This is a genomic window from Microbacterium sp. Beta (assembly GCF_005502545.1).
GTDB classification, from domain to species: Bacteria; Actinomycetota; Actinomycetes; order Actinomycetales; family Microbacteriaceae; genus Microbacterium; species Microbacterium oxydans.
Window position 1 is genome coordinate 1 of sequence record NZ_SCOG01000014.1, and the last position, 57,671, is coordinate 57,671.

Annotated in this window: 49 protein-coding genes (1 of these 49 running past the window's edge); 18 read left to right on the top strand and 31 right to left on the bottom strand. The window is 69.2% G+C overall.

Features of this window, described 5'->3' with window-relative positions; all coding sequences use genetic code 11:
- Positions 1–335: 335 nt before the first annotated feature.
- The 4 genes from FFS56_RS20940 to FFS56_RS13530 are packed head-to-tail and all read left to right on the top strand — an operon-like array spanning position 336 to position 4,573.
- Positions 336–2,417: a sigma-70 family RNA polymerase sigma factor gene (locus FFS56_RS20940; protein ID WP_171010997.1), complete on the top strand. Its 2,082-nt coding sequence runs from the start codon at positions 336–338 to the stop codon at positions 2,415–2,417.
- 9 nt (positions 2,418–2,426) lie between these two features.
- Positions 2,427–2,798 carry a YrdB family protein gene (locus FFS56_RS13520; protein ID WP_046748837.1) on the top strand — a complete coding sequence of 124 codons (372 nt, stop codon included), beginning with the start codon at positions 2,427–2,429 and terminating at the stop codon, positions 2,796–2,798.
- Positions 2,799–2,808: 10 nt separating this feature from the next.
- Positions 2,809–4,173, top strand: coding sequence for an FAD-linked oxidase C-terminal domain-containing protein (locus FFS56_RS13525; RefSeq protein WP_046748836.1), 1,365 nt, complete (start codon positions 2,809–2,811; stop codon positions 4,171–4,173).
- On the top strand, positions 4,166–4,573 hold the full coding sequence (locus tag FFS56_RS13530) for an NUDIX domain-containing protein (protein WP_046748835.1): 408 nt from the start codon (positions 4,166–4,168) through the stop codon (positions 4,571–4,573). Before FFS56_RS13525 ends, FFS56_RS13530 begins: the two co-directional genes overlap by 8 nt.
- Before the next feature lie 28 nt (positions 4,574–4,601).
- Here the strand turns inward: FFS56_RS13530 and nagB are convergent, their stop codons facing one another.
- From nagB to FFS56_RS13555, 5 genes are all read right to left on the bottom strand, one after another.
- Entirely contained in the window at positions 4,602–5,381 is a 780-nt protein-coding gene (nagB, locus tag FFS56_RS13535) for a glucosamine-6-phosphate deaminase (RefSeq protein ID WP_046748834.1), read from the bottom strand.
- The gene (locus FFS56_RS13540) at positions 5,374–6,339 is read right to left on the bottom strand and encodes an ROK family protein (protein WP_171010998.1); all 966 of its coding nucleotides are present in this window, start codon (positions 6,337–6,339) and stop codon (positions 5,374–5,376) included. The genes nagB and FFS56_RS13540 overlap by 8 nt, the downstream gene beginning before the upstream one ends.
- Before the next feature lie 43 nt (positions 6,340–6,382).
- Positions 6,383–7,570: an ROK family transcriptional regulator gene (locus FFS56_RS13545; RefSeq protein WP_046748833.1), complete on the bottom strand. Its 1,188-nt coding sequence runs from the start codon at positions 7,568–7,570 to the stop codon at positions 6,383–6,385.
- Between the two features lie 79 nt (positions 7,571–7,649).
- A complete protein-coding gene (locus FFS56_RS13550; RefSeq protein ID WP_127011903.1) occupies positions 7,650–10,937 on the bottom strand; it encodes a family 20 glycosylhydrolase in 3,288 nt (1,095 codons plus the stop codon).
- Positions 10,928–12,145 carry an alanine racemase gene (locus FFS56_RS13555; protein ID WP_231589723.1) on the bottom strand — a complete coding sequence of 406 codons (1,218 nt, stop codon included), beginning with the start codon at positions 12,143–12,145 and terminating at the stop codon, positions 10,928–10,930. Before FFS56_RS13555 ends, FFS56_RS13550 begins: the two co-directional genes overlap by 10 nt.
- Positions 12,146–12,170: 25 nt before the next feature.
- On the opposite strand from FFS56_RS13555, the gene FFS56_RS13560 reads away from it, so the two are divergent.
- Positions 12,171–12,575, top strand: coding sequence for a RidA family protein (locus FFS56_RS13560; protein WP_046748830.1), 405 nt, complete (start codon positions 12,171–12,173; stop codon positions 12,573–12,575).
- 108 nt (positions 12,576–12,683) lie between these two features.
- Positions 12,684–14,174: a L,D-transpeptidase family protein gene (locus tag FFS56_RS13565; protein ID WP_231589722.1), complete on the top strand. Its 1,491-nt coding sequence runs from the start codon at positions 12,684–12,686 to the stop codon at positions 14,172–14,174.
- 84 nt (positions 14,175–14,258) lie between these two features.
- On the opposite strand, the gene FFS56_RS13570 is transcribed toward FFS56_RS13565, so the two are convergent.
- Positions 14,259–16,478 carry an NADP-dependent isocitrate dehydrogenase gene (locus FFS56_RS13570; protein WP_046748829.1) on the bottom strand — a complete coding sequence of 740 codons (2,220 nt, stop codon included), beginning with the start codon at positions 16,476–16,478 and terminating at the stop codon, positions 14,259–14,261.
- Between the two features lie 175 nt (positions 16,479–16,653).
- Here FFS56_RS13570 and FFS56_RS13575 point away from each other — a divergent pair, with 175 nt between their 5' ends.
- Complete coding sequence (locus tag FFS56_RS13575; protein WP_046748828.1) at positions 16,654–17,112, top strand: GNAT family N-acetyltransferase; 459 nt, start codon at positions 16,654–16,656, stop codon at positions 17,110–17,112.
- A 93-nt stretch (positions 17,113–17,205) separates the two neighbouring features.
- On the opposite strand, the gene FFS56_RS13580 is transcribed toward FFS56_RS13575, so the two are convergent.
- The 9 genes from FFS56_RS13580 to FFS56_RS13620 all read right to left on the bottom strand — a co-directional run bounded on the left by FFS56_RS13580 (position 17,206) and on the right by FFS56_RS13620 (position 29,153).
- Positions 17,206–18,024 carry a hypothetical protein gene (locus FFS56_RS13580; RefSeq protein WP_046748827.1) on the bottom strand — a complete coding sequence of 273 codons (819 nt, stop codon included), beginning with the start codon at positions 18,022–18,024 and terminating at the stop codon, positions 17,206–17,208.
- A 94-nt stretch (positions 18,025–18,118) separates the two neighbouring features.
- On the bottom strand, positions 18,119–19,933 hold the full coding sequence (locus FFS56_RS13585) for an ABC transporter ATP-binding protein (RefSeq protein WP_046748826.1): 1,815 nt from the start codon (positions 19,931–19,933) through the stop codon (positions 18,119–18,121).
- Positions 19,930–21,861: an ABC transporter ATP-binding protein gene (locus FFS56_RS13590; protein ID WP_127011902.1), complete on the bottom strand. Its 1,932-nt coding sequence runs from the start codon at positions 21,859–21,861 to the stop codon at positions 19,930–19,932. The genes FFS56_RS13585 and FFS56_RS13590 overlap by 4 nt, the downstream gene beginning before the upstream one ends.
- 326 nt (positions 21,862–22,187) lie before the next feature.
- Positions 22,188–23,231 (bottom strand): membrane dipeptidase, encoded by a 1,044-nt coding sequence (locus tag FFS56_RS13595; protein WP_127011901.1) that lies wholly within the window; start codon positions 23,229–23,231, stop codon positions 22,188–22,190.
- 79 nt (positions 23,232–23,310) lie between these two features.
- Complete coding sequence (locus FFS56_RS13600) at positions 23,311–23,808, bottom strand: methylated-DNA--[protein]-cysteine S-methyltransferase (RefSeq protein ID WP_046748824.1); 498 nt, start codon at positions 23,806–23,808, stop codon at positions 23,311–23,313.
- Entirely contained in the window at positions 23,805–25,316 is a 1,512-nt protein-coding gene (locus tag FFS56_RS13605) for an AlkA N-terminal domain-containing protein (RefSeq protein WP_137772065.1), read from the bottom strand. Before FFS56_RS13605 ends, FFS56_RS13600 begins: the two co-directional genes overlap by 4 nt.
- Positions 25,317–25,484: 168 nt before the next feature.
- On the bottom strand, positions 25,485–27,092 hold the full coding sequence (gene purH, locus FFS56_RS13610) for a bifunctional phosphoribosylaminoimidazolecarboxamide formyltransferase/IMP cyclohydrolase (protein ID WP_046748822.1): 1,608 nt from the start codon (positions 27,090–27,092) through the stop codon (positions 25,485–25,487).
- 34 nt (positions 27,093–27,126) lie between these two features.
- Positions 27,127–27,714: a phosphoribosylglycinamide formyltransferase gene (gene purN, locus FFS56_RS13615; RefSeq protein ID WP_046748821.1), complete on the bottom strand. Its 588-nt coding sequence runs from the start codon at positions 27,712–27,714 to the stop codon at positions 27,127–27,129.
- 62 nt (positions 27,715–27,776) lie between these two features.
- Positions 27,777–29,153, bottom strand: coding sequence for a DUF6350 family protein (locus FFS56_RS13620; RefSeq protein WP_127011900.1), 1,377 nt, complete (start codon positions 29,151–29,153; stop codon positions 27,777–27,779).
- A 90-nt stretch (positions 29,154–29,243) separates the two neighbouring features.
- Here FFS56_RS13620 and FFS56_RS13625 point away from each other — a divergent pair, with 90 nt between their 5' ends.
- On the top strand, positions 29,244–30,719 hold the full coding sequence (locus FFS56_RS13625) for an NCS2 family permease (protein ID WP_046748819.1): 1,476 nt from the start codon (positions 29,244–29,246) through the stop codon (positions 30,717–30,719).
- A 147-nt stretch (positions 30,720–30,866) separates the two neighbouring features.
- Here FFS56_RS13625 and FFS56_RS13630 read toward each other — a convergent pair whose 3' ends face one another.
- The gene (locus FFS56_RS13630; protein ID WP_058632668.1) at positions 30,867–31,268 is read right to left on the bottom strand and encodes a VOC family protein; all 402 of its coding nucleotides are present in this window, start codon (positions 31,266–31,268) and stop codon (positions 30,867–30,869) included.
- Between the two features lie 76 nt (positions 31,269–31,344).
- On the opposite strand from FFS56_RS13630, the gene FFS56_RS13635 reads away from it, so the two are divergent.
- Positions 31,345–31,923, top strand: a complete 579-nt coding sequence (locus tag FFS56_RS13635) for a TetR/AcrR family transcriptional regulator (protein ID WP_046748817.1) — start codon at positions 31,345–31,347, stop codon at positions 31,921–31,923.
- A gap of 313 nt (positions 31,924–32,236) precedes the next feature.
- Here FFS56_RS13635 and sucD read toward each other — a convergent pair whose 3' ends face one another.
- From sucD to FFS56_RS13650, 3 genes are all read right to left on the bottom strand, one after another.
- Positions 32,237–33,139, bottom strand: a complete 903-nt coding sequence (gene sucD, locus FFS56_RS13640) for a succinate--CoA ligase subunit alpha (protein ID WP_046748816.1) — start codon at positions 33,137–33,139, stop codon at positions 32,237–32,239.
- Positions 33,140–33,166: 27 nt separating this feature from the next.
- Complete coding sequence (sucC, locus tag FFS56_RS13645; RefSeq protein WP_045263776.1) at positions 33,167–34,333, bottom strand: ADP-forming succinate--CoA ligase subunit beta; 1,167 nt, start codon at positions 34,331–34,333, stop codon at positions 33,167–33,169.
- 115 nt (positions 34,334–34,448) lie between these two features.
- Positions 34,449–34,802, bottom strand: coding sequence for a DUF2510 domain-containing protein (locus FFS56_RS13650; protein WP_046748815.1), 354 nt, complete (start codon positions 34,800–34,802; stop codon positions 34,449–34,451).
- A 60-nt stretch (positions 34,803–34,862) separates the two neighbouring features.
- Here FFS56_RS13650 and FFS56_RS13655 point away from each other — a divergent pair, with 60 nt between their 5' ends.
- Entirely contained in the window at positions 34,863–35,525 is a 663-nt protein-coding gene (locus tag FFS56_RS13655; RefSeq protein WP_046748814.1) for a TetR family transcriptional regulator, read from the top strand.
- A gap of 62 nt (positions 35,526–35,587) precedes the next feature.
- Complete coding sequence (locus tag FFS56_RS13660) at positions 35,588–36,823, top strand: acyl-CoA dehydrogenase family protein (protein WP_046748813.1); 1,236 nt, start codon at positions 35,588–35,590, stop codon at positions 36,821–36,823.
- A gap of 22 nt (positions 36,824–36,845) precedes the next feature.
- Here the strand turns inward: FFS56_RS13660 and FFS56_RS13665 are convergent, their stop codons facing one another.
- A complete protein-coding gene (locus FFS56_RS13665) occupies positions 36,846–38,135 on the bottom strand; it encodes an MFS transporter (protein WP_046748812.1) in 1,290 nt (429 codons plus the stop codon).
- Positions 38,136–38,189: 54 nt separating this feature from the next.
- Here FFS56_RS13665 and FFS56_RS13670 point away from each other — a divergent pair, with 54 nt between their 5' ends.
- Entirely contained in the window at positions 38,190–38,987 is a 798-nt protein-coding gene (locus FFS56_RS13670) for a helix-turn-helix transcriptional regulator (protein WP_127011899.1), read from the top strand.
- Here the strand turns inward: FFS56_RS13670 and FFS56_RS13675 are convergent.
- On the bottom strand, positions 38,972–39,553 hold the full coding sequence (locus FFS56_RS13675; RefSeq protein ID WP_212742671.1) for a GNAT family N-acetyltransferase: 582 nt from the start codon (positions 39,551–39,553) through the stop codon (positions 38,972–38,974). The genes FFS56_RS13670 and FFS56_RS13675 overlap by 16 nt on opposite strands.
- Positions 39,540–39,998: a hypothetical protein gene (locus FFS56_RS13680; RefSeq protein ID WP_137772186.1), complete on the bottom strand. Its 459-nt coding sequence runs from the start codon at positions 39,996–39,998 to the stop codon at positions 39,540–39,542. The genes FFS56_RS13675 and FFS56_RS13680 overlap by 14 nt, the downstream gene beginning before the upstream one ends.
- A gap of 72 nt (positions 39,999–40,070) precedes the next feature.
- Here FFS56_RS13680 and FFS56_RS13685 point away from each other — a divergent pair, with 72 nt between their 5' ends.
- Both FFS56_RS13685 and FFS56_RS13690 read left to right on the top strand, forming a co-directional pair.
- A complete protein-coding gene (locus FFS56_RS13685) occupies positions 40,071–41,522 on the top strand; it encodes an NAD(P)/FAD-dependent oxidoreductase (protein ID WP_046748810.1) in 1,452 nt (483 codons plus the stop codon).
- A 44-nt stretch (positions 41,523–41,566) separates the two neighbouring features.
- Positions 41,567–42,610, top strand: coding sequence for an ATP-dependent DNA ligase (locus FFS56_RS13690; RefSeq protein ID WP_127011897.1), 1,044 nt, complete (start codon positions 41,567–41,569; stop codon positions 42,608–42,610).
- Positions 42,611–42,662: 52 nt separating this feature from the next.
- Here FFS56_RS13690 and ligD read toward each other — a convergent pair whose 3' ends face one another.
- The 7 genes from ligD to FFS56_RS13725 form a co-directional block, all read right to left on the bottom strand.
- Positions 42,663–43,736, bottom strand: a complete 1,074-nt coding sequence (gene ligD, locus FFS56_RS13695) for a non-homologous end-joining DNA ligase (protein ID WP_127011896.1) — start codon at positions 43,734–43,736, stop codon at positions 42,663–42,665.
- An 86-nt stretch (positions 43,737–43,822) separates the two neighbouring features.
- The gene (locus FFS56_RS13700) at positions 43,823–45,046 is read right to left on the bottom strand and encodes an SseB family protein (protein ID WP_052748786.1); all 1,224 of its coding nucleotides are present in this window, start codon (positions 45,044–45,046) and stop codon (positions 43,823–43,825) included.
- A 75-nt stretch (positions 45,047–45,121) separates the two neighbouring features.
- Positions 45,122–47,593 carry a UvrD-helicase domain-containing protein gene (locus tag FFS56_RS13705; RefSeq protein ID WP_137772185.1) on the bottom strand — a complete coding sequence of 824 codons (2,472 nt, stop codon included), beginning with the start codon at positions 47,591–47,593 and terminating at the stop codon, positions 45,122–45,124.
- A gap of 89 nt (positions 47,594–47,682) precedes the next feature.
- Positions 47,683–48,294 (bottom strand): LysE family translocator, encoded by a 612-nt coding sequence (locus FFS56_RS13710; RefSeq protein ID WP_046748806.1) that lies wholly within the window; start codon positions 48,292–48,294, stop codon positions 47,683–47,685.
- A gap of 144 nt (positions 48,295–48,438) precedes the next feature.
- Positions 48,439–51,555, bottom strand: coding sequence for a lamin tail domain-containing protein (locus tag FFS56_RS13715; RefSeq protein ID WP_127011894.1), 3,117 nt, complete (start codon positions 51,553–51,555; stop codon positions 48,439–48,441).
- 154 nt (positions 51,556–51,709) lie between these two features.
- Positions 51,710–52,729 carry an ABC transporter gene (locus tag FFS56_RS13720; protein WP_046748804.1) on the bottom strand — a complete coding sequence of 340 codons (1,020 nt, stop codon included), beginning with the start codon at positions 52,727–52,729 and terminating at the stop codon, positions 51,710–51,712.
- Entirely contained in the window at positions 52,726–53,685 is a 960-nt protein-coding gene (locus FFS56_RS13725) for an ABC transporter ATP-binding protein (RefSeq protein WP_046748803.1), read from the bottom strand. Before FFS56_RS13725 ends, FFS56_RS13720 begins: the two co-directional genes overlap by 4 nt.
- Before the next feature lie 89 nt (positions 53,686–53,774).
- Here FFS56_RS13725 and FFS56_RS13730 point away from each other — a divergent pair, with 89 nt between their 5' ends.
- Positions 53,775–54,173, top strand: a complete 399-nt coding sequence (locus tag FFS56_RS13730) for a YccF domain-containing protein (protein WP_046748802.1) — start codon at positions 53,775–53,777, stop codon at positions 54,171–54,173.
- Between the two features lie 40 nt (positions 54,174–54,213).
- Entirely contained in the window at positions 54,214–54,675 is a 462-nt protein-coding gene (locus FFS56_RS13735) for a hemerythrin domain-containing protein (protein WP_046748801.1), read from the top strand.
- 16 nt (positions 54,676–54,691) lie between these two features.
- Here FFS56_RS13735 and FFS56_RS13740 read toward each other — a convergent pair whose 3' ends face one another.
- Positions 54,692–55,678 (bottom strand): glycerophosphodiester phosphodiesterase family protein, encoded by a 987-nt coding sequence (locus tag FFS56_RS13740; protein WP_127011893.1) that lies wholly within the window; start codon positions 55,676–55,678, stop codon positions 54,692–54,694.
- A 90-nt stretch (positions 55,679–55,768) separates the two neighbouring features.
- Between FFS56_RS13740 and FFS56_RS13745 the strand changes: the two genes are divergently transcribed.
- Both FFS56_RS13745 and FFS56_RS13750 read left to right on the top strand, forming a co-directional pair.
- Positions 55,769–56,689, top strand: a complete 921-nt coding sequence (locus tag FFS56_RS13745; RefSeq protein WP_046748800.1) for a Bax inhibitor-1/YccA family protein — start codon at positions 55,769–55,771, stop codon at positions 56,687–56,689.
- Positions 56,690–56,857: 168 nt separating this feature from the next.
- On the top strand, positions 56,858–57,130 hold the full coding sequence (locus tag FFS56_RS13750) for a GlsB/YeaQ/YmgE family stress response membrane protein (protein ID WP_045263759.1): 273 nt from the start codon (positions 56,858–56,860) through the stop codon (positions 57,128–57,130).
- Positions 57,131–57,191: 61 nt separating this feature from the next.
- On the opposite strand, the gene FFS56_RS13755 is transcribed toward FFS56_RS13750, so the two are convergent.
- Positions 57,192–57,671, bottom strand: the 3' portion of a protein-coding gene (locus tag FFS56_RS13755; RefSeq protein ID WP_127011892.1) for an RNA polymerase sigma factor. The gene runs 816 nt beyond the window's last position; only the last 480 of its 1,296 coding nucleotides appear in the window; its start codon lies beyond the right edge, outside the window — the gene reads right to left on this strand; its stop codon occupies positions 57,192–57,194.

The following is a 57,671-nucleotide window of genomic DNA, read 5'->3' on the forward strand; positions in this document are numbered from 1 at the left end:
GCGCGAATACCCCCCGCACCAGTGCCTGGATCCCGCCCCCCGGTGGGATCGCTACGGCTGTCTACATGGGATGAGACGTGGAACATCCCGATTCATTACGCGACTTCCCGAAAAAACTTCGACAGCCCGAAAAGACGTCGTCGATCTCCGGCCCCGCACATCGCACGCCCGCTGGGCGGTGACAGTGCCCGAAGCCGGGCATCCGCTTGGAGTTCCGACGGAGGGTGGCTTACCTGGGAGATTCGCGAGAGAATGATGAAGTCGCGTGATGAGAGGCGCTCTCCTGCGTCTCTTCCGGTGGAGGCGCAGCTGCGCCCCGCGACAGATGGATGATTGTGCACGAAGAGAACACGACTCACGACGAAACGATCGGCGACGCCGACCTGATCCTCCGCACCCGCTCGGGAGACACGGGGGCGTTCGGTGAACTCTGGCGCCGACACTATCCGTCCGGACTCTCCGTCGCGCGCTCCGTGACCTCGTCGATCGACCCGGACGATCTGGTTCAGGAGTCGTACACGCGCATCTATCAGGCGATCCTCAAAGGCGGCGGCCCCAACGGCTCGTTCCGCGCCTACCTCTTCACGAGCATCCGCAACACGGCCGCAGGGTGGGGGCGCGCGCGCCGCGAGACGGCGATCGACGAACTCGACACCGTCGCCGACCCCGACAGCACCGACCAGGCTGCGAGCGAGGCACTCGACCGCAGCCTCACCGCTCAGGCGTTCCGCAGCCTCCCCTCCCGTTGGCAGGAGGTGCTCTGGTACACCGAGATCGAGCAGATGAAGCCGCAGGAAGTCGGGCCCCTGCTCGGCATGAAGGCCGGCGCCGTGTCGCAGTTGGCCTTCCGCGCCCGCGAAGGCCTGCGTGAAGCGTGGATCCAGGCCCATCTGCGCAGCGCCGAAGACGGCTCAGAGTGCCAGTGGACCATCGAGCACCTGGGCGCGTACTCGCGCGGCAACCTCAGCACTCGCGATCACAAGCGCCTCGAACTGCACCTGGACGAGTGCGCGCGGTGCATGATCGTCTCGGCCGAGGCGAAGGACGTCTCCAAGCGTCTGGCCCTCGTGCTGCTGCCACTCGTCCTCGGCGTCACGGGCGCCGCGGGGTACCTCGCCACGCTCCAGGGCGCCGGCACGCCGATCGTCGCCCTGGCGGCGATGCCGTCCAGCATTCCCGGCGCCGTCTTCGCCGGCGACCCCGGCGCCACGCATGCCGCAACCGGTCTCGCCGCGGCCGGCGGTTCCGGTTCTGGTTCCGGTGCCGGCGGCTCAGCGGGTGGAACGGCCGGCGCTTCGTCAGGAGCCGGATCCGCAGGTGGCATGTTCACCGGTATCGGTGCACTGGTGGGAGTGGGATCCGCCGCTCTGGTCGTGGCCGGTGTCGTCGCCGCCGCCGCGATCGTCCCCGGGCTCGCCGGTGCCGATCCCGCGACGTCGCTTCCGAACGCCGGCGACGAGGACCCGTCCTCGATCTCTGCAGATGTCGGACCCGACGAGACGATGAACCTCGACGAGCCCGTCGTCATCGAACCCCCGGTCACCGTCCCCGACGAGACCCCAGCGCCGCCGGCCGCAGAACCTCAGCCCGGCGCAGATCAGGCGGGCGCACCCGTTCCTGTACCGCCCGCCACCGTCCCGCCCGTCACGGCCCCGCCGGTCATCGTTCCGCCGGTCGTCGTCCCGCCTGTCGATCCCGTGGACCCGGTCGACCCTGTGGACCCCGTAGATCCCGTCGACCCGGTGGACCCGGTGGACCCCGTCGATCCGGTGGACCCCGTCGACCCCGTGGGTCCGGTCGCCCCCACGGAGGCACCTACGTGGCAGACCGCCACCATCTGGTTCAACGGACTCCAGGTCCACTACAGCATTCCGGTCTCGGGTGTGGCCGGCCAGAGGGTCGAGGCGCTCCTGGACGACAGCACCGGCGGAGGCGACAGCATCCTGCTCGACGAGTCCGGCTTCGGCGTCATCGATCTCCGTCCCACCTTCTGGCAGTTCATCGACGCCGACCTCACGACCGTCACGTTCCGCTACGTCCTCGCGTCCGGCACGGGCCCTTCCGCGGTCACCACCCTCCTCGATCTCGAGCCCAACCGCCCCGAGACTCCGGGTGAGGTGGTTCCGGTCGAATCGGCCACAGCGGAGCCCTCCACGACGAGCGACGTTTCCGCGTCGTCTGTGCCGTCCGAGTCTGCTCCGGTCGCTGCCGAGCCGGAGGCACCCGCGTCAGACCCGACACCCACACCGGTCGAAGCAGCACCGGCACCGGTCGAAGCAGCACCGGCACCGGTCGAAGCAGCACCCGCTCCGGTCGAGACGGCCCCCGTCCAGACTCCGCCGGCCGAGACCACGCCCGCAGCAGCGCCCACGGAGGCGCCCGTTGCACCGGCTGAGGAAGCCCCCACCGGCGAATAGACTGGATCCATGTCCTCGGATCCCGCTCCCGTTCCCGGCGTCGACCGTCCGGTGGTCACCGCACTCGACATCGTGCGCGCTGTCGTCCTCATCGTCGCCGTCGCCTCTCTGGCCTTGTGGGGCTTCGCGAGCTGGGATCTTCCGTGGAACATCGTCATCGGTATCGGCGCGCCGGTACTGGTGATCCTGGTGTGGGCTCTCTTCCTCTCGCCGCGACCTGTGCTGCGCGTGCACCCGTTCCTCCGCGCCGCGGTCGAGCTGCTGATCTACGTCGGCGTGACGATCGCCTGGTGGTCGATGGGGCAGGCACTCATCGGCACCGCCTTCGCCCTCGTCGCCGTGGTCGCCGGTGTGCTCAGCGGCCGGCGCGCATTGTCGTGAGATCTCCCTCATGAGTGTGCTCGCGCTCCTTGAGGAGTCCCTCGGAGCGCTCGTCGACACCGATGAGGCGACGCTCGAGGAAGCCAGAGCCGACCGCTCAGGGCACGCTGCCGCCGGCAGACCGCTCGCTGTGATCCATGCGGAGCGGGTCGAGCACGTGCAGCAGACCATGCGCATCGCGACCGCCACCCGCACACCGGTCGTGGTGCGTGGTGCCGGCACGGGTCTCGCCGGTGCCGCGAACGCCGGTACGGGCGAGATCGTCCTCTCCCTGCGCAGGATGACCGCGATCAACGAGATCCGTGCCGACGATCTGCTCGCGGTCGTCGAACCCGGCATCCTCAACGCCGACCTCAACGCCGTGCTCGCGGCTCACGGGCTGTGGTGGCCACCTGACCCCGCCAGCCGCGACATCTCCACGGTGGGTGGGAACATCGCGACAGGCGCCGGAGGGCTGCTCTGCGCCAAGTACGGGGTGGTTCGCGACGCCGTGCTGGGGGTGGACCTGGTGCTCGCCGACGGGCGCCTGCTGCACCTCGGACACCGCAGCGTCAAGGGAGTGACCGGGCTCGATCTCACCGCGTTGGTGGTCGGCTCGGAAGGCACGTTGGGCGTCGTCGTGGGCGCGACCCTCAAGCTCCGCAGGCTCGTCCCCGGGGAGACCTGCACGATCGCCGCGACCTTCTCGGGGGTGCGTCACGCTGCCGCCGCCTCGGCCGCTGTGACAGCCGCCGGCGTGCAGCCAGCCATCATGGAGCTGATGGACGCCGCGAGCCTCACCGCCGTGCACGCGCTCCTCGCTCTTCCCATCCCGCATCAGGGAACAGCTCAGCTGACCATCCAGACCGATGGTCCGGCCGCCGCGGCCGAAGCGGATGCGATCGCCGCGATCCTGCGCGCCCATGACGGCCTCACTGTCGTCTCGCACGACCGCGACGAGGGCGAGCGCCTCCTGGCGGTGCGCCGTTCGATGCATGCAGCGATGGCCTCGCTGGGGACGACGCTGATCGAAGACGTCTCGGTACCACGGAGCGCCATGCCGGCGATGTTCGACGAGATCGCCCGCATCGAACGCGAGTACGACATCGTCATCCCGACGGTGGCACACGCAGGCGACGGCAACCTGCACCCGAACTTCATCTTCGAAGGGACGCAGACGCCTCCGCATGTGTGGGCGGCCGCCGACGAACTGTTCCGCGCCGCCATCCGCCTCGGAGGAACCCTCACCGGGGAGCACGGCATCGGGGTGCTCAAGCGCCGCTGGCTCGCCGACGAACTGGGCGACGACCAGTGGCGACTCCAGCGCCAGATCGCCGCGGTCTTCGATCCTCTCGGCATCCTCAACCCAGGGAAGGTCTTCAGCCCCGATGCCTGACATCCACGTGAGCGCGGCCGTGATCGTCGATGAAGCGGGGAGGGTGCTCGTCGTCCGCAAGCAGGGAACGACCATGTTCATGCAGCCCGGCGGCAAGCCGGAATCCGGCGAGTCCCCGGCGCAGACGTTGATCCGCGAGATCGAGGAGGAGCTCGGGGTGGTGCTCGATGAAGCGGCGCTCCGCCCTCTCGGCACGTTCGTCTCCGCCGCAGCGAACGAACCGGGTCACCGTGTCGTCGCCGAGGCCTTCGCGACCTCAATCGATCCCGCGACCGTCGCCGTCCAGGCCGAGCTCGCCGAGCTGCGCTGGATCACGCCCGCAGACGTCGGAACGCTGCCGCTGGCGCCGCTGAGCCTGGAGCACCTGCTCCCGATCGCCTGGCCCGCCCCGGCGAACTGAGTTCACCAGGGCAGGCATCAGGCACGTCTCAGATGCCCTGCCAGGCCGGCTTGTTGGCGAACGTGTACCGGTAGTAGTCGGCGAGCGCGAGACGCGACGCAGCCGCTTCGTCGACGACGATCGTCGCGTGCGGGTGCAGTTGGATCGCCGATCCGGGCAGGATCGCCGACAGCGGGCCCTCGACCGCACCGGCCACAGCCTCTGCCTTGCCCTCGCCGAAGGCGAGCAGCACGAGGTGGCGCGCCTCCAGGATGGTGCCGAGCCCCTGCGTGATGCAGTGCATCGGGACGTCGTCGATCGACTCGAAGAAGCGGGCGTTGTCCTCGCGCGTCTGCTCCGTGAGGGTCTTCACACGCGTACGCGATGCGAAGGAGGAGCCGGGCTCGTTGAACCCGATGTGCCCGTCGGTGCCGATCCCGAGGATCTGCAGGTCGACTCCACCGGCAGCCGCGATGGCCGCGTCGTAGTCCTCACCCGCATGCTGGATGGTGGCCTCCGCGCCGTTCGGCACGTGGATGCGCGCGGGGTCGAGACCGAGCGGCTCGACGACCTCGCGGGTGATGACCGAGCGGTAGCTCTCCGGATGCGCCGGGTCGATGCCGACGTACTCGTCGAGGGCGAAACCACGCACCTGTGAGACGTCGCGGCCTGCGAGCTGCGTGCGCAGCGCCTGGTAGACCGGCAACGGGGTCGACCCCGTTGCGAGGCCGAGGACCGCGTCGGGACGACGCGCGATCAGCTCCACGATCTCGGTGGCGACCAAAGCGCCTGCGGCCTCGGCATTCTCGACGATGACGACCTCAGCCATGCGGGACGATCTCCTTCTCGGTGGTGGAGGCGCCGACGAGTGCGGCGCCGAATGCGGCAGCGGGGGAACCCGCGGGAAGCAGTTCGATTCTCTCATCCAGGCGGAGCGACCGCATGAACGGCGAGGCCTCCGCGCCGGCATGCAGGGCCGCGCGGAGTCCGTTCTCGAGTCGGTCGCCGAGAGCGGTGAGCCCTCCCCCGATGACCACCCTCTCCACGTCGGCGGAGAGCACGAGAACACGCACTGCGGCGGCGGCCCCGTGATAGAGGTCGTCACGGAGGGAGACAGCATGCGGATCCCCGGCGTCCGCCGCATCGAAGATGTCCCTGATGGGCAGAGTGCCGGGTCGCCCCCAGGCCTTGGCCAACGCCCCTCCGCCGCAGAACGTCTCGACGCACCCGTACTGCCCGCAGCCGCACAGGCGCCCTCGCGGATCGACGGAGAGATGACCGACCTCCCCCGCGGTTCCGCGTGCGCCGCGCCAGATCCGTCCGTCGATCACGATCCCGGCAGCGACGCCGGTCCCGAGATTCAGGTAGGCCATGGAACCGGCGACTCCGCTCAGCACCGCAGCGCCGAGGGCCGCGGCCTTCACGTCGTTCTCCACACGGAACGGGACTCCGAGAGCGAGTTCGGCCCTGACGGCGAGGTCCAGGGACTCCACGCCGAGGTTGACCGCGTGGTCGACACGGCCGGTCTCGGCGTCGACGAGGCCGGGGATGCCGATCCCGACGGAGCCGACGTCGGCAAGGGGGAACCCGTTCTCCTCCGCGAGTGCCTTCACGGCCGTAACGATGCTCTCGACGACCGCGTCATCGCCCCAACCCGTCGGTCGGCGCAGGCGTCCGCGGATGGCCCCGGAGGGGTCCACGGCCACCGCGTCGATCTTCGTGCCGCCGACGTCCAGGCCCACTCGAATCGGCCGACCGGCGCGGTCGGCAGTGCTCGCACCCGTCATCGGATGCTGCTCCCGGCCGTGCCGTCCACGGTGCGGATGACGTTCACGACACTCCCAGCTGTCCCGAGAGCACCATGACCGCAGCTCCGCGCAGGACGATGTCCTCCTGGTGCGTCAACCGCACGACGACGTCTTCGAACACGCCCTCGAGGGTGCGCGCGCGCAACGTCGCGATGGCGGCCTCGATCAAGATGCCGTCGAGCAGCTCCGCCGGACCGGAGATCACCACCTCGGAGAGGTCGAGGGCAGCGACGATCGGAGCGGTCGCGATCGCCATCCGCGTCCCGGCATCGCGGAGGATCTCATCGCGTGCCTCCGGATCAGCGGCGATCGCCGCCTCGAGCCGACTCACGCTGAGCCACGCCTCGAGACAGCCGTCCTTCCCGCACGCGCAGCGAGGGCCCCCGTCGGTACCGACGACGACGTGACCGATCTCTCCCGCGGCGAAGCGGCTGCCCAGCAGAGGCTGGCTGCCGGTGATGAGGCCGGCGCCGACACCCTTGCCGATCTTGATCAGCATGAAGTCGGCCTTCGCCTCGCCGAACGTGTACTCGGCGAGCACCGCCGCGTTGGCGTCGTTGCGGGCGAGGACCGGAAGGTCGAGATCGACGCCGAGCTTCGCCTCCAGCGGGAAGTTCGTCCAGCCGAGGTTGGGAGAGCTCAGGACGAGCCCGTCGGGACGCACGACACCCGGGGTGCCGATGCCGACGCCAAGCAGCGGCTGAGTCGAGGCCTCGACCAGCGTCTGTGCGAGTTCCCGCAGCGCCGCGTATGCCGCCTCCCCGTCGGGGGATTTCGGACGCGGCACCTCGCGCCGCTCCAGCACGTCTCCGTCGAGGCTCAGCACCGCCCCGGTGAAGGCGTCGGGGCCGGAGAGATCGAGGCCGACGATCTGATGGCCGAAGCGATCGATGTCGATGAGGATGGGCGGCTTGCCCGGCCCCACCGCTTCACGGACGCCCATCTCGATGACGATCCCGTCGGCGATGAACTCGGCGACCAGGTCGGAGATGGTGACACGGGTGAGGCCCGTCTCCCGGGAGAGGTCGGCGCGACTCATCGCCCCCGCGTGGTACAGCGTCTGCAGCACCAGTGCGCGGTTGTGACCGCGCGCATGCTCTGGCAGCACCTTTGATCGCGAGCGCAGGTGGCGCCCCGGGCCGAAGGCGTGCGCATTCGCACCGGCGTACTCTGACGGCGATGCGGAACGCTGTTCATCCGAAACGGACATGTTTGTTAGTAGACCTTACGAACAAAATTTGCGCAACCTCTGCCCTCGGACGCGCTGGCAGGGTTACCGAAACGTTACATTACTTTCGATCGTCGACGACGACCGTGCGTGAGCGCCCGATGAGGCGCTCGACCAGGCCGGCGACGATCTGCTCCCGCGCCTCGATCGTGAGCGGCTTGCCCGGCACGCCGGGACGGCGCTGCTCGGGCTCCGGCCCGTCAAGGGGACGATACCGCACCCCCGCTGCGGCGAGCCGGCGCAGGTGCATCGGCAGACGCCGCTCGAAGTCGGCGTAGGGTCCCGGCTCCCCGCCGTCCCACAGACGCTCCGCGATCGCGGCGAGTCGAGGGAACATCGCGAAGTCGACGCGGTCCCTGGTGGGCAGGTGCTCGCTCCACACGTTCGCCTGCCCGCCCACAGCGCCGTCTTCGACACGCAGGGAGTACGCGCGCTCGATCGTGAGAGGCGGGCCCACTCTGATCGGCTCCTCCTCCGACTCCGACTGCGGGTAGTCGAGGTAGACCTCGAGGTCGGGGCACGCGACGACCTCGATGCCGAGCCGCAGCGCCTCACGCATCGCGGCGGGACCCCGCCACGCGAGGATGCGCACGCCCTCGGGCACGTCGCCTTCGAGGACCTCGTCCCAGGCCAGTGCCGTGCGGCCTCGTCCGCGGACATGCGCGACGAACTGCTCCGTGAACCACGGCTGCACGTCGTGTGCAGACTCGAGTCCGAGTTGTCGCATGCGCTCGGCCGCCGCGGCGCTCTGCTCCCACTCGGTCACCGGCACCTCGTCACCGCCGATGCCTATCCACTCCGAGTCGAACGCATCGCAGAGAACATCGATCGCGGCGAACCCGAAGGCCAGGGCCTCGTCCGTCGGGGCGAGGGTGCGCGGATTGACCCCGAAGCGCTCCCATGCAGACAGCACAGGCTCTCCGACGTCGACGTTGCCGAGCTCCGGATACGCGGCGAGACCCGCTTGGATGTGTCCGGGCAGCTCGACCTCCGGCACGAGGGTCACGAAACGTTCTCGCGCATAGGCGACGAGCTCTCGCAGCTCCGCTGTCGTGTAGAAGCCCTCGTGCACTCCCGGCTCCACGGTGGACAAGGGGCCGTGTCCGAGCTGGGTGGCTTCCCGTCGCGCGCCCACTTCCGTGAGCCGAGGGAAGCCGGGCACCTCGAAGCGCCACCCCTGATCGTCTGTGAGATGAAGGTGCAGCACGTTCAGGTGATGATCGGCGAGGAGATCGACCAGACGACGGACCTCGTCGACGGTCCGGAAGTGCCTGGCGACGTCGAGCATCGTCCCTCGCCAGCTGTACGCGGGCGCTCCCTCCCACACCCCGGCGGGGATGTGGGCCGATGCGGCGTCCGGATCCCGCAGCTGCCGCAGAGTGGTGGCACCGCGGAACACGCCGGCGGGGCTCCCTCCTCTGATCTCGACTCCGGCTGCACTCACGCTCACCCGGAAGGCCTCGTCACCGACACGTCCTCGCGCCGCGGCCTCAGCGCCGAGGTTCTCGTCGACCATCAGTCGGATCGGCGGGAGTTCGGCGTCGCCCGCGCCGGCGAGACCGCCCAGCCGGGCGGCAGCGGCGACGAGCTCAGGGGCCGAGAGGATCGGCGTACGCTCCGTCCACGCGAATCCGGGGGCGACCGGATCGATGCGGGCACCGATGTGCGGCACGGTGGCGCGATGCGGCGGGGGCGGCATCCGCAGTGCGCGTCCGGGGGTCCGCCCCGTCGCCTCGCCCTCCGACACCACCGGCACTCCCCCGACAAGTACCTCGATGATCCCGCGCGGCGGTGCGAAGGGGGAGTCGAACGTGGCCCCCGCCTCGACCGTCTCCGGGTCGAAGAGCACGAGATCGGCGGTCGCTCCCCGCCGGACGACGCCCCGAGGTGCGTCACCCCGGTCGAGTCCCAGCCGATGCGCCGGCGTCCCCGACAGGTGTCGGACGGCCTCCTCCCAGGTGAGTATGCCGAGCTCGCGCACGTAGTGTCCGAGGTACCGCGGGAACGTGCCCCGCCCACGCGGATGAGGCCGCGCCCCGATCAGGATCCCATCACTGCCTCCCGTGTGCTGCGAGTGACGCATGATCGTCCGGACGTTCTCCTCGTCTCCGATGTGCATGAGGATTCCGGTGGCGGCGGCGTCCTCCACGATCGTGTCGAGCACCACATCGACGGCACGGCGACCGGTCGTGGTCGCGATCTCGGCGATGGTGCGGCCGATCAGACCCGAGAGGGCGGGGTTCACGGTGCCGGAGACCTGGATCTGCGTCCAATCGGCCCTCTCGCCGTGGAATCCGTCGCAGCCGACGTCTTCCAGTTCCACGCGGACGGCCTCCCGGCCCGCTTCGTCGAGCGCGGAGACGGCAGCGAGCAGGTCGCCGGATTCCGCCAGCCTGCTCGGCAGCAGAGCGGAGAGCGTCGTGGCGCCGGGCAGATACGGGTACGTGTCGAGCGTCACGTCGACGCCGTCCTCGATCGCCTCGTCGATCAGGGCCAGGAGCTCATCGGCGCGGCCGCGGTTCGGGGCGAAGTTCATCGTCGCGTGTGTGAGATGCACGGGGCACCCGGTGCGCCGACCGATGTCGAGCGCCTCCCGGTAGGCCTCCAGCGCCGCTCCCCCGTAGCTCCGGGTGTGCGGCGCCCAGTAGCCTCCTCGCTCGGCGACGATGCGGCACAGCGCTTCGAGCTCCGCCGTGTCCGCGTACATCCCCGGCGTGTAGGTGAGGCCGCTCGACATCCCGAAGGCTCCCGCGTCCAGCGCGCGACCCAGGATCTCCCCCATCGCGGTGAGCTCCGCAGCGGTCGCCCGACGGTTCTCGTGGCCGACGACCATCATCCGCAGATTCCCCTGGGGGACGAGGACGGCGGCGTTCGCGACCGCTGCGGCGTCGATCGCCGCGAGCAGGTCGTCCATCGTCCGCCACGGCACGTCGGCCGGAGTTCCGTTCCACCCGGCGATCTGCGCGGGGATGATCGCCGCCGCCGCATCGTCGAGGGGCGCATAGCCCAGGCCGTCCTGACCGAGCACCTCGGTCGTCACGCCCTGGCGGATCTTGGCGTCGTGCGCCGCGCCGCTCAGCACTGCGAGCTCGCTGTGCGCGTGCATGTCGATGAATCCGGGCGCGAGGACGAGTCCCTCTGCCGTGACCTCCACGGCGCCCTCGGGAAGTTCGAGTTCGGGGAGCTCGAGTTCAGGATTCACCGCATCGGCCGGGAGGATGGCGACGACCCTCGCGCCCTCCACCGCGACGTCGGCCACGTACCGGGGCGCCCCCGTCCCGTCGATGACGGTGGCTCCGCGGTACACCCGCACCTGTCCGGCGGCCGCCTTCTCGGCACTCAGAAGCACGTCGCCACCGCCCCGATCACGCGCGGATCGGCGGCATCGGGGTCGTCGATCACGGCGACGACCCTCCACTTGTCGAAGGCGGTGCACGGGTGGGAGAGCCCGAGACGGACGACATCGCCCACCGCGACCGTGTCATCGCCCGTGAGGCTCAGGAACGCATGCTGATCGTTCAGCGCCGTGATCTCCCCCCGCAGCCCCTGCGGGATCGGCAGATCCAGGTCGAAGGGCACATCGCGCCGTCCGGCGTCGAGGAGCGCAAGGCCGTCCTCGGGCTGCGACACCACCCGCGACCAGGCGTGCATCCCCGAGCGCAGAGGCGCGGTGCCGACGAGCGGTCCGAACGGAGACATGCGCGAGTAGAAGCCGTCGTCGTGGATCTGGAACGCCCCCGAACGCAGGACGACGTCCACCTCGTCCCCGACGGCTGCGAGGACGGCGGCCGCCCGATCAGGGAAGGCGCTGCCTCCCGCGCTGAGAATCGGACGGAGACCGTGCGGGTACTCCAGTCGGGCGTGCAGATCCACGAGCGTCTGCAGGTACGCGTCGACGGCGGCGACCGAGGCATCGGAGCGATCGGGACCGAAGGGCCCCTCGTATCCCGCGACGCCGGCGAGGCGCAGCCCGGATGCGTCCGAGACGGCCTCCCCGATCCGCTCGCCCTCCTCCACGCTCCGTGCGCCCGTGCGGCCGTGCGCGCCGCCGAGTTCGACCAAGACATCGAGCGGACGCGCGGCATCGCGCATCCCCCGCGCGAGGATGGCCACTCCCTCGAGAGAGTCCGCCCAGCACAGCACGCGCAGGTCCGGGTCGGCTGCGAGCAGTGCCCCCAGGCGACGCACCGCAGTGAGATCGGTGACCGCGTTCGCGATCAGCACGGTCGAGACGCCCGCGTCGACGGCGACTTCGGCCTGCCAGGGCGTCGCCACGGAGATCCCCCATGCTCCCGCGTCGAGCAGTCGCTGCCAGAGGGCCGGAGCCATCGTGGTCTTGCCGTGTGGTGCGAGGAGCACCCGGCGCTCTCTCGCCCATGCGAAGACGGTCTCCTCGTTGTGCGCGAGGGCGCCCTCGTGCACCGTCAGCACCGGCGTCACCAGGTCGGAGAGATGCAGATCCGCATCCCCCACCTGCGAGAGGCGGAGTCCCGCTGCGTGCGCAGGAAAGCCCTTCGTCCAGGTGCCGAGAGCGGGATCCGGAATTTGTAGAGGCATCTAACAATGCTACTAGGCTGGCGGCATGACCGCGAAGATCCGAGTTTCCACCGACGCAGCCCCCGCCCCCGCCCACACCTTCTCGCAGGGTATCCGCAAGGGCCCGTTCGTGCAGGTCTCCGGCCAGGGACCCGTCGACCCGAAGACCAACGAGTACCTGCACCCCGGGGACGTCGCTGCCCAGACCACCCGCACGCTCGAGAACGTGAAGGCGATCGTCGAGGCGTCCGGCGCGACGTTCGACGACGTCGTCATGCTGCGCGTCTACCTGACCAAGCGCGAGGACTTCCCCATCATGAACGACGCGTACGGCGCCTTCGTGACCGCTCACACGACCAATGGCGTCCTGCCGTCGCGCACCACGGTCTTCACCGGCCTTCCGCGCGAGGAGATGCTCGTCGAGATCGACGGCATCGCCATCATCGACTGACGTCTGCGTTGCGGGGAGGCACGTTATCACGGACCGTTGCCTCCCCGTTACCTCCCATCCCGTACCATTGGACGTCAGGACACGTTTGAGAGCCGGGGGGTGAAGTTCGTGACCGATCTGATTTCTGCGCCGGGCGCAGCAGCCGAGGCGCGTGGAGACGACTCCGCGCCCACTGCAGTGCTCGCGCCGACGGATGCTCCCACGGAGACCGTCCCGCCGACCACCGGTGACCAGCCGCTCGCCTGGGCTCCGATCGAACCGTCTCCCAAGAAACGTCGCCTCGGCCTCTGGATCGGCCTCGGGCTGGGAGTCGTCGCCCTCGGCGCCGGAGCCGCGTCGATGATCCTGATCGCACCGGGAACCACGGTCGCCGGGATCCCGGTCGGCTGGATGACTCCTGGCGCCGCCGCCGACGCCATCGACGCCCGCCTCGCTCAGACCGAGATCACGCTCACCGGCGCGGGAGACGGCACCGTCCTCACCGGCGCCGACCTCGGTGCGGATGTCGACGCCACCGCGCTCGCCGACAAGGCTTTCGCGGAGCACCCGCTGTGGAACCTCGGCGCCTGGATGGGCGACCCCGTCCCCGCGGAGATCGCCTTCGACACCGCGAAGGCGGACGCCGCGCTGCGTGGCGCCGTGCCGACCAGCTTCGACGACCCGGTGGATGCCGGTGTCGTCTTCGATGCCGCCAGCGGCACGTTCGTGATCACACCGGCAGAGGCCGGAACAGGGATCGACCTCGCCGACCTCAACGCCGCCTTCACGGCAGCGGTCGGAGAGGGTCGCAGCGCGCTCGAGTACTCGGGAGACGCCGCGGAAGCCGCACCGGCCGTCTCCGATGACGACGCCAGCGCCACCGCCAGCGCTCTCAACACGATGCTTCCCACCGTCGGCTTCTACGTCAGCGAGGAGCGCACCGTCCCGGTCGATCCCGCCGTCGCCGCCTCCTGGCTCACGGTCGTCGATGACGACGGACAGCTGAGCATCAAGGCCGACCCTCAGGCGATCCAGGCCACCGTGGACGGTCTCCCCTCCGCCGTCGACCGCGCTCCGGTCAACGCGACCAACATCGTCGACTCCGCCGGTACCGTGCTCCGTGCGGAGCAGGAGGGTGCGACCGGCCGAGCACTGGGAGACACGTCAGGCATCGCGGACCAGTTCGCCGAGCAGCTGGCAGCCGGAAACGGAGCCTTCGCGCTCTCGGTCACCGAGACGCCCTTCGAGACGGTGAACCTGTTCCGGCGCATCGACATCAACCTCAGTTCGCAGCGGGCCGTGCTCTACGAGAACGGCGCTGTCGTGAACTCGTGGGCCGTGTCCACCGGGCTGCCAGGGACTCTGACGCCCACCGGCAACTTCAAGGTGTTCGCGCACACGCGTATCCAGGACATGGGCTGCTACGAAGGCGCGCCGTACTGCACGAAGGACGTGCCCTGGATCACCTGGTTCGCTCCGAACATCGGCTTCCACGGCACGTACTGGCACAACAACTTCGGCCAGCGCATGAGCCACGGTTGCGTCAACCTGCCGATCGACCTCGCCAAGTACGTCTACGACTGGTCCCCCAAGGGGCTCGAGGTCTCCGTCCACTACTGACGAAGCGCTCCGCGCTCGCTCGGGCAGACGGGCCGAACACGAAGAAGGGGGCGGATGCCGAAGCATCCGCCCCCTTCGCTCGTCTCAGCGCAGGGCGTCGACGATCGTGTTCAGCGTCGTGGACGGACGCATGACGGCCTCGACCAGCTTCTCGTCCGGACGGTAGTACCCGCCGATCTCCGCGGGCTGTCCCTGCACGGCGTTGAGCTCGGAGACGATGGCCTCCTCGTTCGCGGCGAGCTTCTCGGCGATCGGCCCGAAGGCCGCGGCGAGCTCGGGATCCTTCGTCTGCGCTGCCAGCTCCTTCGCCCAGTACAGGCCGAGGTAGAAGTGGCTGCCGCGGTTGTCGATCGTGCCGAGCGCACGGCCGGGCGAGCGGTCCTCCTCGAGGAAGGTTCCGGTCGCGGCGTCCAGCGTCTCCGCAAGCACGCGGGCCTTGTCGTTGCCCGTGCGGTCGGCGAAGTGCTCGAGCGAAGCCGCCAGCGCGAAGAACTCACCCAGCGAGTCCCAGCGCAGGTAGTTCTGCTCGACCAGCTGCTGCACGTGCTTGGGAGCGGAACCACCGGCACCCGTCTCGAACAGCCCACCACCGGCGAGCAGCGGCACGATCGAGAGCATCTTGGCGCTCGTGCCGACCTCGAGGATCGGGAACAGGTCGGTCAGGTAGTCACGCAGCACGTTGCCGGTCACCGAGATGGTGTCGAGCCCGTGACGCATGCGGGCGAGCGTGTACCGCGTGGCCTCTTCCGGCGCGAGGATCGTGATCGTCAGGCCCTTGGTGTCGAGCGTGGCGAGGCCCTGGTGCACCTTCGCGATGATCTGGGCGTCGTGCGAGCGGTTCGCGTCCAGCCAGAACACGGCGGGGTCGCCGGTCGCGCGTGCACGCGTCACGGCGAGCTTGACCCAGTCCATGACGGGGATGTGCTTGGTCTGCGTCGCGCGCCAGATGTCGCCCTTGCCGACCTCGTGCTCGATGAGCACGGTGCCCTCGCTGTCGAGCACCTGGACGATACCGTCCGCCGCGATCTCGAAGGTCTTGTCGTGGCTGCCGTATTCCTCGGCCGCCTGCGCCATGAGACCCACGTTCGGGACGGTACCGATCGTGGCGGGGTCGAGCGGGCCGTTCGCGATCACATCGTCGATGACGGCCTGGTAGACGCTCGCGTAGGACGAGTCCGGGATGACCGCGATCGTGTCGGCCTCCTCGCCGTCCTTGCCCCAGAGCTTCCCACCGTTGCGGACGAGGGCGGGCATCGACGCGTCGACGATGACATCGCTGGGCACGTGGAGGTTGGTGATCCCCTTGTCGGAGTTCACGTACGACAGGCGCGGCCCCTCGGCGATGGCCTTGTCGAACGCCGCAGCGATCTCCTCGCCACCGGCGACATTCGACAGGCCTGCAAGGATCGAGCCGAGGCCGTCGTTCGCGCTGAGTCCGGCTTCGGCGAGCTGCGTGCCGTACTGGTCGAAGACGTCCTTGAAGAACGCCTTCACGACGTGACCGAAGATGATCGGGTCGCTGACCTTCATCATCGTGGCCTTGAGGTGCACGGAGTAGAGCACGTCGTCGGCCGTGGCCGCCTCGAGCGTCTCCGCGAGGAACGCGTCCAGCTCCTTCGCGGAGAGGAACGTGGCGTCGATGATCTCACGCGGGAGGACCTTGAGGCCCTCCTTGAGGATCGTGACGGTGCCGTCCTGCGCCGTGTGACGGAACGAGAGGACGTCGTCGTGGGCCGCGACCCACGAGCGCTCGTTGTGCTTGAAGTCGTCGTGGCCCAAGGTCGCGACGCGGGTTTTCGAGCCGTCCGCGAAAGGCTTGTTGCGGTGCGGGTGCTTCTTGGCGTAGTTCTTCACCGCGAGCGGTGCGCGACGGTCGCTGTTGCCCTCGCGCAGCACGGGGTTCACTGCGGAGCCCTTGATGCGGTCGTAGCGGGCGCGGACGTCCTTCTCCTCCAGGGAGGTCGGCTCGTCCGGGAAGTCGGGGATGTCGAAGCCCTGCTTCTGCAGCTCGGCGATCGCACCCTTCAGCTGCGGGATGGACGCCGAGATGTTCGGCAGCTTGATGATGTTGGCCTCGGGGAGGGTGGCGAGGCCACCGAGCTCGGCGAGAGCGTCACCCACCTGCTGCTCGGGAGTGAGCTTCTGCGGGAAGGCGGCGAGGATGCGTCCGGCCAGCGAGATGTCGCGCGTCTCGACCTCGATGCCGGCCTGGCCGGTATATGCCTGGATGATCGGGAGGAACGAGGCGGTGGCGAGCGCCGGTGCCTCGTCTGTGTACGTGTAGATGATGGCGTCGTCGGTCACCGGGAGGTACTCCGTTCGCGGGGAAATTTGTCTCGATACCAAGATACCTGAGCCGGTCTGGCCCTGTGGTCCGCGCCTGCGACCGCCGACCACCCCATGTCGACGAACGGCCACAGAGGGGCGAAATCTTCGTCGGAAACGTGTCCCGCCTCTCCGGAGGGGTTAGCCTGGGTCCATGTCCGAACTGCGCATGGTCGAACTCTCCGCTGCGACGATCGTCGCCGTGAACAACCTGTCGCTCAAGCCCGGACAGGAGCAGTTCCTCGCTCCGGTCTCGTACGGGATCGCCGCGACCGTCATCAACCCGCAGACCTCCTGGCAGCGGGTGATCCTGGACCGCAACGAGGTCGTCGGCTTCGTCAGCGCCAACTTCGACGACGAGGCCCCGGAGGAGCACTTCCGCTCCGTGCTGTGGCGCATCAACGTCGACGCGGACGACCAGGGGCGCGGCGTCGGCCGCTTCGCCGTCGAGGCGCTCATCGACGAGGCGCGTGAACGCGGAGTCGACCACGTCAACGTGATCTACGAAGCCGGCGAGGACGGCCCAGAGGCCTTCTTCCGTCGCGTCGGCTTCACCCCCGTCGGGGAGACGGCCTACGGCGAGGTCATCGCCGAGATCCGGGTCACGTCCTAGACCGGGCGGCGGGGTCTCGAATCCCCTCCCCCATCGAGACCTCGTCGCCCTTCACCCCCTTCGGGGGAGCGCTCTCACAGCCCTGGCGGGTTCTCAGGAACGGTCGTCGGGGGTGCCCCCGGGTTTCCGCCGGCTCGTCCACGATGAGAGAGCGGCCGCGGCCGCTCCGGCAGCGCGATCGATGGCCTCGGCGGAACGGTTCAGCATGTCTTGAGCGGCGTCCTGCCACGCCGGCGTCGCCGGCGCCTCCCCCGCGTGCACCTTCGCGGCGTGTTCGGCGGCTTCGAACGCCCGCTCGAGCTCGGCGACAGCGTCACGATAGGCGGCGAACTCAGCCGGGGTGATGCGTCCGGAGGCCGCGCGGCGCATCTCCGTCGCGTGTCCGGCGGCACGGAAGTATGCGGCCGTCTCCGCGGACTTCACGTCGGTCATCGCCGGATAGGAGATCTGCAGAGCGGGGTCGGTCTCGTAACGCATCCAGCGTGCCGTCACCGCGTCATGCGCGGCGTTGAGTCGCTCGATCGGGCGCGGCTCCGCCGCGGAGGGCACGGCGGCGCGAGCCGCGTTCAGCCGCACCTGGCGCGCGCGCACATCGGCCGACGCGGCCTTCGCATCGCGCTCCCGCTCCTTCAGCATCCGCCGAGCCCCTGCCACCTGTTCGGGCGTCGCTCGCTGGGCCGCCCGCTCCGCCGTGACGCGAGCCAGGTCGGCGCGCGCGATCTTCCACGCGGTGCGCCGCTCCGCGGCGACCAGCTGCGCCTCTCTCAGATCGTGGCGGGCGGCATCGACCGCGAGCCTGCGTCCGCTCACCGTGCTGTTGCGACGTCGCATTCCCATCACACCCACCGTTCCCGCGGCGACTGCCGTCGGCGCGATCCACCACCACTCGGCGACGAGCAGCAGGGGGTCCATACCTCGATGCTACCCAGACGCAGACGACTTCCGGTCGCGATATGACAGCTCAACTGCGCCAGACGGCTGTCATATCGCGACCGGAAGAGGCAGATCAGACGAGGGTCTCCTGCCAGGCCGCATGCAGCTGCGCGAACTTGCCGGTACCGCCGATCAGGGCAGCGGGAGTGTCGTCCTCGATGATGCGGCCATGCTCCATCACCAGCACCCTGTCGGCGATCGCGACCGTCGACAGGCGGTGCGCGATGATGATCGCCGTGCGGTCCTTGAGCAGCGTCTGCAGCGCATCCTGGATCAAGCGCTCGGACGGGATGTCCAGCGAAGCCGTCGCCTCGTCGAGGATCAGCACCGCGGGGTCGGCGAGGAAAGCCCGGGCGAACGAGATGAGCTGACGCTGCCCCGCCGACACCCGACCACCGCGCTTGTTCACATCGGTGCCGTATCCGTCGGGCAGCGACGAGATGAACCCGTCGGCGCCCACGGCCCGTGCCGCGGCCTTGATCTCGTCGAGCGTCGCATCCGGCTTGCCGAGCGCGATGTTGTCGGCGACGGTGCCGCTGAACAGGTAGGCCTCCTGCGTGACCATGACGATCGCGCGGCGGAGGTCCTTCGGGTGCAGCGACCGCAGATCGACGCCGTCGAGCGTGACCCGCCCTTGGGAGGGGTCATAGAAGCGCGAGATGAGCTTGGCGAGCGTCGACTTCCCGGCGCCGGTCGTTCCGACGAGGGCGATCGTCTGCCCCGCCGGGATGTCGAGGGAGAAGTTCGGGAGGATCGTCTTCTCTCCGTTGTATCCGAAGGTCACCTCGTCGAACTCGACATGCCCACGGGACTCCCACAGGTCGACGGGGTTCTCGGGGTCGGGAACCGTCGGCACCTCCTCGAGCACGCCCGAGACCTTCTCCAGCGCGGCCGTGGCCGACTGATAGGAGTTCAGGAACATCGCGATCTCCTGCATCGGCGCGAAGAAGTTGCGGACGTAGAGCACTGCCGACAGCAGCACACCCACGGTCAGCGCACCCTCGGAGACGCGGATGCCTCCCCACAGCACGACGATGCCGAGCACGAGGGCCGCGACGCCCATCAGGCCGGGCTCGAACGTGCCGAACAGCAGCATCGAGCGACGGTTGACGTCGCGGTAGTCGCCAGCGATCTCCTGGAACGCCTTGTCGTTGCGCGGCTCCTTGCGGAACGCCTTGACGGCGCGGATGCCGGTCATCGTCTCGACGAACTGCACGATCACCTTCGCACTGATCACGCGCGACTCGCGGTAGACGAGCTGCGAACGCGAGTAGAACCAGCGCATCAGGTAGAACAGCGGCACGCCACCGATCGCCAGGATCAGGCCCGACTGCCAGTCCCAGAAGCACAGCGCGATGAAGGTGAACAGCCCGAAGAGCACGCCGGAGACGAGTTCGTTCAGGCCACCGTCGAGCAGCTCCTTGATCGAGTCGAGGTCGCTGGTCTGACGGGAGATGATGCGCCCCGAGGTGTAGGACTCGTGGAACTCCAGGCTCAGGCGCTGGGTGTGCAGGAAGATGCGCTTGCGCAGGTCCAGCAGCACCGCCTGCGTGAGCTTGGCCGCGATGATCACGTACCAGGCGATCAGCACCGCAGCGAGGGCACCGGCCAGCAGGTAGATGCCTCCGATCATGAACGTCGGCATCCAGTCGGCACGCTCGATCACCGCAGGCAGCGCTCGGTCGAGGCCCAGGCTGATGAGGATGGGGCCGGCGACCTGGAGCGCGGTCGACACGACCAGCACCGCGGCGGCGAGCACGATCCTCGGCTTCAAGGGGCTGACCAGGGATCCGAGCAGTCGGAGGGATCGACGACGGATCTCCCTGCTCTCCTCGCGGGTGTACTCGGAACGATCCTCGTTCCTGGTTCCGGTGATGGCGGAGCTCATCGCTGCACCTCCTTCTCGCTGATGGGGTCTTCGTCGGCGGCCTGCATCCCGAGGCCCGCACGGACCTCTTCATCGATCTCGGACTGCTCATCGCGGATCACCGGGATCGTCCCGGTGCGCGCCGCCTCCTCCGCCTCGAGGCTGGAGATGACATGACGGTAGTGCCGACTGGTCTTCAGCAGCTCGGAGTGCGTGCCCACCGCCGTCACGCGACCGGCTTCGAGCAGGGCGACGCGATCGGCGAGCGCGACGGTCGAAGGGCGGTGCGCCACGATCAGGGCGGTGGTGTCGGCGAGCACGTGCCGCAGCGCCTCCTCCACGAGGGCCTCAGTGTCGACGTCGAGCGCCGACAGCGGGTCGTCGAGCACGAGCACCTTCGGATTCGCCGCCACCGCACGGGCGAGGGCGAGCCGCTGGCGCTGACCGCCGGAGAGGCTGAGCCCCTCCTCGCCGATCACCGTCTCGACGCCGTCGGGCAGGGAATCCACGAACGAGGCCTGAGCGACGTCGAGAGCTTCGCGCAGCACACGCTCGCCCTCTTCGCCGTGCACGTCGAGCTCGGCACGACCGAGCAGCACGTTCTCCCGGACCGTCGCCGAGAACAGCGTCGCGTCTTCGAACGCCATGGCGATGTGCCGACGGAGCTCTGACAGCGGCAGGTCACGCACGTCGACGCCGTCGAGGGTGACCCTGCCTCCCGTCACGTCGTACAGACGCGTGGGCAGCGTGGTGAGGGTGGTCTTGCCGCTGCCGGTGAGACCGACCAGCGCCATGGTCTCCCCTGGTCGCAGCACCAGGTCGATGCCGTCGAGCAGGTCGCGTTCGTGCGCGCCGGCGTCCTGATAACGGAAGTGCGCGTTCTCGAACGTGAGCTCTCCGCGCGGGTTCTCGATGTGCACCGGGTGCTCGGGGTCGGTGATGGTGTTGGTCTCCGAGAAGATGTCGAACACGCGGTCGGTCGCCGTGCGCGCATCGAGCATGAACGAGAACAGGAAGCCGATCGACTCGATGGGCCAGCGCAGCACGACGGCCATCGCGAAGAAGGCGAACAGTTGCGCCTCGCCGATCTGCCCGACGGAGATCAGCCAGATGCCGGACATCAGGCTGAGGCCGAACGCGATCTGCGGCATGAGGTCGAGCCAGAACCAGATCGACGCGATCGCACCGGCCTTGCTCATCTCGGTCTCGCGCAGCGTCTCGGCCTGCCTGCTGAAGCGGCTCAGGGCGTGCTTGCCGCGCCCGAACGCCTTCAGCACGCGGATCCCGTGCACGCTCTCCTCGACGCTGGTCGCGAGGTCGCCGGCCTGATCCTGGCTGCGGCGGGTGAGGGCGCCGTAGCGCTTCTCGAACAGGTAGCCGCGGATCCACAGCGGGATCGCCGTGACCAGGAAGATCGTGCCCAGCAGCCAGTGCCACCGGAACAGCAGCACGGAGCCGATGATGATCGTGAGGATGTTGACGACCAGTAGCACGAGGCCGAACGCGAGCCAGCGGCGGATGAGGCCGATGTCCTGCATCATGCGGCTGAGCAGCTGTCCTGAGCCCCACCGGTCGTGGAAGGACACCGGGAGGGTCTGCAGGCGCGAGTAGAGCTCCGTGCGCATCTTGTACTCGACCTGCGTGGCCGGGTTGAGCACGAACTGACGTCGCAGCCATACCATGAGGGCCTCGCCCAGGGCGAGCGCGAACACGGCGACAGCACCCCAGATGATGGCGCTGATCTCACCCGAACGGACGGGTCCGCTGATGATCTGCTCGAGGACGATCGGGATCATCAGGGCGATGACGGCGGCGATGAGCGCGCTGGCGGCACCGCCGGCGAGCCGCCAGATGACCGGCTTCACGAAGGGCTTCAGGCGCCACAGTGCGGCCGGAGTGGAAAGGGTCGATGAAGGCGAGGGATTCTGCGCGGAAGGCGAGGAGGACATGTCTCTCAGACGAGTTTCGTATGGACAGCGGTTGCGGAAGGGGACGGATGCGAGAGCGGACCCACAGGGTCCGGCATCCGACGGAGAAGGGGCGGGGTGGCTCTAGGAGAGCGGACGCGCCGGGGTCGAGCCGAGAGCTGCGATCCGCGCGGTGGCGATCGTGAACATGGTGTCCTCCTCAGGGGCTCGGCGATGTCGTCCGGTTGGCGCGACAGCCCACCAGCCTATTGCTGTGAACCAGCTGAAAGCAAGAGTCATTCCCGATTCGCCCTGCTGTTTCCCGGCGACCGCTGCGAGGCGGCTCGCGGCGAGGTGGCTCGGGTGGCTCACCCCTGGACAGCGAGCCCGGTTCGGAGAAAGCGCTGCAGGTTGCCGCCCAGCACGGCCAGGACATCAGCTTCGCGCCAGCCGCGACGCAGCAGAGCCTCGGTGACGAGTGGAAGCCCTTCCGGACCCTCGAGCCCGGGAAGGTACCGATCGGCGGGGACGCCCTCGATCGTCGTCTGCACGCAGCACGGGGCCGTGGTGTCCGCGAGCACCTCGCGGACGAAGTCTGGTCCCATCCCGACGTGGTCCACCCCGGCGACGGACACCACCCGCTCGAAATGGTCGATCAGGGTGTCGATCGTGTAGTCGCTCGCATGCAGATACGGGGCGAAGAAGTTGACGCACACGACTCCCCCCGTCTCCGCGACTCCGGCGATCTGAGCATCGGTGAGGTTGCGGTGGTGATCGAACAGGGCGCGGGCGGACGAATGCGTTGCCATGACGGGTCGCGTGGCGAGCTCGAGCACGTGGTCGACGCCGCCCGCTCCGAGGTGGCTGACATCGAAGATCATGCCGATGCGCTCCATCTCGGCCAGCGCCTGGACGCCCGTGCGCGTCAGCCGGCTGCCCGCGGCGTCTTCTCCGCTTCCGTCCGCGAAGGCGCTGCGACCGAAGTGGGCGACCGAGCCGACGCGCACTCCGAGCCGATGCACCGTCTCGAGGAGCTCGACATCGTCGGCGATGCCGGGCATGCCCTCGAGAGCGAGCACCAACGCGATGCGCCCCTCACCGATCACCCTGTCGATGTCGTCCCCGTCGAGGCAGAGCCCCACCGCATCCGCGTTTCCTTCCGCCACCCGGTGCGCGGCTTCGATCATGCGGAACGTACGACGCAGCGCGCCCTCCGGCCGGTAGACGTCATCGACGAACACGGGCAGGACCTGCAGGTCGACATCACCCGTGCGCAGCTGCGGCAGCCACTGGGCCCGGAAGTAGTCCGACCACTCGGCGGGCGGACGACTCGTCACCGAGCAGAGCAGATCGTTGTGGGCATCGGCGACGACGGCGCGGCGGTGGAGATCGAGGACATCGATGGCGGTCACGGCTCGAGCCTATGGCCGCGTCGGAACGGACGGTTCGTCGTAGCGCACCATCACCGGTGCCGGATCTGGTGCTCCTGGCTCACGCCGCGGCACTCTCGCGGGCCAGCAGACTCTCCTTGACATCGACGCCCCACGCGAAACCGCCGAGGCTCCCGTCGGTGCGCAGCACCCGGTGGCAGGGCACGAAGAGCGCCGGGGCGTTGCGGGCGCAGATGGACGCCGCAGCCCGAACGGCCCGGGGGTTGTCCAGGCGTGAGGCGAAACCGGTGTAGGTCAGCGGCCCGCCCGGCTCGATCTCCCGGAGCGCCGACCAGCCGGCGAGCTGGAGTGCGGTGCCGGTCTGCTTCACGGCGACATCGTCGATGGCCGAGAGGTCGCCCGCGTAATAGGCGACCACCGCGTCCGCGGCGTCCGTCGCACCATCGCGCAGCGCCTCCGGACGGTTCGCCGCCGACAGCCGCCCGAGGATCGCCTCGACGTCGGAGGTCCAGCCCGAGGCCAGCACGCGCTGATGGTCGTCGGCGAGGATCGTGAAGGCGCCGTCCGGCGTCTCGATGGTCTGGATGAGGGCGGTCATGAGTTCTCCTTCGTCGTGATGTCGGTGGGACGGTGCGCTGCGGGGACCCGCCGCGGCCCGACGGGGCGCACCGGAGCGGCGCGCCACAGATGCGCGCTCAGATAGCTGCGCCATGGTGCCGCGCGCAGGGCCCAGGCGGTGAGCCCCCGTGGCTCGCCCGGCAGGCCGGAGGCCGCCGCGCCGGCGCGCAGCGCGACGTCTCCCGAGAGCAGCACATCCGGATCGCCGAGCACACGCATGCGCACGTAGTCGGCTGTCCAGGGTCCGATGCCGGGCATCGCGAGCAGGGCAGCACGCTGGTCGACGCCGTCATCTCCGACCGTGAGCGTCAGGGATCCGTCGGCGAGAGCGGCCGCAGCGCCGGTGATCGCGCGGATACGGGCGGCCGGCCCTCGCAGCACCTCGGCTCCGTGGGCGGCGATCGCCGTCATCGTCGGGAAGAGCAGTCCGTTCTCGGTGCGCTCCCCCAGCGCCTCGGTGAGTGCCGTGAGCGCGGTTCTGGCGGCGACCACGGTGATCTGCTGCCCCACCATGGCGCGGATGAGCATCTCATGCGGATCAGCCGACCCCGGCACGCGGATGCCGGGGGTGCGCGCGACGAGCGGCGCGATCTCGTCGTGTTCCGAGAGCGCCTCGTCGACCGCCAGCGGGTCGGCATCGAGGTCGAAGATGCGTCGCACGGTCGAGACCAGCGGTGCCAGGTCCCCCAGCCGCGCGACGCGTGCCCGAAGGTGCAGGCGCTCACCCTCCTCCTGACGCACCTCGAACCAGGCGGGACCACCGGCCATGCGGAGATGACGCGAGAAGGACGTCGCCGTGGTCTCTTCGACGCCGGGGATCGCACGCGCCGCCATCCAGGCGAAGACGCCGCTCGCGTCGAGTGGACCGCGATAGGGCAGCACGAGGTCGATCGAGCCGGGAGCCGCGGACGCCGGAAGCCGTCGCCGCGCCCTGAGCTCCCCCGGCGTGAGGCCGAAGACCTCGCGGATCGTGTCGTTGCACTGTCGGATGCTGGCGAACCCGGCGGAGAACGCGACATCCGAGATGGGCATGTCGGTGCCGACGAGGAGCATGCGCGCGGTGTGCGCCCTGTGTGCCCGCGCCAGTGCGAGCGGCTCGGCGCCGAGTTCGGTGGTCAGCAGCCTCGTGAGGTGCCGACCGGAATAGCCCAGTCGCGCGGCCAGGCCCGGCACGCCCTCCCGTTCCACGACGCCGTCGGAGATCAACCGCATCGCTCGCGCGGCGGTGTCGCCGCGGATATCCCACGCCGGCGAGCCGGGAGCGGCCTCGGGCAGGCAGCGCTTGCAGGCGCGATACCCGGCCTCGTGCGCTGCGGCGCTGGTCGGATAGAACGTCACGTTCTGGGGTTTGGGCGTGCGCGCGGGGCAGCTCGGACGGCAGTAGATCCCGGTCGAACGGACGGCCGTCACGAACTGCCCGTCGAAGCGGGTGTCGCGCGCGCTGATCGCACGGTAACGCTCGTCGAAGTCCGTCACGGGGAAGCTCATGCCTCCACTGTGTCACGCCCCACCGACAACGACTGGCGGAAATCGGACATGACTGTCCGGGCACGAACGCCGAGACCCACCCGCCTCGCCGACACCCATCGCCGCCGCAGTGGGCGCGCGTGGGTCTCGGCGTGGAGAGTGGGTCTCGAGGTATGCGCAGGCGCGCGTTCAGTGGAAGAAGTGGCGCTCACCGGTGAAGAACATCGTGACGCCGGCCTTGCGCGCCGCGTCCACGACCTCCTCGTCGCGCACGGAACCGCCCGGCTGCACGATCGCCGTGACGCCGGCATCGATCAGCACCTGAGCGCCGTCGGCGAAGGGGAAGAACGCGTCGGAGGAAGCGACGGATCCGGCCGCCCGGTCCCCTGCACGCTCGACCGCGAGGCGGCAGGAGTCGACGCGGTTGACCTGGCCCATGCCCACGCCCACCGTGGCGTTGTCCTTCGCGAGCACGATCGCGTTCGACTTGACCGCTCGGCAGGCCTTCCACGCGAAGATGAGGTTCTCCATCTCCTCGTCGGTCGGACGCTCACCCGAGACCAGCTCCCAGTTCTTCGCGACGGAGACGATGTCGTCGGGGAACCGGTCGGCATCCTGCAGCAGCAGCCCACCGGAGACGAGACGCACGTCCATGCGCTCCTGCTGCCAGTCCTCGGGCAGCTGCAGCAGGCGCAGGTTCTTCTTCGCCTTGAACACCTCGAGCGCCGCGGGCTCGAACGACGGCGCGACGATGACCTCGGTGAAGATGTCCTTGAGGTTCTCGGCCATCTTCAGCGTGACCGTGCCGTTGGCCGCGATCACACCACCGTATGCCGAGACGGGGTCGCACTCGTGCGCACGCAGGTGGGCGCTGGCGATCGGGTCGAGCGCGTTCGGCGCCGTGGTCGCGATACCGCACGGGTTGGCGTGCTTGATGATGGCGACAGCCGGCTTGACCATGTCGTATGCCGCGCGCAGGGCGGCATCGGCGTCGACGTAGTTGTTGTACGACATCTCCTTGCCCTGCAGCTGCGTGGCCTGGGCGATGCCGTGTCCACCGGCGCGCGTGTAGATGGCGCCGCGCTGGTGCGAGTTCTCGCCGTAGCGGAGCGTCGCGAGCCGCTCAGCCTGGATCGTGAGATGCGTCGGCAGGTCGCCGTCGTCCTGCAGCGTCCCCTCGGCGAACCACGAGGCGACCGCGGTGTCGTACGCCGCTGTGTGCGCGAATGCTCGGGCGGCGAGCTCACGACGCTGCGTCAACGAGGTGCCGCCCTCGCCGATCGCCGCGATGATGCCGGGGTACGACTGCGGCGAGACGACGATCGCCACGTTCGCGTGGTTCTTGGCCGCGGCGCGTACCATCGCGGGGCCGCCGATGTCGATCTGCTCGACCACGTCGTCGCCGACCGCGCCGGAGGCGACGGTCTCGATGAACGGGTAGAGGTTCACGACCACGAGCTCGAAGGGAGTGATGTCGAGGTCGGCGAGCTGGCGCTCGTGGTCCTCGAGACGCAGGTCGGCGAGCAGGCCGCCGTGGATCTTCGGGTGCAGCGTCTTGACGCGACCGTCGAGCATCTCTGCGACGCCGGTCACGGCGGCGACGTCGGTGACCTCGAATCCCGCCTCGCGGATGGTCGACGCCGTCGAACCCGTCGAGACGATCTCGATACCCGCCTCAGCCAGAGCCGCAGCCAGCAGGAGCAGGTCGGTCTTGTCGCTCACCGAGACGAGCGCGCGCCTGATCGGCACGGTGTCGCGATCGCGGTAGAGCGTGGGGTCGTGGCGGGGGCCGGCCATGATGGGCTCCTTCGTGCGGGGCGTCGGGTGGGGGTCAGGAGGAAGTGCTGAGGACGAGGTCGCCGGTGGCGATTCCGCGGACCACGTCGATGAGCAGTCGGCGCTCGACGGGCTTGATGCGCTCGTGCAGGCTGTGCTCGGTGTCGCCGTCGAGGATGGGGACGCGCTCCTGGGCGAGGATCGGACCGGTGTCGACGCCGTCGTCGACGACGATCACGCTGGCCCCGGTCTCGGCGACGCCGGCCGCGAGCGCGTCGCGGACGCCGTGGGCGCCGGGGAACTCGGGCAGGAACGCCGGGTGCGTGTTGATGAGGCGCGGCGAGTACTGTGCGACGAGCGACGGCGGAAGCAGGCGCATGAGCCCGCTGAGCACGACGAGGTCCGGCTTCCAGACGGCGAGCTGGCCGGCGAGTTCCGCACCCCACGCCTCGCGACTCTCGTGCTCATGCCACGGCACCGTGAAACTGGGGACGCCGAACTCCTCGGCATGGGCGAGCCCCTCGGCTTCGCGATCGGCGCCGACCACGATCACCCTGGCGGGAAAATCGGGATGACGAGCGGCCTCGAGGAGGGCGCGAAGATTCGAGCCGGTGCCCGAGATGAGAACGGCGACCGTGAGCACGCGCCCAGTCTACCGGGGCGCCGAAGCTCGTTCCGCCTGCGTCGCACGCACACCGGGAGCCGTCAGTCGCGGTCGTCCCTCGGCGGCGTGAGACCGCGGACATCATCCAGCGGAGCCGTGTCATCGAAGGCCTGCGTGTGGGGCAAGGGGATGCCAGGCCCCGGGACCACGGGCGCTGCGCTCGGATCGAGCTCGGACATCTCGGCTATCCACCGATCGGTGCGCTCCTCCGCCAGTTCATCGCGATGTCGTGGGGACAGGAGCAGGATCGCGGCGCCGACGAGCACCTCGAGGCCCAGGGCGAGCATGAAGGGCAGCGCCGCTGGTCCGACGTCCGACAGCCGTCCCGGTCCCATCGACCCGCTCGCCAGCACGGCGACGATCCCGGCGATACCGGCGGTGACGACCGCGATCCCCACCGCGATGACGGCACGCTGCGCCGTTCCCAGCGGCGTGCCCTCCCAGACGAGACGGGAGCGAACCGCCCACCCCGCGAACGCTCCGGCGGCGATCGGGACGAGCACCACGATCAGCATCCACATCGAGCTGTTCTCGGGCAGCAGTCCGAACGCGGGGATGCCGGGCACGACTCCCAGCTGGGTGCCCGCAGGCGACACCGCGGTGCCGACGCCGACGGCGAACCCGGGGCCGGCGAGCCAGGACGCGACCCAGACGATGAGGGTCGGCAGGTACACCAGCTGCGCCAGGGTCATCACCGTCGCACCCAGCGCGTCGACGCGCGAGGCCTGGAACAGCGCGACGACTTCACCTCCCCGGAACAGCGTCACCACCGCGAGGGCCAGAGCAGAAGCGCCGACCACGCCCATCAGGGTGAAGGCCGCGCCTCGAACGACGGCGGCGGGGACCGGTGCCCAGTCGTCGCGGACGTCGATGCGATCGTGCAGACGGTCGAGGATGCCGCCGTCGCCCTCTTCCCAGGCGATCCGGACGGCGCCGCACAGCGCGCCGACGAAGTAGACCGCAGCGGGAAGGGCGATCGCGAGCAGGAGGGGCGTCTGCGCCGCATCCAGCCGCGCCGTCAGCGCGACACCGGCGGAGATCGCGGTGAACACCACGGTGCCGGACACCACGCCGAGCAGCCAGGTTCCCGCCGTGGCGGCTCTGGCTCCGGAGCGCGCGGCGAACAGCAGTGTGAAGAGTAGGAATGCCAGCGGGGTGATCGACACCGCGAACGAGGCGGCCTGGGCGGGGATCGCGAGGGCGACCAGAAGCTCGTCAGGAATCGTCACCGCCAGCGGCACCCCGTGTCCGAACTCCCAGAGCGTGCCGGTGAGCGGCCAGAGCGCACCCCAGTCGGCGCTGATCCCGAAGGCGAGAGTCCACAGCAGCGTCAACGGCGCGAGCAGCACGACGAGACCGACCGCCGCGGCGATGGCGGCGTCGAAGGCGGCGAGGAGCGCGACGAGGAGGCGTTGCATAGCGCTTCGAGACTACGACGAGTTCCCGACGAAGCCCCGGGGGCGCGCGTGGGGTCGGCGACACGATAGCGTTTCTCCGGAGGTTTCCCGATGACAACTGCCCCGCCCGCCCCGGCACCCACCGAGCCCAAGAACTCCCTGGACCGCTTCTTCGAGATCAGCAAGCGCGGATCCACGATCGGCACCGAGATCCGAGGAGGTCTGGTGACGTTCGTCACGATGGCCTACATCGTGATTCTCAACCCGATCATCCTCTCCGGCAAGCCCGACGTCGCCGGAGACATGCTCAGCTTCAACGCCGTCGGCGCCGCCACCGCGTTGACCGCCGGCGTCATGACGATCCTGTTCGGTCTCGTGACGCGCCTGCCCTTCGGTTTCGCCGCAGGACTTGGCATCAACGCCTTCGTCGCGTTCTCCGTGGTCGGGCAGGTGACCTGGCCCGAGGCGATGGCACTCGTGATGATCAACGGTGTCGTGATCGTGCTGCTCGCAGCCACCGGGCTGCGGAAGGCGATCTTCGACGCCGTGCCCTTCCAGCTGAAGATCGCCATCACGGTCGGCATCGGCCTGTTCATCGCCTTCATCGGCTTCGTCAACTCGGGCTTCGTCACCGCGACCGGCGCCTCGTCCCCTCCGGTCGGGCTCGGCGTCAACGGCTCGGTCGCGACCGTGCCGACCCTGCTGTTCGTGATCACCCTGCTCCTCACCGGCATCCTCGTCGCCCTCAAGGTCAAGGGCGGCATGCTCATCGGTCTCATCGGCGGCACCGTGCTCGCAGTCATCGTCGAGGCGATCTGGCACATCGGCGCCCGCGGCTTCGACGACGAGGGCAACGTGGTCAACCCCGGCGGCTGGGGCCTCACGGTCCCGGCACTGAACGGCTCCCCCGTCGGCATCCCGGACCTCAGCCTGATCGGCGCCGTCGACTTCAGCTTCGACCTGAGCAAGGTCAGCCTGGTCGCGATCGTGATGATCGTCTTCACGCTGCTCTTCACGAACTTCTTCGACGCCATGGGAACCATGACCGGCCTGGCGAAGGAGGCGAACCTCGCCGACGACAACGGGGACTTCCCCCGCATCAAGTCGGCACTGGTCGTCGAGGGCGTCGGCGCGATCGCCGGTGGTGCGACCTCGTCGTCCTCCAGCACCGTCTTCATCGAGTCGGGTGCCGGTATCGGCGAGGGAGCCCGCACGGGACTCGCGAACGTCGTCACGGGTGTCGTGTTCCTGATCGCGATGTTCCTGACCCCGCTGACCTCCATCGTCCCGACCGAGATCGCGGCCGCGGCCCTGATCATCGTGGGTGCGATGATGATGGCGCAGATCCGCTACATCGACTTCAGCGACTTCCGCGTGCTGCTGCCGGTGTTCCTCACCGTCTCGGTCATGCCGCTCACCTACTCGATCGCGAACGGCATCGGGGCGGGCTTCGTCAGCTGGGTGCTCATCCACGCGTTCTCGGGCAAGGCGAAGACCATCAGCCCGCTGTTGTGGGTCGTCGGCGCCGGCTTCCTGATCTTCTTCGCGAGAGGCCCCATCGAGGCGCTGTTCGGCGTCGGGATCTGACGCGAGAACACGAGGGGCGGATGCTGCGGCATCCGCCCCTCTTCTGTTCGTCACCGTCGCCCGGATGCATGAGCACTGCACGGATGCATTGCCCACACGGGGTCCTCGGTCATGAAGGTGTCGGCCGATCATGCATCCGACAGGGCCTCAGGAATAGGCCTCGGCGAACTCCGCTGACGGCTCGATGGGCTCGATCACGTCGATCAGCACACCCCCCGGCGCCTCGACGATGAAGTGACGCTGCCCGAAGGTCTCGTCCCGAAGCGCGAGGCGCTCGACCAACCCGTGCTCACCCACGAGCCGACGGTGCGCTGCCGTCGCGTCGACGACCTCGACGTTGAGCAGCAGACCTCGGACGGGCTCACGGAAGCCGTCGGGGATCGTCTCGTGACCCCGGTCGAGGAGCGCGAGCTCTCCTCCTTCGACGCGCAGGCTCACGTACCAGTCCGCCTCGAACGTCGTCTCGAAGCCCAGTTCCTCACGATAGAACTGCGCGGCAGCGGCGACGTCATCGACCATCAGAACCGGGTAGAAGCTCGTGATCTCCATGAACTCTCCTTTACATACAGTGTGTTTGTAACATCGGTGGCTAGAATACATACAAGTCGCACGTAAAGGAAGTCCCATGCCGCGAGCATCCGCTGCCGACGCCGCCGAGACGGCGCGACGCATCCTCGAGACCGCCACCGCGCACTTCGCCGAACACGGCTACGCATCCTGTTCCGTCGATGACCTCGCACGCGCCGCCGGAGTGACCCGCGGGGCCGTGTACCACCACTACGCATCGAAGCCGGGACTGTTCGCCGCGGTCGCCACCCGCCAACAGCAGAGCGTCGCCGAGGCGATCGTGGCCGCGACGAGGGACAGCACCCCGGAGACCGCACTCCGCGAGGGGAGCCATGCCTACCTCGACGGCATCACGGGCAGGACGGCCGCGCGCGTACTCCTCATCGACGGACCCTCCGTGCTCGGCTGGGAGGAGTGGCGCCGCCTCGACGCGGAGGGGCCGGAGCGCGAGCTGCGGACTGGACTGCGTGAAGCAGGAGCCCCGCCCGCGCTCCTCGACGCCCTGACCGCAGCCCTGTCCGGCGCCATGAACGAACTCGCCCTCTGGCTCGCCGTTCGCCCGGACGACGCGGAGGCACGACAACAGGCCCACCGCGCACTCGACGCGCTTCTGGACACAGCTGCCAGCCGAAGCTGAGCGGTGCTTGCGCGGCCACCGTCGACCGCGCGAGGGTGGAAGCTCGACGACCGGGAGGAGCTGCGTGCACATGCCACACGACCATCACGCCCCCTTCGAGCTGAGAAAAGACCTCGATCGGCGCCTCGCGCACTACCGCGAACTGGTCCTCGGGAGTCTGGAGGGCGTATGCATGAGGGTCGCACGGATGCATGACCCACACGGGGTCCTCGGTCATGCAGGTGTCATCGGGTCATGCAGCCGGTCAAGCGGCCGGGCATGAAAGAAGGCCCCGGGGTGGAGCCCGGGGCCTTCAGATCAAGCGTAACTCAGATCAGAGCGACTCGATGATCGCGCGCATCAGATCCGCCGTCTCGGACGGCGTCTTGCCGACCTTGACGCCGGCGGCCTCGAGGGCCTCCTTCTTCGCCTGAGCGGTACCGGCGGAACCGGAGACGATCGCACCCGCGTGACCCATGGTCTTGCCCTCGGGGGCCGTGAAGCCCGCGACGTAGCCGACGACGGGCTTGGTGACGTTCGCCTTGATGTAGTCGGCCGCACGCTCCTCGGCGTCGCCGCCGATCTCGCCGATCATCACGATCGCCTTGGTCTCGGGGTCGGCCTCGAACGCGGCGAGCGCGTCGATGTGCGTGGTGCCGATGACCGGGTCGCCGCCGATGCCGATGGCGGTCGAGAAGCCCAGGTCGCGCAGCTCGAACATCATCTGGTAGGTCAGGGTGCCCGACTTCGACACGAGGCCGATCGGACCCTTGCCGGTGATGTTCGCGGGCGTGATGCCGACGAGCGCCTCACCGGGGGTGATGATGCCGGGGCAGTTCGGTCCGATGATGCGGGTCTTGTTGCCCTTGCTCTGCGCGTACGCCCACGCCTCGGCCGAGTCGCCGACGGGCACGCCCTCGGTGATCACGACGAGCAGCGGGATCTCGGCGTCGATGGCCTCGATCATCGCGTCCTTCGTGAAGGCGCCGGGGACGAAGGCGATCGACACGTCGGCGCCGGTCTCCTTCATGGCCTCGGCGACCGATCCGAAGACGGGAAGCTCGACGGCGTTGCCGTCCTTGTCCGTGTGCGAGACCGTGGTACCGGCCTTGCGGGCGTTGACGCCACCGACGACCTGGGTGCCGGCCTTGAGCATCAGCGCGGTGTGCTTGGTGCCCTCGCCACCGGTGATGCCCTGGACGATGACTTTGGAGTCCTTGTTGAGGTAGATAGACATAGCTCTGGTTCCTTGTGTCTCAGGCGATCAGGCGTTGGCGAGCTCGGCGGCCTTATCGGCGCCCTCGTCCATGGTTGCGGCCAGGGTGACAAGCGGGTGCGCGTACTCGGCGAGGATCGCGCGACCCTCGTCGACGCGGTTGCCGTCCAGACGCACGACGAGCGGCTTGGAGGCCGTGGCGCCCAGCGTCTCGAGCGCGCCCTTGATGCCGTTGGCGACGGCGTCGCACGCCGTGATGCCACCGAACACGTTGACGAACACGCTCTTGACCTGCGGGTCACCGAGGATGACGTCGAGGCCGGCGGCCATGACCTCAGCCGAAGCGCCGCCGCCGATGTCGAGGAAGTTGGCGGGCTTCACGCCGTTGTGGTTCTCGCCGGCGTAGGCGACCACGTCGAGCGTCGACATGACGAGTCCCGCGCCGTTGCCGATGATGCCGACCTCGCCGTCGAGCTTCACGTAGTTCAGGCCCGACTCCTTGGCCTTGGCCTCGAGCGGGTCGGCGGCGTCCTTGTCCTCGAGCGCCTCGTGCTCGGGGTGGCGGATCTCGGAGGCGTTGTCGTCGAGCGTGACCTTGCCGTCGAGCGCGATGATGTCGCCCTCTTCGGTACGCACGAGCGGGTTGACCTCGACCAGCGTCGCGTCCTCACCCTTGTACACGTCGAACAGCTTCACGAAGACGTCGGACACCTTGTCGACGAGGTCTTCGGGGAAGTTGGCCGCACGGGCGATCTCGACGGCCTTCTCCTTGTCGATGCCCGTCAGCGGGTTGACCTCGACGCGCGCGAGCGCCTCGGGGCGCTCGACCGCGAGCTCTTCGATCTCCATGCCGCCCTCGACCGAGCACAGGCTCAGGTAGGAGCGGTTGGCACGGTCGAGCAGCACGGAGAAGTAGAACTCCTCGGCGATGCGCGCACCCTGCGCGACCATGACGCGCTTGACGACGTGGCCCTTGATGTCGAGGCCGAGGATGGCCTTCGCTGCCTCGTACGCCTCGTCGGGCGTCTTGGCGACCTTGACGCCGCCCGCCTTTCCACGGCCGCCGGTCTTCACCTGAGCCTTGACGACGACCACTCCACCGATCTTCTCGGCGGCCGCCCTCACCTCTTCAGGGGTGTCCGCGACGATGCCGGCGAGGACCGGCACTCCGTACTTTTCGAAAACGTCTCGTGCCTGGTACTCGTACAGATCCACTGTGGTTCCTTCACTGGGCTGCTGTCTGGTAATTCTCTCGATGTCGAGACATCGACCAGTCCCCCAGCCTACTACCTCGGCCTGGGCGCTCCTGCGGCCGCGAGGCCGCCCTCCCTCAACGCAGCGGGGGAACGCCGACTCGTCGCACCGGCACGCCGGCCAAGCGGAGCTGACGCCTGATCGCGAACGGCGTGAACACGAGCGCGGCACCGACCGCGACGATCAGCGGACGCACGACGACCACGGGCAGACCGCCCACGAAGGCGACCAGGATCGCGACCACGAGGACGACGGCCAGCACGACCTCGACCATCAGGAGTTGGCGGCGCACCGAGGCCCCGTCGTCCGCCAGGGTGGTCTCCCGCCCCCGCACCCGGATGTGCTCGGTCCACCGCACCCCGTCCCACCACCGCCGGGTGCCACGTCGCCGCGTGTCGAACCAGCCGGCCGGGATCCCGTCGTCTCTCACGCTCCTCAGTATGACGGCGATGCCTGGGCGTCTCCACGCGCTCCGGTCTAGGCTTTCGCCATGCACGAATCCGCAGAACTGCGCACCGGCGTCGTCGCCGCCGCGCTCGAACTCTTCAACGCCCAGGGGTTCGACCAGACCTCGGTGGAGCAGATCGCGAAGGCCGCCGGGGTCTCCCGCTCGACGTTCTTCCGTCAGTTCGGCGGCAAGGAGGACGTCGTCTTCGCGGATCACGAGGTGCTCCTCGAGCAGCTCAGGGAGTTCCTCGACGAGGGTCATGACGATCCATGGGGTGCCGTGTGCGCCGCCTCCGAATCCGTCTTCGCGCACTTCGCCCGCGACCCGGAACTCGCCAGGCGTCGTTACCAGATCGTGCGCCAGGTCCCCGTGCTGCGCGAGCGCGAGATCATCACGGTCTTCCGCTACGAACGACTGTTCGACGACTACCTGCGCAGCGCGCTTCCCGGCGTCGATCCGCTCGACGCGGTCGGCTTCGCCGCTCTGGTCACAGCGGTGCACAACCACGTGCTGCGCCAGCTGCTGCGCGGCCGCAAGAAGGTGCCGCTGTCTACGCTCCAGACGGCGCTGGTCGATGTGCGCCGGCGCTACGGTGTCGCGGCCGATGAGGCCGCGTCCGCTCCGGATGACATGGTGGTCGCCGTCTTCCCCCGCTCCATGCCCATCGCAGAGGTGAGCCGCAGGCTGCAGTCCCAGCTCGACTGACGCGTCCCGGTCGTGGAACCCAGTATCGAGGAGTACGATACTTGGTGCCACGAAGGAGCCCCATGAGCACTGCAGCCTCCCCCTTCCCCGGCGAGCGCGTCTCGTCGTACGACATCACCGGACGTCAGGACAGCGACTACTACGCGGTCTTCACCGACATCCCCTCCGCCGACCGGGAGGCGTGGGACCGCGCGAAGGCCTACGTCGACGAGGTCGCCCCGCAGATGGCGGATGCCTGGGACCGTGCCGAGTACCCGCTCGATGCCGCACGCCGGATGGGCGAGATGGATCTCGTCGTCGACGGGGTCCAGCACCCGTCGCTCACGAGCCTGTCGCCCCTCGCCGCAGGCCTCGTGAACATGGAGATCTCCCGCGGTGACGGCTCGCTGGGCACGATCCTCGCGGTGCAGGGCGGACTCGCGTTGCGCACCCTGGCCCTGTTCGGCTCCCCCGCGCAACAGGAGCGATGGCTGACGGCCCTCGCCGACGGTTCGGTGCTCGGTTCGTTCGCTCTGACCGAGCCTGATCACGGCTCCGACTCGGTATCGCTGGAGACGGTCGCCCGCCGCGACGGGGAGAGCTGGGTCATCCGCGGCACGAAGAAGTGGATCGGCAACGGCGCCTCCGGCGGTGTCACCTTCGTCTGGGCGCGTGTCGACGACGAGGGCGCCGACGAGCACGGTGCCGTCCGGTGCTTCCTCGTCGAGCAGGACACCCCCGGCTACACCGGCACCGTGATCCGCGGCAAGGCCTCGCTGCGCGCCATCCACCAGGCCCACATCGAGCTCGACGACGTGCGGGTGCCGCTCGATGCCGTACTGCCGGGTACGAAGAGCTTCAAGGACGCATCGACCGTGCTCTACGCCACCCGCTCCGGTGTCGCCTGGTCGGCACTGGGGCACGCGACCGCCTGCTACGAAGCGGCGCTGGCCTACGCGACCCAGCGCGTGCAGTTCGGAAAGCCCCTGGCGAAGTTCCAGATGGTCCAGGAGCGCCTCACCCACATGCTCGAAGACCTCACAGCCATGCAGCTGTACTGCCGGCGCATGGCCGACCTCGAGACGGCCGGCGAGCTGCGTCCGACTCAGGCGTCGCTGGCGAAGTTCCACAACACGCGTGCCGCGCGCCGGATCGCCTCGACCGCCCGTGACCTGCTCGGCGGCAACGGCATCCTGCTCGAGAACGGCGTGATGCAGCACCTGGCCGATATCGAGGCGATCCACACCTACGAAGGCACCGAGAGCGTGCAGGCCCTGCTGCTCGGACGCGACATCACGGGGATGAGCGCCTTCGCCTGAGCCTCCGTCCGCGAGGACCGGTTCACCTGCGCCGCGCGCGCACGTGGCGCTCGCGACTCGCTGCCGCCCCGGCCACGGCCTGGACGCCGAGCAGCAGGACCAGCGCCACGACGGGGACGCCCCACCCTCCGACGGCAGCGTGCAGCACGCCAAGACCGATCGGGCCGAGCCCTGCCAGCAGGTAGCCGATCCCCTGGGCCATGGTCGACAGGTGCGCGGTGTGCTGTGCGTCGGGGGCACGCAGCACGATGTAGGTCAGCGACAGCGCGATGGCCGCACCCTGACCGAGTCCGAGGAGGGTCATCCACACCCAGGGCGCGGCTCCGCCCGGCGCGACCAGAAGGCCGATCAGACCTGCCGCGCACAGGAGTGCGGAGAGCAGGACGGGAAGCCAGCTCGGCCGCAGGTGTCGCAGCATCGTCGGCACAAGCAGCGCGGCGGCGATCCCCGGGAGACTCGAGTACGACAGCAGCAGTCCCGCCTCGGACACCGGCACGCCGGCGTCCTGCAGCATGGTCGGGATCCAGGTCAGCGCTGCGTAGTAGCTCAGACTCTGCAACCCCATGAATCCGGTGACCGCCCAGGCGACGGGATCACGCAGCAGAACCGACATCCGCGGCTCGTCTCGAGGCTCGACGATCGCATCCGCGGGAGCGCCTGTCGCGGGCGAGCGGACCGGCGCTCCCGGGACCCCGCGCAACGCCCACGGCAGCCACACCACCAGCGCGAGCACGGCGGGAATCGCCCAGACCGCGAGGGCACCACGCCAGGAACCGTCGAGAGCGGTCATGAAGGGCACCGTAAGGGCCGCAGCCGCCGCAGCACCGAGGAAGAGCGCGGTCGAGTACAGCCCCATCATGAGCCCGACGCGGTGGGCGAAGTCCTGCTTGATGACAGCGGGCATGCACACGTTCGCCACTGCGATGCCCGCGCCGACCAGCACAGTGCCGCCGAACAACGCCACGGGTGAGGGAAGCAGGCGGACGCCGATGCCGATCGCCACGACGACCATGGTCAGGGCGAGCAGCCGATGCAGGCCCACCCAGCGCGTCAGCGCCGGCGTCAGGAAGGCGAAGGCGCCGAACGCGAACACCGGGATCGTGGTCAGCAGTCCTGCCGCGGCTGCCGGGAGCCCGAGGCTCCGCTCCATCGCGGGGAGCACGGGCCCGACCGAGGCGACGCCCATGCGGAGGTTCAGCGCGATCAGGAGCAGGCCGACGCCGACATAGATCCCGGCGAGGACTCCACCACGACGAACGGACGGCGTCAGTGGGGTCGGGGCGGTGTCGAACGGTTCCTGCATGGTGGTCATGCTTCGAGTCCAGCATCCGCGCCGTGCGTCAGGAAACACGTACACTACAGTCTGATGTCGAATACCCGCCAATCTCGAATGGTCGACCTGCACCTGGTCGATTTCGACGCGCTGACCACTCTCCCCCTGGAGGGCGCCTACCGGTTCGCGCACGCCGAGACATCTCCGCGTCATGCTCATCCGCTCGGACATCTGGTGCATGCCGCCTCCGGTGTCCTCTCCCTGCTCACCGACGACGGAGCCTGGATCGCGCCCTCCACGCGCATGGCCTGGGTGCCCGCCGGCGCCGAGCATCGCCATCGTGCGCACGGTCGCACCGACATGCGCATCGTGCACCTGGACGACGAACTCGCAGCACTCCTGCCCTCCGCTCCTGCCGTTCTCGTCGCCACGCCTCTTGCGCGGGAGGCGCTGCTCGCGATGACGTCCGACCGCCCCCGCAGCTCCAGCGCACTGGACCATCTGCGTCATGTCGTCGTCGACGAGGCGGTGACGGCGCCGGAGCAGCCGCTGCATCTGCCGGAGCCCCGCGATCCGCGACTGCGCAGGGCGGCGCGCATCGTCGAGCACGACCTCGCCCGCCCCGTGCCGCTGGGTGAGCTCGGCATGCGCACCGGTACGGCCGAACGGACGCTGAGCCGCCTGTTCCAGCAGGAGACCGGGATGGGCTATCGGCAATGGCGTCTCCAGCTGCGGGTGCACCGCGCACTCGTCCTGCTCGCGGACGGAGCTTCGGTCACCGGGACGGCTGCCGCGTGCGGCTGGGCGACGACGAGCCAGTTCATCGAGCAGTTCACGCCGCTCGTCGGGATGACCCCCGGCCGATACCGACAGTCTCAGCCCGCGGTGTGAGACAGCTCCATGCACACGAGGCGCGCACGCTCGTCCCAGGACGGGACGCGTTCGAAGCCTCGCGATTCATAGAGGCGCACCGGCCCGGCCCGCCAGTCCCAGACCGACAGGCGCACCCGCGCGGCGCCGAGGTCGCGCGCGTCGTGGAGCGCGGCGTCGAGCAGTGCGGACCCGACGCCTCGGCCACGCACCTCCGGCACCGCCCACAAGCGCTTGATCTCGGCCACGTCGTCGCTCACGGAGAGCACGACGACCCCGACGACGCGATCGCCGAGCTGGGCCACACGCACGCGGTGACCCGCGTAGGCCGCTGAGGGGTGATCGATCTCGCGGCGATAGCGCTCGGGAAGTGCTCCGGAGGGATCGGGCGCGCTGCTGCCTTCCTGCTGCCTCTTCTCACGCTCGGTCTGCAGCAGATATGCCCGCACCGCAGCGCGGACCTCGTGCGCATCGGCTCCGGACAGGTCGGCGAGCCGGATCACCGGTCGATCCGCCTCGGGTCCGAGCGCGACGCTCACGCTCAGTCGCAGCCGCAGCCGCCGGACGGCGTCTTCACCATGAAGCACACGTCGCAGACGCCGTAGTCGCGCTCCTCGACGGGCTTCGGCGCCTTCTCCGCGCGGGGGGGGCGGAGACGCGAGGAGTCGTCGCACGCTTCGCCGCACGCTGCGGAGTCAGCGGGATGAACTCGCTCGGGTGACTGACGTAGAAGTACGGCGGGCGCCCCTCGCTGGGCTGCAGTCGCAACGGTGCGGAACCGACGATGAGTCGCTCGTCTTCCGTGAAGCCGTTCGTGTAGGTGCGGCCGATGTGGAGGGACGCTCCCTCGCCACGACGGATCGCCTCGATGTATCGACCGCGGTCGATGAACGAGCTGATCCCGATGGCCTCGACGATCGCCGTGATGAACGCGTGGTTCGACGGGTCGATGCGGTGCGCGCGCAGCGCCTCCGGGAGCGAACGGTATGGACGGGAGGTGCCTGCGGGGGTCGGGCCCTGTACTTCTTTCATCCCTTCCAGGATCCCACGCCGCGAGGGGTGCGGCCGACCGTTTTCTCCTCGTATACGTGCCAAACTGACGTCATGGCTCAGGCGACGATCATCGGATCCGGCCCGAACGGCCTCGCGGCGGCGGTGTCGCTCGCTCGTGCCGGCTACACGGTGCGCGTCCTCGAAGGCGCGGACACGATCGGCGGCGGGGTCCGTACCCGCGAATCCACGCTCCCCGGCTTCCAGCACGACGTATGCTCCGCCGTGCACCCCGCTGCCCTCTCCTCTCCGTTCTTCCAGGCGTTCGGTCTCGATCGGCGGATCGAGTGGATCCGGCCGGAGGCGTCCTACGCGCATCCCCTCGACGACGGACGTGCGGCGGTGGCATGGCGCGATATCGATCGCACGGCGGCACAGCTCGGCGTCGACGGCGGAGCCTGGCTGTCCCGACTGCGGCCTCTGAGCCGGCACATCGAGGGGGTCGTCGACTTCACGGGCAATCAGCTGCTCCGGATCCCGCGCGATCCGGTGACCGCCGTGCGCTACGCCCTGCGGATGCTGGATCAGGGCACGCCCCTGGCCGCCGCGGCATTCCGCACGGAGGAGGCCGCCGCACTGATGTCGGGGGTGGTGGCGCACGCGAACTCCCCGCAGCCGTCGCTAGCGGGCGCTGCCGCAGGGCTGCTGCTCGCCGCACTCGGTCACGCGGGAGGCTGGCCCTATCCGCGCGGTGGTGCGCAGCGCATCGCCGACGCCATGGTCGCCGACCTCGAACACCACGGCGGCACCATCGAGGCGAGCACCCCCGTCTCCGATCTCGCGACGCTGGACTGGGGCGACCCGCAGCGCGGCGACCTGCTGCTGCTCAACACCTCGCCGCGACTCGCACTCACGCACCCCGACGTCCCCGCAGGCTACGCCCGCTCCGTCCGCTCCTATCGCTACGGCCCGGGTGCCGCGAAGGTCGACTTCGCCCTCGACGGCCCGGTTCCGTGGACGAACCCCGACGTCGCCGGCGCACCCACCGTGCACCTGGGGGGCACCCGCGCGGAGGTCTGGGCGAGTGAGAACGCCGTCGCCGCAGGCCACGTGAGCGATCGCCCCTACGTGCTCGCCGTGCAGCCCTCTGTCCTCGACGACTCCCGTGCTCCCGCCGGGAAGGCCGTGTTCTGGGCCTACATCCACGTCCCTCCGGGCTCCGACCTCGACCCCACAGAGCTCATCACCGCGCAGGTGGAGCGCTACGCCCCGGGTTTCCGCGACCTGATCCTGGCGCATCACGCGGTGCCGGCGTCGTCGCGGGAGGCGATCAACCCGACCGAGATCGGCGGCGACATCTCCGGCGGAGTGTTCGACATCCGTCAGGCGCTGCGTCGCCCGGTGCTCTCCCCCGCCCCGTGGCGCACCCCGATGCAGGGCGTGTATCTGGCCTCCGCCTCGACGCCCCCCGGTCCGTCCGTGAACGGGATGGCCGGTTGGCACGCCGCTCGCACCGCGCTGCGGGATGCGGGAGAACCCGCGGCGCTCTCCGACCTGTACGGCTGACCGCCCCTCTTCCCTCGCCGATCACGCGCAGCCAGGATGGGAGCATGCGCTACGACATCCCCGCGCCGATGCTCGCCAAAGCGGTGCCCGCGGTGCCCGACCCCGCGAAGACCCCGGGTGGGCTGCTGTACGAACCGAAGTGGGACGGCTTCCGCGGACTCATCGCGTGGGACGGCGAGACGGTGGAGATCGGCTCGCGGGGCGCCAAACCGCTGACCCGCTACTTCCCCGAACTGGTCGATGCGATCCCCCAGCTGCTGCCTGAACCGTGTCTGCTCGACGGAGAGATCGTCGTCGCCACCGGTCCGCACGGATCGCAGCGACTGGACTGGGAGGCGCTGAGCCAGCGCATCCATCCCGCCGCCTCGCGCGTGGCGAAGCTCGCCGTCGAGACACCGGCGATGTTCATCGCCTTCGATCTGCTCGCCGCCGGCGAGGACGATCTGCTCACCCAGTCGTTCGAGACCAGAAGAGTGCGCCTCGAGACGCTCCTGGAGACCGTCGAGCACCCGCTGCACCTCACCCGCGCGACCCGCGATCGCGAAGCCGCGGTGCGCTGGCTGGCCGAGTTCGAGGGAGCCGGACTCGACGGCGTCGTGGCGAAACCGCTCGATCAGCCCTACGCACCCGGCAAGCGCACGCTCTTCAAGATCAAGCACGCCCGCACAGCCGACGTGGTCGCGCTCGGCTACCGCGTCCACAAGTCCGGCTCGGGCGTCGGCTCCCTCCTGGTCGGGCTGTACGACGAGGACGGGACTCTTCGCCAGGTCGGCGGTGTGGCGGCGTGGAGCGATGCCCGTCGGCAAGAACTCGTCGAGGAGCTCGCCCCGCTGGTCGAGCGCGATGAGGCGGGCGAAGCCGTGACCGCGGAGGGCGAGCGATCGCGGTTCAGCGGATCGAAGGATGTCTCGTTCGTGCGGTTGCGTCCTGAGCGCGTGCTCGAGGTGCGATACGACCAGCTCGAAGGCGCTCGCTTCCGTCACACCGTGCAGTTCGAGCGCTGGCGGCCCGATCGCGATGCCCGCTCGTGCACCTACGAGCAGCTGGAGACCGTCGCGGGCTACGACCTCGCAGACGTCCTGAGCTGAAAAGCGCTAGCTGAAACCGTCGTGCGCTGACATCCCAGACTCGACGGCGGGGTCAGCCCTTCTCGGCCGGGGTGCCGTCGTCGTCCCAGTTCGCCGCGACCTTCTTGCTCGGCTGCACCCGCGGGGGCTCGCCGGGCATCTTCGGGAACTCCGGCGGGAAGGGCAGCTCGCCCAGCCCGTTCTCCTTGTCGCGCTCCCACCACTCCAGCAGCGTGTCGATGCGTCCTGGGCTGTCCTGCAGCGATGCCCACGGATCGCCGATGTCATCGAGGCGCTTCGGAATGCTCCGGACGGTGAACGCCGTCGGGTCGAGGCCGTCGAGTTCCTCCCACGCCACCGGTGTCGAGACGGTCGCTCCCGGCAGGGCACGCGGGCTGTAGGCGCCCGCCATCGTGCGGTCGCGGTTGGCCTGGTTGAAGTCGACGAAGATGCGCTCGCCCCGCTCCTCCTTCCACCAGTTCGTCGTGACCTGCTCGGGCATCCGCCGCTCGAGCTCGCGTCCGGCGGCGATCACCGCGTGACGCACATCCAGGAACTCGTGAGTCGGTTCGATCGGCGCGAACACATGCAGCCCGCGGTTGCCGCTCGTCTTGGCGAAGGCCTCGAGTCCGGCCTCGCGGAGCACCTCGCGCAGCGTGTGGGCGGCTGTCACGGCGTCTGCGAAGTCGGTGCCCGGCTGCGGGTCGAGGTCGATGCGCAGTTCGACGGGATCGTCGGGGTCGGAGGCGAGCGATGCCCACGGGTGGAACACGATCGTGTTCATCTGGACCGCCCAGACGATCGCGCTGGCGCGGTTCAGGACGATCTGCGGGTGTCGACGCCCGCTGTTGTAGGTGACGGTCACGGCATCGACGAAATCCGGCGTCCCCTTGGGCGGGTTCTTCGAGAAGAAGCCCTCCGCTCTGGCCCCTCCGGAGGGGCCGATACCGTCACGGAACCGTTCCAGCGACACCGGGCGGTTGCCGTTGGCGGCCAGGAAAGGGCCGGCGACCAGCTGCACGTACTCGGCCAGTTCCGCCTTGGTGATGCCGAGGTCGGGCCACACCACGCGATTCGGGCTGGAGAGCGCGACCTCGCGCTCTCCGTCGAGGTCGGCGACGGTCAGGGTCACGCGTTCTGAGGCCATGTTCCGACCCTAGGGTGCAGCCAGGACGGACGGAACCCCGCTCGCTCCGCAGCGCGCGGGGGCCGGATCAGGTCAGCAGATCTGGGTCAGTCGCCGAGGTCGACGGCGAGGACCAGGACCGGCGTGAGCGCATCCCGTTCGACGACGATGGAGGGACCGGCCGAGTCGACGATCACCCCGGCGATGTCGGCGTGACTGGTGAGCACCTTCGCGAGCTGCTCGGGTGCGAACGGGAGCGGTCGGTCGCCGCGGCCGAGGGCGATGACCTCGAGCGGGTGCGAGAAGAGCTGCAGGAATCGGCGTCCGTCCGTCGTCTGGGCTTCGGCGATGCCGACGGGGCCGCCGCCGGAACCGTCGTTGACGGCGACCCACATCCGCGTGGTCGCGAGTGCCTCCCCGACCTTGACGGCCGAGTCCTGCTCGCGAGGGGCTGCGAGGATGCTCTTCACCGTCATGTCGACGTCGGCCTGCTCGAGAGTCTTCTGCAGGAGCTCGGTCGGGAAGACCACGCGGTGCGGAGCCGAGGCGTTGTCGACGATGAGGCCGGCGAAGTCACCGGACACGACCTGCTGCAGCACCGAGGTGACCGGCTGAGCGACCGCCGAGGTCGACGAGGGGTCGGCCTCGAGCTGCACGGAATCACGCACGGCGCCCGCCGAGCTGAACGCCAGCATGTACTGGCGGTCCTCGCTGTCTCGGACGACCGCGACCGAAAGGGCCTTGCCCTCGCTGATCTGTGCACGCGCGTCGCCGTTCACGCGGATGTAGAGGTGCCCCTGGAGCGCCTGACGCATGACCCCGAGCAGCTGATCGTTGGTCGCGCCGGCTTCGATCTCGGTGAGCGCTTCACGCAGCAGGACGTTGTCCTTCATGCCGGGGACCGTCTCGGTCTGCTCCGGCGGCAGCGCGGACGCGAGGGGCAGGCGCCGCTCCTCGGGCGCCTCGGGCCGGGTGGCAGGACGCGGCGGGGTCTGCGGCGCGGCCGGAGCTGCGGGCGGCGTCTGCGGGTTCGACGGCGCGTCGGAGGACGGCAGCTCGACCTCAGGACCCGCTTCCGCACCGACGCCTCGGAACGCCTGCACCGAGATCCCGATCGACGGCGCCGCAGCGGGCTGCTCGTCGACGGTGCTGTCCGACGTCGCGCTGTTCGACGTCACGCTGTCGGACGTCGCGCTCTCTGACGCCGTGCCTTCGGAGAGCGCACTCTCGGCGGGATGGTCATCCCCCTGCGCTGTGCGGGGCTCGACGGCCTCGGCGGTGGGGGCGACGGCATCGTCACCGGACTTCTTGCGGCGGGAGAAGAGGGCCATATGAGCCAGCCTAACCGGCAATCCGCACGGCGCTCCCTCCCGAGGCTCCGCCGACGCGGGCGCACCGGGACGGGGTCAGATCTTCTCGATCGGCGCGACCTTGATGAGGAGCTTCTTCTGTCCCGCCGAGTCGAACCGCACGTGAGCGATGCGCTTCGCGCCCTCGCCGGTCACCGCGTCCACCCGTCCTTCACCGAAGTCGACGTGACGGATGCGGTCGCCCGCGGCGAGTTCGAGGTCGCCGTTGTCGCGCATCTTGTCCGTGACTCTGTTGGGGAACTTGTCCATGGCGGTCGACAGCGGCTTCAAGGAGTCTCGCCCCGGCAACGACTTCACCGCGAAGCGATCTCCGGAGCCCGATCCGCCGAAACCGCCCTGACGACGGGCGTTCAGCGCACGAGACTGCATCCCGCCGCGCGAGTTGACGTCGCCCGGGGACTGCCGCCAGTCGATCAGGTTCGCGGGGATCTCCTGCAGGAAGCGGCTGGGCATCGCGACCGTGACCTCGCCGAACTGCGCGCGGGTCATCGCCAAGGACAGGTGCAGGCGCTTGCGGGCGCGGGTGATCCCCACGTAGAACAGTCGACGCTCCTCCTGCGGCCCTCCGGGCTCTCCCGCCGAGATGCGGTGCGGGATGAGGTCTTCCTCCACGCCGGTGACGAACACCGCGTCGTACTCCAGGCCCTTGGCGGTGTGCATCGTCATGAGCGATACGGAGCCGGATTCGTCGTCGAGATCGTCGGCGTCGGACACCAGGGCGACCTCGGTCAGGAAGTCGGTGATGGTGCCCTCGGGGTTGTTCCGGGCGAAGTCGCGCGTGACGGCGACGAATTCGTCGAGGTTCTCGACGCGTGCCTCGTCCTGCGGGTCGCGGCTGGCTCGCAGCGCGTCGAGGTAGCCGCTCTTCGACAGCAGCAGGCTGAGCCCATCGGCCACCGAGGTGGGCGGCGGCACTTCGCCCGTCGCCGGCAGCATGATCGCCGTCGCTTCGGCGAGCGCCGCGTCGAGCTGCGCGATCGCGGCCTGGATCTTCGGGCCGACGCCGAGCTGGCCAGGAAGCGACAGGGCGTCTCGGAACGAGATCCCGTGTTCCTCTGCGAAGCGGGCGATCGCCGTCTCCGTGACATCGCCGATGCCGCGCCGCGGCTTGTTGAGGATGCGGCGGACGGACATCTCGTCAGCGGGGTTGGCGACAGCGACGAGATAGGCGAGCGCGTCCTTGATCTCGGCGCGCTCGTAGAACTTCGTGCCGCCCATGATCTTGTACGGCACAGCGGAGCGGATGAAGATCTCCTCCAGCGCGCGGGACTGCGAGTTCGTGCGATAGAAGACGGCCATCTCCGAGTACGGCATCCCCTTGCGGTGGAGTGCCTCGACCTCGTCGGCGACGAACTGCGCCTCGTCGTGCTGGGAATACCCAGTGAAGCCGATGATGGCGTCACCGTCGCCCTTGTCGCTCCAGAGCTTCTTGTCCTTGCGGTCGAAGTTGTTGCCGATCACGGCGTTCGCGGCGGACAGGATGTTCTGGGTGGAACGGTAGTTCTGCTCGAGCAGCACCACCTTCGCTCCGGGGAAGTCGCGTTCGAACTCGCTGATGTTGCGGATGTCGGCACCACGGAAGGCGTAGATCGACTGGTCCGAGTCACCGACGACCGTGAGCGACGCCCCGGCCTCACCGGCGCCCGGTGCCGGCTCGGGGTCGGGCTCGAAGATCATCATGCCGTTCGAGGCATATGGCTCCGATGCCGCACCCGCGCCCGACACCGGCCGGGTGAGCTCGTGGATGAGCGCGTACTGGGCGTGGTTGGTGTCCTGGTACTCGTCGACCAGGATGTGCCGGAACCGGCGGCGATAGGTGTCCGCCACCTGGGGGAAGGCGCGGAACAGGTAGACGGTCTGGCCGATCAGATCATCGAAGTCGAAGGCGTTGGCCTTCTGCAGCTGCCGCTGGTAGTCGGCGAACACCTCGACGAATACGCGCTCGGCGGGATCCGACATGTTGGCCTGACGCGCATAGCCCTCGGCATCGGACAGCTCGTTCTTCAGCTTGGAGATGCGACCCTGCACCGCGGCGGGGGTGAGCCCGTACGCATCGGCCTCGTGCTCCTTCACGAGTCGCTTGATGAGCGCGCGCGAGTCGCCGGAGTCGTAGATGGTGAAGTTCTTGGTGAATCCGAACTGCTGGGCCTCGCGACGCAGGATGCGCACGCATGCGGAGTGGAAGGTCGAGATCCACATGCCGCGCGCGGCGTCGCCGATGAGCCCTTCGACACGCTCGCGCATCTCGCCGGCGGCCTTGTTCGTGAAGGTGATCGCGAGGATCTGGCTCGGCCACGCCTCCCGACTGCGCAGCAGCGAGGCGATGCGGCGGGTGAGCACGCTGGTCTTGCCCGATCCGGCGCCCGCGACGATCAGCAGCGCCGGGCCGCGATAGGTGACGGCCTCGAGCTGCTGAGGGTTGAGGCCGGCGAGGAGATCGTCCTGCCCCGGGGTTCCCGACGAGCGAGGACCGGCTGTGGAGGGGACGATGAGAGGAGCTTCGGTCATGGCCCTACGAGTCTAGGCGTCGGCACCGACACCACGGCACGGAACCTCGCCTCCCCGGAGGCGTGCAGCGACTGCGCGTGCAGGTGACGCTACCGGGTCTCCAGCGCAAGGCGTCCGGCCAGGAGCACGTAGGTCGCGGCGAAGGAGCGGCGCAACCAGGTCACGACCCTCGGCCGCCCCAGCACCTGGGTGCGCATCGTGGCGGCGAAGATGCCGTACAGCGCGAAGACCACGAAGGTGAGGGCCATGAACACGAGGCTGAGTCCTGCCATCTGCCAGGCGGCGTCCGGCGCCTGCGACGGCACGAACTGAGGGAGGAAGGCGAAGAAGAAGATCGTGAGCTTCGGGTTGAGCACGTTGATGAGCACCGCCGTGCCGATCACGCGCCACGACGAGCGCGGAGCAGGATCCTCTTCGGCCTGGATCAGCGACTTGTCGCGCAGCGTCTGCCAGGCGAGGAAGAGCAGATAGGCGATGCCGATCCACTTGATCGTCTCGAATGCCACGGCGGAGGCGTTCAGGATCGCGGCCAGCCCCGTGATCGCCGCGATCATGTGCGGGATGACGCCGAGCGTGCAGCCGAATGCGGCGATGATGCCCGCTCTGCGCCCACGGGAGATGCCCTCGGCGATGGAGTAGACGGCGCCGGTGCCGGGCGTCGCGACGATCACCAGCGTGGTCAGCAGGAATGCGATGCTCATCGACGTCCTCTCATGCGGTTCCCCGCGCTCACACCCTGTCTAGTCGGTCGGGCGTCGTGCGCGCACCCCCTGGAGGAAGATGGCGCGGGTGCGCGGGTGCGCGGGTGCGCGGGGGCACGAGCAGATCGCACCCCCGCTCACGACTCAGGCCCCGCGCCGCCGACGTCCCATCGTCGCCGCGCCGGCGGTGAGCAGCAGCAGCGCCAGGACTGCAGCCGCGAGGGGAAGCTCGGATCCGGTGGCCGCGAGCCCACCTGCGCCGGCTCCTGCACCGGCCCCTGCTCCCGCTCCCGCTTCCGCAGAGATCCGGATGTCGGCCCAGCCGAGGAGAGCGCCGCTCGCATCGAACACCGCGATCCGATGTGCCCCGAGCGGTGCATCCGCCGGGATCCTCACCGCGATGGTGCCGCCCTCCGCGAGCGCGCCCGTCGCGATACGCGTCGGATCGGAGTACATCCATATCGCGACGTCCGTGCCAGCGCCCTTCGCGTCGACGGTGATCGTGACCGTCTGGCCTCGCGTCGCGACCGCGGGATCGACGGTCAGACCACCGCGGTTGCCGTCGACGAGCTCCGTGCCGGGAAGCGGCGGGATCTCTCCTCCGGGAGTGCCGCCACCACCGGGGAGCGTCCCGGTGCGCAGCGCCTCCGAGGCGAAACCGTCGGCGAACCACCAGACCGGCCGCTGCCCGTCGACCGAAAGCGAGGCCGGCGCCGTGGCGAAGCCCTCGTTGTTGATGTCGGGCATTCCAGCCGGGCGGGCATAGTGCGCGATGCCCGGGTGTGCGGTGCCGTTCAGCGTGATCTCGGCCGAGCGCCCCTGACACCCGTCGTCGCACACCGCCCAGAGGCTGTCGCGCACGCTGTCGTAGTCGAGCGCCATCACTCCGGCGAGGCCGGGAGCGATCTCCGAGACCAGCGTCGCCGAGCCGTCGGAGCCGAGCGCGAAGGCGTACACATGACCGTTGTCCTCGACCGCGACGAGGAACAGCCCGCCCCCGTGTCCCGCGTAGTCCTTCGGGTCGTATGCGGCGCTCTTCCGGTCATCGAAGAGCTTTCCGGCGAGCGCGGAGTCCGGAACCCACTGCACAGCCTCCATGCCGAGGTTCGCCCCGACCGCAGGCAGCAGCGAGGTCAGGTCCCACTCCTGCTGGGCGACGAGATCGCCGGGCGAGGCGTCGGGGTCGACCTTCAGCACCACGTTCTGGTTCACGCCCTTGGCGCTGTTGTCTCGCTCGGATGCGACGTAGACGAAGCCGTCTCCGTCGACCGAGATGCCTTCGGTGTCTGGACCTGCGGCTCCCGGGTTCGCTGCATCCTTCTGGAAGCGCACCCGCTTGCCCGCGTCCCAGCCGTCGACCTTCGTGATCGAGCCGTCGGCGTGTGCTTCGAGCTTCCAGATGCGCCCCTCGCCGTTGTCGACCGCCCAGAGGAACGCCCCGTCGGCCGTCTCCTGCACGTCGAGACCAGAGCTGTCCTCGAGGAACGTCGGGATGCTGTCCACCACGCGCACCTCGGCGGAGCCTGGCCACGTTCCCACGGCGACCTCGCCGGCACAGACGTTCGCGACACCCTTCGTGGAAGCAGCGGTGACGGCGAAGGCGCCGGTGGTGTCGGGGCAGCGGCCCCAGGTGGTCGCGGCGTGGCCATCGCCCCACGAGGTCGAGTCCACGAGCAGATCTCCGTCGAACACCCGCACCGCATCGCCCGCGCCGAGTCCGAAGCCGAGCTGAGCCCGCTCGATCACGAGGTACTCCCCCGCTCCGATCGTGGTGCCGTCCGCGATCGCGTAGGCGTGCGCGTCATCGTCGTCCTTCACCACGAGGCCCGACACATCGAGCGCGGCGTCCGTCGGGTTCACGAGCTCCACCCAATCGTCGGGCGAGCCGCCGTCGGACTCGACCTCGTTGATGCGCACCGGGTTGCCGCACGCGTTGCGCAGCCCCTTGGTCGAGACCGCGATGTCGACGAAGTCCCCGACGCCATCGGCACAGCGGGCGAGGACGCCGGCCGCGTGCGCGGTGTAGACGTGTTCATCGACCGTGTTGCCGTTCGCGTCGCGGATCGTCACGGTGTCGCCGTTACCGAGGCCGAAGACGAAGTTCTCCGGCTGGTCGAAGACGAAGTAGCCGCCCGGCTGCAGGATCGTCCCGGACGGGAGCGGCGTGGTCTCGGCGGCGTGCCCCGTCGGGTCGCTGTCCATCACGGTCCAGCCGGAGAGGTCGACCGCTGTGGCCCCGGTGTTGACGATCTCGACCCAGTCGGTGGTGTCGCCGTTCGACTCGATCTCGTTGATCACGACGTCGGGCATGACGCACGAGTTCGTCGCACCGGGAGTCGGGTGGGCGAGCACGAACGCCCCGACGCCGTCGGGGCAGCGAGCCAGGGTCGCCGCGGCGAAGTCGCCGTCGATCGCCGCGTGGCCCTGCCAGGGCAGCGTGTCGTCGATCATCGCGCCCGAGGCGTCATAGAGCCGGATGCGGTCGGCGCTGCCGATGCCGATCGGCTCGCGGAAGGCCACCTCGACGCCTCCGGAGAGGCCGATCGTCCCCTCCTCGACGACGAGGAACTGTCCCGCTCCGATCTGCGTTCCCGGAAGGAACTGCCAGCGGTGATCGTCGGAGTTGTCGCGGATCTCGTAGCCCGAGATATCGAGTGCTGCGGTGCCGGGGTTGAAGAACTCCACCCAGTCGGCCGGCTGCGAGTCGACCTCGTTGACGACGATGGAGCCGGCGACGGGAGCGACCGCGCAGTCGTTCGGCGCGCCCGGCGTGACCGTCGTCGCAGGTGCCCACGGCCCCGTCCCGTCGGGACAGCGTGCCCACACCGACAACGGCGCGGTGTTCTCGTACGCATAGGAGTCCGCTTCGGCGCCGCTCGGATCGAACAGCACGACCTCGTCGCCCTTGCCGAGTCCGAAGGCGAAGTCGACGTCTTTCACGAGCACCAGGAACTCCCCCGGTGCGAGAGACGTGCCATCCGGCGCCTTGCCGAAGCTGTCGCGCTTCTCGTCGGCGATGGTCCAGCCGGTGAGGTCGATCGTCTCGGCGCCGGCGTTGTAGAGCTCGACCTGATCGGCGAGGCCGCTAGCCGCGTCGTCGTAGACGATCTCGTTCAGCACGAGGCTCGGAGCAGCCGAGATCGCTTCGGTCGGACGGATGCCGGGATCGGCGCCGATCGCGACGGCGGGAGTGGCGAGCAGGGCGGCGGCGCTCAACGCGCACACCGCCGTGACCGCCGCTGCACGATGCATGCGGGGCATGGAGGACTCCTGGGTGGCTGGGCCGGCAGCCTCCGCGGGACGCGAGGACGGTCCGGACGGGACTCAGTCGGGTACCAGCCCAGACCAGCGACCCCGGATGGCCGCCGAGGATCCCTCGAGTGCACACCAGGTGAACAGGAGGTGGCGATTCCCGTCAGGCGATTCGCGTGCCAGGGGGCAGACGCCGGGCGGGGGTGCGGGTGCGCGCCCATGCCCCCGCGAACAGCGAGCCGGCGATGACGACCTGCACTCCGAGTCCGACGAACCAGCTCGGCACCGTCGATTCGATGACCTCTTGCGGTGTGCGGTATCCGCCATCGGGGTCACAGGCGTCCCAGCGCTGTTCGAGCGGCGACTGCTGGGCGCTGCGCAGGCCGTACTTGATCTGACCGAACAGGTCGACGGGGTAGCCACCGGTCGCATACTCGGTCGGGGTGGCATCGGCGAGCACGACGAAGGGGTTCGCCGACAGGGTCCACCAGACCAGATCGAATCGCGGCACCTCCTGCATGCTGTTCACCTCCCAGCGATCGCATTCGGGGTTGCCGTTCGCGTCGTACGGGCGGGAGTAGACGGTGGCCTCGCCGCGCACCGCCATGCCGCCGAGTCCGAACGCGATCAGCGTTCCGAACACGAGGGCGGCGACCACGAGATACGTCGTCGCCACCGAGAACAGCGGGCGCGCGATGAGACCGCTCAGGCCCACGCCGATCGCGGCGACGATGATGATCTCGGCCGCGAGCACGAGCAGGGAGACGAGCAGCACGACGGGGTTGGTGCCTCCGCCGAGCAGGGAGAGCCCGAGGAACGGAACCGCCACGACCAGGAAGGCACCGCCGGTGGCGACCGCAGCGACGAGCTTGCCCAGCATGATGTCACCGGTCGATGCGGCGGTCACCTGCACCGCGGCGAGGGTGGCGGCATCCCGATCGCCGTTGATCGCGTTGCCGCTGAGCGTCGGCGAGACGAGCACGACCAGCAGCAGGACGACGTTGACCACGATCGAGTACACGCCGGCGCCGATCGCGTCGCCCCACGAGTACACGGCGAAAGACAGAGCCGTGACGCCGAGCAGTACCAGAGCGAAGACGCCGAGCAGCACGTACCACCCGACGCTGCGCAGCCGCTGGGTCAGTTCCAGTCGGGCGATGATGCCGATGTTCGCGAGGCTCATGCGCCCGCCTCCGTTCCGGTGGGTGCTGGGGGCGGTGACGCCTGTTGCAGGTTCAGGAAGGTGTGCTCGAGCTGGCTCTGCGCCGGCGCGAACTCGACGACCGGGAGTCCCGCCTCGACGAGGTGCCGCAGTGCCTGCGCCGCAGCCCCCTCCCCTTCCAGGCGGACGAGCACGGCACCGCGATCCTGTCCGAGCGATTCGGGCGCAATGCCGAGGGTCGATGCCACCTGCCATGCGTCGGCCTTCGTCCGCTCCTCCGTCGCGCCGGCGAGACGCACCCGCCAGGCCCGCATCACGCGCTGTGCCGGCGCAGCGTCGACGACGGAGCCGGCGACGAGGAACACCGCGTCGTCGACGACCTCGTCCAGCTCGGAGAGGATGTGGCTGGAGATCAGCACGGTGCGCCCCTCGGCGGCGAGGCCGCGCAGCAGCACGCGCAACTGCACCCGCGCTTCGGGGTCGAGGCCGGAGGCCGGCTCATCGAGGAGAAGGACCTGCGGATCGTGCACGAGGGCACGCGCGAGTCCGAGCTTCTGCTTCTGGCCACGGGAGAGCACCTTGGCCGGGGAGTCAGCGAGGTCGGCCAGACCGACGAGGGCGAGCAGCTGCTGGGCGCGGACCTCGGCATCGGGCTTCTCGATCCCGTACAGACGGGAGGTCGTGACGATGGTCTCGCGAGCTGTGAGCGACGGCCAGGCGCCGAGCGCGTCCGGCATCCAGCCGAGCAGACGTCGCGCGGCGAGCGGGTCGACCGACGGGTCGACACCGCCGATGCTGATCGTCCCCGCGTCGGGAGCGAGCAGGGAGGCGAGCATCAGGAGCAGCGTCGTCTTGCCCGCACCGTTCGGACCAACGAGGCCGGTCACGCGCCCCGGCTCCGCACGAAGAGTGGCCCCCTTCACCGCCTGCACCGTCCCGAATGCTCTGCTGACGTCTTGCACAACGATTCCGGTCATGCGGTCAGTCTTGCATCCGCACACGGTCTCGGCCGGGACCTCCGGGCGGATGCTCAGTCCCGGCGGGGCGGTGGTGACACAATCGGCTCATGCGCACGATCCTCAACATCATCTGGGTCATCCTGGCCGGATGGGCCCTGTTCCTCGGGTACGTCCTGGCCGGCATCCTGCTGTGCATCCCGATCATCACGATCCCGTGGGCGATCGCCTCGTTCCGCATCGCCGCCTACGCGATCTGGCCCTTCGGACGAGAGGTCATCAGCAAGCCGACCGCCGGGGTCGGATCGTTCCTCGGCAACGTGCTCTGGGTGATCCTCGCCGGCTGGTGGCTCGCGATCGGCCACATCGTCTCGGGCATCCTGCTGTGCATCACGATCATCGGCATCCCGATGGGCATCGCCGACTTCAAGATGGTCCCCGTCTCCCTCATGCCGCTGGGCAAGGAGATCGTCTCCACGCGGCGCGGGGCCTTCGACCGCACACTCTGAACGGGACGTCTCCTGCACTGAACCGATCTACACTGGCCCGATGGATGCCGCCCGCCTGATCGCCTGGGATCAGGAACTCCGGTCGGCGCATTCCCGTCTGCGCGCTGCCCTCGCTGCCACGCGCGACGCGCTCGGCCGGGGTGCGGACGTGCCGGATGCGACGTCGGAGCTCGTTCTCTACTGCATCGGCTTCTGCGCCGCCCTCGACGGTCACCACGGCGCCGAGGACCGGCAGCTCTTCCCTTCCCTGCGCGCCGAGCATCCCGAGCTCGGCGGAGTCATCGACAAGCTCATGCAGGATCACTCGATGCTCGCCCACCTGCTCGCCTCGCTGCGCAGTGCGGCCGAGCGCGGGGATGACGCGGCGACGATCGGCGGGCACCTCGACGGGATCGCGGCGATCATGGAATCGCACTTCCGGTTCGAGGAACGGGAGATCCTCGAACCTCTGCGCACGCTGACGCTCGACGACGACGTGAAGAGCGTGCTCGGCCCGCTCTGACGCGGTCGGAGACGATTCAGCCGCGGAAGAAGGCGACGCCGAGGTCCGGATGGTCCACGAACACCCCGTCGATGCCCTGACGGGCGAGGACGCCCCACTCCGCCTCATAGTCGCCGAACTCCCCGCGGCCGCCGGGACCTCGGAACTCCGCGGCGAGGAAGGCGTTCTCCGGTCGGCACGTCCACGTGAAGACCTGCAGTCCGCGCGCGTGCGCATCGGCGACGATCGTATTGCCACGGTCGAGCAGCATCTTCTTGCTCACGCTGATGCCGTCGACCCGACCGACCAGAGCGTCGAGCCCCTTCGGCGCGACCGTCTCCTTATAGGTCAGCGCACGCTTGCCCTCCGCCACCAGCAGGTCGTAGGGACGCCCCGACGCCTCGATCAGATAGATGTACGAGGCCGAGATCCCGCGCTCTCGCAGCTGCCCGAGCACGGTCGATTCGAAGCACTCGATCACCAGGGGCAGCTCGCCCTCGGCCCATCCGGCGTCGTGCAGCTCGAGGTCGATGAGCGGGGCGAGCTCGAGGCCGATGCTCGCGAAGTACGTGGCGTGCTTGACCTCGAGCACCACGCCGATCTCGCGTCCGTGCTCCGCCGAACCCTCACGCACGATGTCGAGCACGTCGCGCAGTCGCAGGATCTGCTGAGCGCCGTCGAAACTCGCGCTCGAGGCCCGCACCTCCGGCAGACGCTCCCGGATACGCAGGGTGGACAGCTCCGCCCAGGTGAAGTCCTCGGTGAACCAGCCGGTCAGCGCGTTTCCGTCGACGCGTTTGGTCGTCTTGCGGTCGGCGAACTCCGGATGGTCCGCCACGTCGGTCGTGCCCGAGATCTCGTTCTCGTGACGCACGATGAGCACACCGTCCTTCGTCGCCACGACGTCGGGCTCGACCGCATCCACCCCCATGGCGAGGGCGAGCTCGTAGGAGGAGCGGCTGTGCTCCGGACGATAGCCGGGCGCACCGCGGTGCCCGATGACGAGGGGGGAATTCCTGGGCACGCTCTCAGCGTAGAACACCCCGGCGGCGCCCCCTGCCGAGTATCGTGGAGGAAAGAGACCTACTACCCCCCTTTGGAGTGAGGCCCACCAATGAGCAACTTCGCTTTCAACAACCCTGCTTTCCAGCAGCAGGACCCGCGCAACGTCGCGACGTACCCGGGCGGACCTCAGGCTGCCCAGGGCGCGCAGAGCGCCTCGCTCCAGCACGGGGCGATGGACGCTGCGGCCAACGCACAGCTCGAGGGCATGTACGCGGCACCGCCCGCCGGCGCCATCGAGACCGACCGCATGTCGGTCGAGGACACCGTCTGGAAGACCGCCGGCCTGTTCGGCATCCTGCTCGTCACCGCCGCGATCGGCTGGGTGCTGACGCTCGGCGGACTCGACGTCCCCCGCTACAACCCGTACAACCCCGCTGCCGTCAACGTGCTGCCGTGGGCCATCGGAGCCCTCGGCGGCTTCGTGCTCGCCATGGTCATCACCTTCACGTCGCGCAAGAAGGTGCGCCCCGCGCTCATCTTCGCCTACGCGGCCTTCGAGGGTCTCTTCATCGGCGGCATCTCGGCGTTCTTCGAGGTGCAGTGGCCCGGCATCGTGTTCCAGGCGACGCTCGCGACGATCTCGGTCGTCGGTGTGACCCTCGCGCTCTTCGCGAGCGGCAAGATCCGCGCCTCGAAGAAGGCCACCAAGATCTTCATGATCGCGATGATCGGCTACCTGGTCTTCTCGCTCCTGAACCTCGTCCTCATGTGGACGGGCGTGAACACCAACGCGTTCGGTCTGTTCAGCCAGGAGATCTTCGGCATCCCGCTCGGCCTCATCATCGGCGTCCTCGTCGTGATCATGGCCGCGTACTCGCTGGTGCTCGACTTCGATCAGATCCAGCAGGGCGTCCGCAATGGCGCTCCCCGCAAGTACGGCTGGCTCGGCGCCTTCGGCATCATGGTCACTGTCGTGTGGCTCTACGTCGAGATCCTGCGCATCATCGCGATCGCCCGCGGCAACAACTGACGCGACCGCGTCGCCACAGTCGCAGAGGCCCGTCTCCCACGAGGGAGTCGGGCCTCTTGGCATATCCGGGGGTGCACGCGCAAGGGGTTGGCACTCGGATCCGGATTTCGGCAGGCTTGTGGACAAGAAGCCCCGGCACCCCGGGGCTCCCGATCACAGGAGCTGACCATGAGTTTTCTCGGCTTTCTTCTTCTCGGCCTCATCGCCGGTGCCATCGCCAAGCTGATCCTTCCCGGCAAGCAGGGCGGCGGCTGGTTCATCACGCTGCTTCTCGGCGTCGTGGGTGCGCTGCTCGGCGGCTGGCTCGGCAGCCTGATCCTCAACCGTCCGCTGACCGAGTTCTGGGACCTGGGTACGTGGCTCCTCGCCATCGGCGGCTCGATCATCGTCCTGCTGATCTACGGCCTGATCGCCGGCCGTGGCCAGAAGGTCAACGACTGACGATCCCCCGGATCCAGACGCCCGCCCCCTTCGGCAGCATCACGCTACCGAAGGGGGCGGGTCATTTCTGTGCGCCCTGCGCCTTGCGCTCCAGCAGTGCGCGCTCCCGATCGTTGCCGGCGAGCGCCGCCGCGGTGGCGAACTCGCTGCGGGCCTCCTCCTCGCGACCGAGTCGACGCAGCAGCTCTCCCCGAGTGGCCGGCAGCAGATGGTAGCCGCGCAGCGCCCCGGAACTCGCCAGCTCGTCGATGATGCGCAGCGCGGACGCAGGGCCGGTTGCCATCGCGACGGCCGCCGCTCGATTGAGCTCCACCACCGGTGACGGGGAGATGCGGCCCAGCGCCTCGTACAGCACGACGATCCGATCCCAGTCCGTCTCGTCGACCGACGCCGCCACACCATGACACTCCGCGATCGCCGCCTGCAGGCAGTACGTCCCCCGGCCGCGGCCGAGCGCATCGGCGGTGGCGAGAGAGGCCCGGCCCCGCGCGATACGACCCCGGTCCCAGCGCCTGCGATCCTGATCGGCCAGCAGCACGGG

Bases quoted from the DNA above. Each gene is read 5' to 3' on its own strand.
- FFS56_RS13520 (WP_046748837.1), top strand. From the start codon at position 2,427: ATGTCCTCGGATCCCGCTCCCGTTCCCGGCGTCGACCGTCCGGTGGTC.
- FFS56_RS13525 (WP_046748836.1), top strand. From the start codon at position 2,809: ATGAGTGTGCTCGCGCTCCTTGAGGAGTCCCTCGGAGCGCTCGTCGAC.
- FFS56_RS13530 (WP_046748835.1), top strand. From the start codon at position 4,166: ATGCCTGACATCCACGTGAGCGCGGCCGTGATCGTCGATGAAGCGGGG.
- nagB (WP_046748834.1), bottom strand. From the start codon at position 5,381: ATGGCTGAGGTCGTCATCGTCGAGAATGCCGAGGCCGCAGGCGCTTTG.
- FFS56_RS13540 (WP_171010998.1), bottom strand. From the start codon at position 6,339: ATGACGGGTGCGAGCACTGCCGACCGCGCCGGTCGGCCGATTCGAGTG.
- FFS56_RS13545 (WP_046748833.1), bottom strand. From the start codon at position 7,570: ATGTCCGTTTCGGATGAACAGCGTTCCGCATCGCCGTCAGAGTACGCC.
- FFS56_RS13555 (WP_231589723.1), bottom strand. From the start codon at position 12,145: ATGCCTCTACAAATTCCGGATCCCGCTCTCGGCACCTGGACGAAGGGC.
- FFS56_RS13560 (WP_046748830.1), top strand. From the start codon at position 12,171: ATGACCGCGAAGATCCGAGTTTCCACCGACGCAGCCCCCGCCCCCGCC.
- FFS56_RS13575 (WP_046748828.1), top strand. From the start codon at position 16,654: ATGTCCGAACTGCGCATGGTCGAACTCTCCGCTGCGACGATCGTCGCC.
- FFS56_RS13580 (WP_046748827.1), bottom strand. From the start codon at position 18,024: ATGGACCCCCTGCTGCTCGTCGCCGAGTGGTGGTGGATCGCGCCGACG.
- FFS56_RS13585 (WP_046748826.1), bottom strand. From the start codon at position 19,933: ATGAGCTCCGCCATCACCGGAACCAGGAACGAGGATCGTTCCGAGTAC.
- FFS56_RS13590 (WP_127011902.1), bottom strand. From the start codon at position 21,861: ATGTCCTCCTCGCCTTCCGCGCAGAATCCCTCGCCTTCATCGACCCTT.
- FFS56_RS13600 (WP_046748824.1), bottom strand. From the start codon at position 23,808: ATGACCGCCCTCATCCAGACCATCGAGACGCCGGACGGCGCCTTCACG.
- FFS56_RS13605 (WP_137772065.1), bottom strand. From the start codon at position 25,316: ATGAGCTTCCCCGTGACGGACTTCGACGAGCGTTACCGTGCGATCAGC.
- purH (WP_046748822.1), bottom strand. From the start codon at position 27,092: ATGGCCGGCCCCCGCCACGACCCCACGCTCTACCGCGATCGCGACACC.
- FFS56_RS13620 (WP_127011900.1), bottom strand. From the start codon at position 29,153: ATGCAACGCCTCCTCGTCGCGCTCCTCGCCGCCTTCGACGCCGCCATC.
- FFS56_RS13625 (WP_046748819.1), top strand. From the start codon at position 29,244: ATGACAACTGCCCCGCCCGCCCCGGCACCCACCGAGCCCAAGAACTCC.
- FFS56_RS13630 (WP_058632668.1), bottom strand. From the start codon at position 31,268: ATGGAGATCACGAGCTTCTACCCGGTTCTGATGGTCGATGACGTCGCC.
- FFS56_RS13635 (WP_046748817.1), top strand. From the start codon at position 31,345: ATGCCGCGAGCATCCGCTGCCGACGCCGCCGAGACGGCGCGACGCATC.
- sucD (WP_046748816.1), bottom strand. From the start codon at position 33,139: ATGTCTATCTACCTCAACAAGGACTCCAAAGTCATCGTCCAGGGCATC.
- FFS56_RS13655 (WP_046748814.1), top strand. From the start codon at position 34,863: ATGCACGAATCCGCAGAACTGCGCACCGGCGTCGTCGCCGCCGCGCTC.
- FFS56_RS13660 (WP_046748813.1), top strand. From the start codon at position 35,588: ATGAGCACTGCAGCCTCCCCCTTCCCCGGCGAGCGCGTCTCGTCGTAC.
- FFS56_RS13665 (WP_046748812.1), bottom strand. From the start codon at position 38,135: ATGACCACCATGCAGGAACCGTTCGACACCGCCCCGACCCCACTGACG.
- FFS56_RS13670 (WP_127011899.1), top strand. From the start codon at position 38,190: ATGTCGAATACCCGCCAATCTCGAATGGTCGACCTGCACCTGGTCGAT.
- FFS56_RS13680 (WP_137772186.1), bottom strand. From the start codon at position 39,998: ATGAAAGAAGTACAGGGCCCGACCCCCGCAGGCACCTCCCGTCCATAC.
- FFS56_RS13685 (WP_046748810.1), top strand. From the start codon at position 40,071: ATGGCTCAGGCGACGATCATCGGATCCGGCCCGAACGGCCTCGCGGCG.
- FFS56_RS13690 (WP_127011897.1), top strand. From the start codon at position 41,567: ATGCGCTACGACATCCCCGCGCCGATGCTCGCCAAAGCGGTGCCCGCG.
- ligD (WP_127011896.1), bottom strand. From the start codon at position 43,736: ATGGCCTCAGAACGCGTGACCCTGACCGTCGCCGACCTCGACGGAGAG.
- FFS56_RS13700 (WP_052748786.1), bottom strand. From the start codon at position 45,046: ATGGCCCTCTTCTCCCGCCGCAAGAAGTCCGGTGACGATGCCGTCGCC.
- FFS56_RS13705 (WP_137772185.1), bottom strand. From the start codon at position 47,593: ATGACCGAAGCTCCTCTCATCGTCCCCTCCACAGCCGGTCCTCGCTCG.
- FFS56_RS13710 (WP_046748806.1), bottom strand. From the start codon at position 48,294: ATGAGCATCGCATTCCTGCTGACCACGCTGGTGATCGTCGCGACGCCC.
- FFS56_RS13715 (WP_127011894.1), bottom strand. From the start codon at position 51,555: ATGCCCCGCATGCATCGTGCAGCGGCGGTCACGGCGGTGTGCGCGTTG.
- FFS56_RS13720 (WP_046748804.1), bottom strand. From the start codon at position 52,729: ATGAGCCTCGCGAACATCGGCATCATCGCCCGACTGGAACTGACCCAG.
- FFS56_RS13725 (WP_046748803.1), bottom strand. From the start codon at position 53,685: ATGACCGGAATCGTTGTGCAAGACGTCAGCAGAGCATTCGGGACGGTG.
- FFS56_RS13730 (WP_046748802.1), top strand. From the start codon at position 53,775: ATGCGCACGATCCTCAACATCATCTGGGTCATCCTGGCCGGATGGGCC.
- FFS56_RS13735 (WP_046748801.1), top strand. From the start codon at position 54,214: ATGGATGCCGCCCGCCTGATCGCCTGGGATCAGGAACTCCGGTCGGCG.
- FFS56_RS13745 (WP_046748800.1), top strand. From the start codon at position 55,769: ATGAGCAACTTCGCTTTCAACAACCCTGCTTTCCAGCAGCAGGACCCG.
- FFS56_RS13750 (WP_045263759.1), top strand. From the start codon at position 56,858: ATGAGTTTTCTCGGCTTTCTTCTTCTCGGCCTCATCGCCGGTGCCATC.